This window comes from Lysobacter sp. P5_B12 (genome assembly GCF_056400425.1).
Genome location: NZ_JBFULG010000004.1, coordinates 170,677 through 227,139 on the forward strand (window position 1 = coordinate 170,677; position 56,463 = coordinate 227,139).

Genomic DNA, 56,463 nt, shown 5'->3' on the forward strand with positions numbered 1-56,463 from the left:
GCGCCGGCTGCCCCAGGCTCAGGCGCGCGAGGCCGGATTCGCGCTTCGCGATCCACAAATTGTTGCTGCGATCCAGCGCCATCGCCGTCGTGATGCCCGCCGGCAAGCTTTGCGGATCGCCCGGATCGTGCTGGTAGACCGACAGCGCACCGCGTGCAGGATCGAAGCGATACAGCCCCGGGTCGTTCCAACTCGCGAGCCAGAGGACGCCGTCCGGCGCGCGGAGGATGGAGGTCGTGCGGAACAGCCGAACGGGCATCCGAATTCGATGCATCGCGTGCGTCGCCGCATCGAAGCGCCACAAGTCGCGATCGATGGCGAACCAGGCGCCCTTCGCGTCGGCCAGCATCGCGACGATGGGCTCGGTCGCCTCCCCTGGATGCGCAAACACGGTCGCGATGTGCCGCGGATCGCGCACGTCGATCGAGACGACGCGGTCCTGCAACGCCAGCAACAGGCGCGTGCGCGTCGGATCGAAGGCCATCGCATCGAAGCTGCGTGGCAAGACCCGCATCAATCGGCCGCGGCGATCCAGCCTGAGCAGTCCGAGATCGCTCATCTGCCACAACTGGCCGAGCGCATCGCACGCGATCCACAACATCCCTTGTGGCGCCTGGCCTGCGTAACGCATGGGGAACAGCGTCAGCTTCCCGCTCCGGTAATCCAGGCGCTGCACCATCCCGTTCGGGTGGCCGATCCACAACGCATCCGCGCACTCGGCGAGCGAATAGATGAAGCGACTCTCGAGCGTGCCGGGCTGGCCAGGATCGCGGTCGAGGCGGAAGAACCCGTGCCCGTCGTAGCGTTGCACGCCCCGGTCGCCGGCGATCCAGAGGAAGCCATGGCGGTCGGCAACGACGTCCAGGACCGAGGCGCTCGGCAGGCCCTGCCTGCCGTCCAGGGTCTCGAAAGCGGGCTGGATGCCGGCCGGTGCCAGACTGATCGGCGATTGCGCGCGGGCGGCGCCCAACAGGACGGCGGCCAGGCACAGCGATACAGCGACGACCTGACGCGACCCGCCCATGGCGACGCGCTCTCCGGCGGGCAAGCCCCGCGCGGGGCGGACCATACAGACTAGGAAGCCACTCCGATAGGAGACGCCGACGAACGCTCAGGCGGCGATCGTGACTTCGTCGTCGGGCAGGCGGACCAGCGTCGCGACACCATGCCCCTGCTCGGCCAGGTACTGGATCCACTTGCCCAGGAAGGTGTTCATGCGCAGGCGATGGCACACCACTTCGGCCGGCGGCGGATACATGCCGATGACGTCCTGCCAGCGGCGCCCGACGTAGCAGTGTGTGGCCTCGACCTGTTTCGCATCGCGATACAGCCGCAGGTGCGCGGACGGGTCCGGTTGGCCCGTGAGCGGATCGCGGATGGCGTAGCTCAATCGGAGTTCGACGGTGTAGGCGTGGATCTCGATGACGTCGAGCACCACGTCGAGCCCGTCGCCGACGCTGGAAACGTAGCGTCCGACGGCGAGGTGTTGCGGTTCGAACAGGCGCACCAGGCGCACGTGGTTCTCTGCATACAACGCCATCAGCCAGCCGAAGCGGCTCAGTCGCGGGATGCGCGCGGTGCGGGATGCGATGCGGCTCATGGGCCGATCCTACACGCCGGAAACCCTTCGCGGCAGCATTGACGACACGTTCCAGCAGGCATAACGTTTGGTTTCCCAACGCGCGGCAACGCGTCGCAAAAACCACCCCAAATTCCGGCCGCGTTTCACGCTGTCAGAACATCTCGCGGTGGATCCCCAACGTGGTCAGCACCTTGCTCGAGATCTCCTCGATCGAGGTGTGCGTCGTGCTCAGCGTGGTCAAACGCTCGTTGCGGAAGATGTGTTCGGCCTGCGCCACTTCGCGCTTGCACGTGTCCAATTGCGAGTACCGCGAATTCGGCCGGCGCTCCTGGCGGATCTGGTGCAGTCGCACCGGATCGATCGTCAGCCCGAACAACTTGTGCCGGTGCGGGCGCAGTTTCGCCGGCAGGCGGTCGGCTTCGAGGTCTTCCTCGGTCAAGGGATAATTGGCCGCGCAGATGCCGTAATGCAGCGCGAGGTAAACGCAGGTCGGCGTCTTGCCCGCGCGCGACACGCCGACCAGGATGATCTCGGCGTCCTCGAAATCCATGCTCATGCCGTCGTCGTGCGTCAGCGCGTAGTTCATCGCGTTGATGCGCCGGTGGTAGGCCTCGAAGTTCACCATGCCGTGCGCCTGCCCCACCCGCATCGAACGCTGCTCGCCGAGTTCGCGCTCCAGCGGCTCGATGAAGGGCGCGAAGATGTCCAGCATCAGCCCGCCGCTCTCGGCCAGGATCCGATACAGCTCGTTGTCGACGCAGGAATTGACCACGATGGGCCGCACCCCGGCGACCTGGCCGGCCTCACGAATGCGGTTGGCGGCCTCCCGGGCCTTGTCGGCCGTGTCGACGAAGGAGATGCGGTCGGTGCTGAACCGCGTGTCGGCGAACTGGGTCAGCAGGCTGTGGCCGATGGTTTCGGCCGTGATGCCGGTGCCGTCGGAAACGTAGAAGACCGGGCGGGTTTGGGTCATGTGGAGGCGATGAGGACGCGGGGTCTGTAAAATACCGCGCTTCGCGGCAGCGCGGCCCGCGCCCGCCACGTCCCCTCCCCCTTTCGATGCCGGAGCCCCACGCCTTGAGCGCCAACATCCTGTGGCTGCACGACCTGCGACTGACCGACCTGGCGCAGGTGGGCGGCAAGAATTCCTCGCTCGGCGAGATGATCGGCAACCTGGCGAAGCTCGGTGTCTCCGTGCCCGGTGGCTATGCGACCACGGCCGATGCCTTCAAGGCCTTCATCGCGCACAACGATCTCCACCAGCGCATCTTCGACCGCCTGGCCACGCTGGACGTGGAAGACGTGCCGGCGCTCAATGCGGCCGGTGCCGAAATCCGCGGCTGGGTGATCGATGCCCCGCTGCAGCCCGACCTCGACCAGGACATCCGCACCGCCTACGCCAAGCTGTGCGCCGAGAACGGTGGCCATGAACTCGCGGTCGCCGTGCGTTCCTCCGCCACCGCCGAAGACCTGCCCGACGCCAGCTTCGCCGGCCAGCAGGAAACCTTCCTCAACGTCACCGGCGCCGACGATGTCGTGCGCAAGGTCAAGGAAGTCTTCGCTTCGCTCTACAACGACCGCGCGATCGCCTACCGCGTGCACCACGGCTTCAAGCACGAAGACGTGTTCCTGTCGGCGGGCGTGCAGTTGATGGTGCGTTCGGACGTCGGTTCCTCCGGCGTGCTGTTCACCCTCGACACCGAATCGGGTTTCCGCGACGTGGTGTTCATCACCGCCAGCTACGGCCTGGGCGAGAACGTCGTGCAGGGCGCCGTGAATCCCGACGAGTTCTATGTCTTCAAGCCCACGCTGCGCCAGGGCAAGCCGGCGATCCTGCGCCGCTCGCTCGGTTCCAAGCAGATCCGCATGGTCTATTCCGACAAGCCGGGCGAACGCGTGCGCAATGAAGACACGCCGGAAAACCTGCGCAACACCTTCTCGGTCAGTGACGAGGACGTGCACGAACTCGCGCGCCAGGCGCTGATCATCGAGCAGCACTACGGCCGCCCGATGGACATCGAGTGGGCGAAGGACGGCGTGAGCGGCAAGTTGTTCATCGTGCAGGCGCGCCCGGAAACGGTGAAGTCGCGCGGCCACGCGACGCAGATCGAACGCTACAACCTCGAAAAGCGCGGCACCGTCGTCGCCGAAGGCCGCGCGATCGGCCAGAAGATCGGTGCAGGCGTCGCGCGCGTGGTGCGTTCGCTCGACGACATGGCGCGCGTGCAGCCGGGCGACGTGCTCGTCGCCGACATGACCGACCCCGATTGGGAACCGGTGATGAAGCGCGCCTCGGCCATCGTCACCAACCGCGGCGGCCGCACCTGCCACGCGGCGATCATCGCGCGCGAACTCGGCGTGCCGGCGGTCGTCGGTACCGGTGACGCACTCGACCGCATCAAGGACGGCGAAACGGTCACGGTCAGCTGCGCCGAAGGCGATACCGGTTTCATCTACGACGGTGCCCTGCCCTTCGAACGCACGACGACGGACCTGGCGAACATGCCGCCGGCGCCGCTGAAGATCATGATGAACGTCGCCAACCCCGACCGCGCGTTCGACTTCGGCATGTTGCCGAACGCGGGCATCGGCCTGGCGCGCCTTGAGATGATCATCGCCTCGCACATCGGCGTGCATCCCAAGGCCCTGCTCGAGTATTCCAAGCAGGATGCGGCGACGAAGCAGAAGATCGACGCCAAGATGGCCGGCTATGCCAGCCCGGTGGATTTCTACGTCGACCGCCTCGCCGAAGGCATCGCGACGATCACCGCGTCGGTCGCGCCCAATCCGGTGATCGTGCGCCTGTCGGACTTCAAGTCCAACGAATACGCCAACCTGATCGGCGGTTCGAAGTACGAGCCGCACGAAGAGAACCCGATGATCGGCTTCCGCGGCGCGAGCCGTTACGTCGATCCGTCCTTCAAGGATTGCTTCGCGCTGGAATGCCAGGCCGTGCGCAAGGTGCGCGACACGATGGGCCTCACCAACTGCTGGGTGATGATCCCGTTCGTGCGCACGCTCGACGAAGGCCGCCGCGTGCTCGAAGTGCTGAAGGAAAACGGCCTGGAGCAAGGCCGCGATGGCCTGAAGGTCATCATGATGTGCGAGGTGCCGTCCAACGCGCTGATGGCCGATGAATTCCTCGAGATGTTCGATGGCTTCTCGATCGGCTCCAACGATCTGACGCAGCTCACGCTCGGCCTGGACCGCGACTCGGCGATCGTCGCCAACCTCTTCGACGAGCGCGACCCGGCGGTGAAGAAGATGCTGTCGATGGCCATCAAGGCCGCGCGCGCCAAGGGCAAGTACATCGGCATCTGCGGCCAGGGCCCGAGCGACCATCCGGATCTTGCGCTGTGGCTGATGGAACAGGGCATCGAATCGGTGTCGCTGAATCCGGACACCGTCGTGGATACTTGGTTGCAGTTGGCGAAGGCAAAGTCCGGCACCGCCTGACACGGGGTTTAAGGGGGGCTAGCCCCCCTTGCCCCAGATCGCGCCGTTATCCAACGATCCGGTTGCGTCCGGACCGCTTCGCCTCGTACAGCAGCTGATCGGCGCGCCGTACGAGGCGTTCGTGGTGCGCGAAACCGGTGCGGTCGCACACGCCGCCGCTCAGGGTCATGCGCCACCCCGGCGCGAACGCATCGCAGTTCAGGGCTTCGATCGCCGCGCGCGCGGTTTCGCACCGTGCGCGCGCCTGTTCGAGCGTCGTCGCCGGGAACAGGACGGCGAATTCCTCGCCGCCCCAACGCGCCAGCAACGCATCGTGGTTCAAGGCTTCGAGCAACACGCGCGCCACTTCGCGCAGCGCTTCATCGCCCGCGGCGTGCGAGTACTCGTCGTTGATGTGCTTGAAGTTGTCGATGTCGAGCAGCGCGAAACTCAACGGCTGCTGCGTGCGCACCGCCGCTTCGTAGGCGCGGGCGAGGCCTTCGTCGAGGCTGCGGCGATTCTGCAGGCCGGTCAGCGCGTCCTCGCGCGCCTGGCGCTCGAAGGCTTCGGACTTGTCCTGCAATTGATGCAACAGCCGCGTCTTTTCTTCGTCGGCGATCAACAGGCGCGAGGCTTGTTCGCGCAGGTCGCGCGTGCGTGCCTCGACGACGCTTTCCAATTCCATCGCGCGAACGCGCAGGCTGCGCGTGCGCCAGCGGATGTAGAAGAAGACCAGCAGCGCGAGCGCAATCAGACACGCGGCCATGAACCAGGCGTTCTGCCAGACCTGCGGTTGGATTTCGATCTCCAGCGCCGTCGTATCGGGGTTCCAGCCCTGTCCCAGGCCCGGCGCCGATGAGGTGACCAGGAAGCGGTATTTGCCGGGCCCCAGGTTGGTGTACTGCGCCACGCGCTGGTTGCCGCGTTCGTTCCATCCCGTGTCCACGCCTTCGAGGCGATAGCGATACCGCAGCAGGCGCGGCATCTGGAAACTCAGCCCTGCGTAATGGAATTCGAGCTTGCGCGTGCCCGGCGGCAACAGCAGTTTCGATTGCGTGGGCAACTCGCGATCGTCCGCGAGCACTTGCTCGATCACCACCGGCGGCAATTGCCGGCGATAGCTGTGCAACACGGTCGGGTCGACCATCGCGGCGCCGCGCGCCGTGGCCACCCACAAACGGCCTTGCGCATCGCGGATCGCCGCCGGCCCGGAACCACCGTTGGCCTGGCTGCTCGCGAGGCCATCGGGTTCGCCGAACTGATCGGGATTCACCGTGCGTTGTTTGCCGGCGAGCACCGCTTCGGCATCGCGCCGTGCGACGCGCAACACACCCCGGTTCGACGTCAACCACAGGCTGCCGGCCTGATCGTCGACGACCTGGAACAAGGTGTCGATCGGCAAGCCTTGCGCCAAACCGATCGATGCAAGCTGCCCGTTACGAAAACGCACGAGCCCACGATCGGTGGCGATCCACACCGTGCCGTCGCTGTCTTCGTGGAAGTCGAACACGTCCTGCGCATCGTTCATGCGATGCAGGTCGATCGGTTCGACGCGCTCGTTGCCTGCACCCTCGTCGACCACGCGCGCCGCGCCGTTCGCCGTGCCCACCCACACCGCGCCATCGCGCGCGACGTGCAAGCCGAGCACGAAATCGCGCGGCAAGCCCGCGGCCGAACCGAACAGGCGGAACTTGCCGTCCTTCATTTGCACCAGGCCGCGCGAGGTGCCGATCCACAGCGACCCATCGCGCCCGTGCGCGAGTGCGCGCACCTGGTTGCTCCCCGGCATGCCGCTGGCCGTGTCGTAGTGCTCGACGACCTTGCGGTTGCGCAAGCGCAACAGCCCGCCGACGTAAGTCCCGACCCACAGGCTGTCGTCGTCTTCGGCGAGCAGGCTCAGGATCGAATCGCCCGGCAATCCGTCGGCGCTGGTGAGGACATCGACGACCTTGCCGTCCTTCCAGCGATTCAGACCGCGGCTGGTGCCGATCCAGATGCTGCCGTCGCGGCCCTGCACGATGGCGCGCACGTAGTCGTCGCTCAGGCCCTGCTCGGTGTTGAACGTCGTGAACGGCGCATCGCGCAGGCGCAACAGGCCCGCGTTCGTTCCGGCCCACAGGCTGCCTTCGCGATCGACGAACAGCGCCGCGACGCGGTTGTTCGGCAGGCCCTTCTGGCTGCTGAGCGCGTCGAGCGTGCCGTCGGCGGCCAGGCGCAGCAGGCCGTGGTTGACGGTGCCGACCCACAGATCGCCTGCGGCATCGCGCACCAGGCTCGGCACGCCGTCGGCCGGCAAGGTGGGTGAAACCAGTTCGAAGCGTTCGCCAACGCGCCGATACGCGCCGCGCTCGGTCCCGGCGTACAGCGTGCCGTCGGCCATTTGTTCGAGATGGAAGATCGGTGCGGCCGGCAGGCCGTCGTCTTCGTTGTAGAGCACGGGCGCCTTGTCGCCGACGAAGTGCGCGACGCCCGCGGCCGTCGACAACCACACCGAATCATCGCGATCGCGCACCAGGCCGAAGGTGATGTTGGTCGGAAGCCCGGTCGCCTGGTTGTACTGGTGCGCGCGACCGTTCGCATCGATGCGCGTCAGGCCCGCGCTTTCCGTCGCGACGAACAGGCGCCCCTTCGCATCGAGCACCGCATCCATCACCTCGTCCTGCGCCAGGCCGTCGCGCTTGCCGTACGTGCGCCACGCACCGTTGCGCAGCACGCTCACGCCGCCGCGCGATGTTCCGACGACAAGCGCGCCATCGGGCGCGACGCGGATCGAGCGAATGCCGTTGTCCCGCAGCGCCGGCGTGTTGCGGCGGTCGATGACGTGGAATTCCAGGCCGTTGTAACGCACCAGCCCTTCCCAGGTCCCGAACCACAGATAGCCGTCGGGCGTCTGCGCGATCGCATTGACCTGGTTGTGCGGCAGGCCTTCGCGGGTGGTCCAGGTTTCGCGGAAGTAGGCGTTGACCGGCTTGCCGGCGGCATGCGCGCCGGCAGCGAGGATGCACAGCGCAAGCAGTGCGAGGAATCGGCGCACCCTACCCCGTCGGCAGGCCCGAGAGGGGGCCCATGTGTCGCCGATAGTAGGCCAGTTCCGCGATCGAATCGCGCACGTCGCTCAGGGCCGTGTGCGCCGATTGCTTGCGTACGCCGGCCATGACCGTGGGCGCCCAGCGGCGCGCCAGTTCCTTGAGCGTGCTGACGTCGAGGTTGCGATAGTGGAAGTGGTTCTCCAGCGCCGGCATGAGGCGGTGCAGGAAACGGCGGTCCTGGCAGATCGAGTTGCCGCACATCGGGGACGCGTTGGCGGGCACCCATTCGGACAGGAACGCGAGCGTGCGGGCTTCGGCTTCATCGAGCGTCACGTGGCTGTCGACGACGCGCTGCCACAGGCCCGACTTGCGGTGCTGGGTGCGGTTCCACTCGTCCATGGCCTCGAGCACCGAGGCCGGGTGCGCGATGGCGAGCTCCGGCCCTTCGGCGAGCACCTGCAGGTTGGAGTCGGTGACGATGGTGGCGATCTCGAGGATCGAATCGCGGCCGGTATCGAGCCCGGTCATCTCCAGGTCGATCCAGATCAACCGGCCTTCACTGTCCATGTGGTTCGGCATGTGCTCGCTTGGGAAACGGGACCTGCCGCATGATAGCCCAGCCCCTTCGCCCGCCCGCGCCCGCCCGATGCCCTCGATTCTCCAGTCCGCCCTCGCGCACTACGCCATCCTGACCGCCATGCTGGCCCCTGCCCTGCTCATGGCGGCCACGGCCTCGTTGCTGACCTCGGCCAACGCGCGCCTGGCCCGCGTGGTCGATCGCCTGCGCGCCTTGATGGTCAGTTGGGAATTCGACGCGCCCGATGCCGGCGAGCGCCAGGACCAGATCAATCGGCATCGCCGCCGCGCGCACCTGGTGTTGCGTGCGTGCCAGATGCTCTACGGCGCGCTCGGCGCATTCGTGGGTACCAGCCTGTCGCTCGCGCTGGATGCCTTCACCGGATTCAAGCTCGGCGTGGTTCCGACCGCGCTCGCGCTGCTGGGCGTGGTGTTCCTGCTCGCGGCGAGCATTGTGTTGGGCAGTGAGGTGAGCCTGTCGGTCTCCAGCTTCGACCTGGAGATGGAGCAGGAGATGAAGCGCAAGCGCGGGTGATTCAGAGCGCGGGTTTGCCGCGCTTCTTGCGGAAGTAATTCGTCAGGCGCGTGCCGGCTTCATCGGCGAGCACGCCGCCCACCACTTCCACGCGGTGGTTGTGGCGCGGATCGGCCAGCAGATCGAAGACGCTGCCGGCGGCGCCGGTTTTCGGATCGCTCGCGCCGAACACCACGCGCGCGACGCGCGCATGCACCATCGCCATCGCGCACATCGCGCACGGTTCGAGCGTCACGTACAGCGTGCTGCCGAGCAGACGATGATTGCCCACGCGCGCGCCGGCCTGGCGCAGCGCGACGACTTCGGCGTGCGCCGTCGGATCGCGGTCGGTGATGTTGCGGTTCCACCCTTCGCCGATGACTTCGCCGTCGGCCGAAACCAGCAACGCGCCGACGGGAATTTCGTCGTCTTCATGCTCCGCGCGCTCGGCCAATGCGAGCGCACGTTGCATCCAGGCGATGTCGATGTCGGATTGCGTCACGCGACCCCGAGCCTGCCGCGTTCGCCGTCGCGCGGCGCCGCGAGTTCTTCGGGCGACACGAAGCCTTCCAGGTCCGCCGCTTCGAAGAACGGGCGGATCTCGACCGCGCCCATGCCGAAGTTCGGGGCCTTCATCGCCCTCGCCACGGCCTCGTCCATGTCCTTCACTTCCCAGATCGAGAAACCTGCGACGACTTCGCGTGCTTCGGCAAACGGACCGTCGAGGATCAGGCGTTCCGAGCCCTGGTCGACGATGCGCTTGGACTGCGTTTCGGGCTTGAGGCCGGCGCCGGCCACGAACACGCCGGCCACGACGAGCTCGTCGGTGTAGCGGTCCATCGCCTGGAAGGCTTCCAGCTGCTCGGGCGTGGGTTCCATCGGGGTGTTCGGGTCCATCTTTGCAAAGACCATGACGCGCATTGTCGATCTCCTCGTTGGCAGGCCCCTGGCGGCCCTTACCTTTGACGACGAACGAGCGGGGCGAAAATCGACAAGGCCCCCGGATTTATTTCGTGAGGGCGCCCTACTCCCACTCGATCGTGGCCGGCGGCTTGCCGCTGATGTCGTACACCACGCGCGAGACGCCGCGCAGCTCGTTGATGATGCGGTTGGACACCATGCCCAGGAACTCGTGCGGCAGGTGCGCCCAGTGCGCGGTCATGAAATCGACCGTCTCCACGGCGCGCAATGCGATCACCCATTCGTAGGCGCGCGCGTCGCCCACCACGCCCACCGACTTCACCGGCAGGAACACCGCGAAGGCCTGGCTGACCTTGTCGTACAGGCCGTGCTTGCGCAGCTCGTCGATGAAGATGTGGTCGGCCTTGGCGAGCAGGTCGGCGTACTCGGGCTTCACTTCGCCCAGGATGCGCACGCCCAGGCCCGGGCCCGGGAACGGATGGCGGTAGACCATCGACGGCGGCAAGCCGAGCTCCACGCCCAGGCGACGCACTTCGTCCTTGAACAACTCGCGCAGCGGCTCGACCAGGCCGAGCTTCATGTGCTCGGGCAAACCACCGACGTTGTGGTGGCTCTTGATGACGTGCGCCTTGCCGGTCTTGCTGCCGGCCGACTCGATCACGTCGGGATAGATGGTGCCCTGCGCGAGCCACTTGGCGTTCGCGAGCTTGGTGGATTCTTCGTCGAAGATGTCGACGAACAGATTGCCGATGATCTTGCGCTTGGCTTCCGGGTCGCCGACGCCTTCGAGCTTGGCGAAGTAACGCGGCGCGGCATCCACGCGGATCACTTTGACGCCCATGTGTTCGGCGAACATCGCCATCACCTGGTCGCCTTCTTCGAAACGCAGCAGGCCGGTGTCGACGAACACGCAGGTCAACTGATCGCCGATCGCGCGATGCAGGAGCGCTGCGACCACGGACGAATCCACGCCGCCCGACAAGCCGAGAATCACTTCCTCCGACCCCACCTGCGCGCGCACGCGCGCGACCAGGTCGTCGATGATGTTCGCGGCCGTCCACAAGGTGTCGCAGCCGCAGATGTCCACGACGAAGCGACGCAACAGCGCCTGCCCCTGCCGCGTGTGCGTGACTTCGGGATGGAACTGCACGCCGTACCAGCGGCGCGATTCGTCGGCCATCGCGGCGACCGGAATGCGATCGGTGCGCGCGGTGACGGTGAACCCCGGCGGCGCGTGCGACACATGGTCGCCATGGCTCATCCACACATCCAGGCGCGGCGGCGAACCCGGGTGGTCCTTCAATCCGTCGAACAAGGCATCGTGCGCGACGATTTCGACCTGCGCATGGCCGAACTCGCGCTGGTCCGCAGCTTCCGTCGCGCCACCCAGTTGCGCAGCCATCGTCTGCATGCCGTAGCAGATGCCGAGCAGCGGCAGGCCGCAATCCCACACTTCCTGCGGCGCGCTCGGCGCACCGGGCAACGTGGTGGATTCGGGGCCGCCGGACAGGATGATGCCCTTCGCGCCGAACTTCGCGATTTCCGACGGATCGTGGTCCCACGCCCAGATCTCGCAATAGACGCCGAGCTCGCGGATGCGGCGCGCGATCAGCTGCGTGTACTGCGCGCCGAAATCGAGGATGAGGATCTTGTCGGTGTGGATGTCGTGGGTCATTGGGGGCCCTGATGCGAAAGCGCCGGCACGAAGCCGGCGCGGTGGTTCAAGAAGCGCGGTAGTTCGGCGGTTCCTTCGTGATCTGCACGTCGTGCACGTGCGATTCGCGCGTGCCGGCGGAGGTCACTTTCACGAAGGACGGCTTGGTGCGCATTTCCTCGATGGTGGCGCAACCGACGTAACCCATCGTCGCGCGCAGGCCGCCGGCGAGTTGATGCACCACGCCGCTGAGCGGGCCGCGATACGGCACGCGGCCTTCGATGCCTTCGGGCACGAGCTTGTCGGCGTCGCTGGCGTCCTGGAAATAGCGGTCCTTCGACCCCTTCTCCATCGCGCCCAGCGAACCCATGCCGCGATAGCTCTTGTAGCTGCGGCCCTGGAACAGTTCGGTTTCGCCCGGCGATTCTTCGGTGCCGGCGAACAGGCCGCCGATCATCACGCTCGACGCGCCGGCGACGATCGCCTTGCCGATGTCGCCCGAATAGCGGATGCCGCCGTCGGCGATCAGCGGGATGCGATCCTGCAGCGCTTCGGCGACCATCGAGACCGCGGTGACTTGCGGCACGCCGACGCCGGCCACGATCCGCGTGGTGCAGATCGAACCGGGGCCGACGCCGACCTTCACCGCGTCCGCGCCGTTGTCCATCAAGGCGAGCGCCGCATCGCCGGTGACGATGTTGCCGCCGACGACTTCGAGCTTCGGGAAGCGCTTCTTCGCCCACTTCACGCGATCGAGCACGCCCTGCGAATGGCCGTGCGCGGTGTCGACGATGATCACGTCCACGCCCGCGGCGACGAGCGCTTCGATGCGTTGTTCGGTATCGCCGCCCACGCCGACCGCGGCGCCGACGAGCAGGCGCTCGCTCGGGTCGTACGCGGCGTTGGGGTTGTCCTGCTTCTTCTGGATGTCCTTGACGGTGATCAGGCCACGCAGTTCGAAACCGTCGTTGACGACGAGGACTTTCTCGATGCGGTGCTTGTGCAGCAACTGCACGACTTCTTCGTCGCTGGCGCCTTCGCGCACCGTGATCAGGCGATCCTTCTTGGTCATGATGTGGCGGACCGGATCGTCGAGCTTCTTCTCGAAGCGCATGTCGCGCCCGGTGACGATGCCCATCAACTGGCCGTTCTCGACCACCGGCACGCCGGAGATGTTGCGCGCGCGCGTGAGCTTGAGCACTTCGCCGATCGTCGTTTCCGGCCCGACGGTGAAGGGCTCCTTGATCACGCCGGCTTCGAACTTCTTGACGCGCGCCACTTCCGCGGCCTGGCGTTCGATCGACATGTTCTTGTGGAGGATGCCGATGCCGCCGAGCTGGGCCATCGTGACGGCCAGGCGGGCTTCGGTGACGGTGTCCATGGCGGCGGACACGATCGGCATGTTCAGTCGCAGGTTGCGCGTGAGGCGCGTGGCGAGGCGGACGTCCTTGGGGAGGACCGTGGAATGCGCGGGGACGAGCGAGATGTCGTCGTAGGTAAGCGCTTCGGCCAGGATGCGGAGCATTGGGCTACCCGAGTGCGGGAAGCGCGACATTGTAGCCGGAATCAGCCCGCGTCTGATGCCTCTGCCGCCTCCAGAGTGTTCTGCATGAGTGTCGCTACGGTCATCGGCCCCACCCCGCCGGGGACCGGCGTGATCCAGCTGGCGCGCTTGGCGGCCGCTTCGAAACCGACGTCGCCGACCAGTCGGCCGTCGTCGAGGCGGTTGATGCCCACGTCGATCACCACCGCGCCTTCCTTGACCCATTCGCCGGGGACCAGCCCGGGGCGGCCCACGGCGACGACGAGGATGTCGGCGTTGCGCACGGAGGCCTCGAGCACCTGCGGCGGCGTGAACTTGTGGCAGGCCGTGACCGTGCAGCCGGCGATCAGCAGCTCCAGCGCCATCGGGCGGCCGACGTGGTTGGAGACGCCCACGATCGTCGCGCTGGCCCCGCGCACGGGCCGGTCGGTGTAGGCCAGCAGGGTCGTGATGCCGCGCGGCGTGCAGGGCCGCAGGCCGAACTGCCGCAGGGCCAGGTGGCCGACGTTCTCGGGATGGAAGCCGTCGACGTCCTTGCGCGGGTCGATGCGGTGGATCAACTCGGTGGCATCGCGCCGGTCCGGCAGGGGCAGCTGGACGAGGATGCCGTGGACCTCGGGGTCGGCGTTGAGGCGGTCGACCAGGGCCAGGAGCTCGGCGTCGGTGGTCGTGGCCGGGAGGTCGTGGTCGATCGCGCGGATCCCCACCTTCTCCGCGGCCCGGCGCTTGTTGCGCACGTAGACCGACGAGGCCGGGTCGTTGCCCACCAGGACCACGGCCAGGCCCGGGCGTGGCTTGCCCGCGGCGACGCGCGCGGAAACCCGGGCCTTGAGCGAATCGAGCAGTTCCTCGGCGATCCGCTTGCCGTCGAGGATGCGGGCGGGGGGCATCGTCATGTGCAGGCGACCGGCCGTATGTTGGAGTCAGGGCCGGACATTATTGCCGACCCGTTGTAGCCTCGCGACCATGAGGGCCACCACAGGCAACGAGCACGACGCATGAGCGGGCAGGATTACGAAAATACACAACTCGAGGCCGCGGTGTTCCGCCGCCTCGTCGAGCACCTCATGCGCGAGCGCGCGGACGTGCAGAACATCGATTTGATGACGGTGGCCGGCTTTTGCCGCAACTGCCTGGCCGATTGGTACCGCCAGGCCGCAGAACACCGAGGAATCGCGTTGACGAAGGAAGAGGCCCGGGACACTGTCTACGGCGAACCCTTCGCGCAATGGAAGGCCAGACACCAGCGCGAGGCCACGCCGGAACAACTGGCCGCCTTCGAGGCCGCGCAACGCAAGGAGGCACCGCGATGAAACTCCGCAAACCCGTCGTGATCACGTTGATCGCCGCCGCCCCGGTCCTCGCCTATGCCGGCGTGTGCGGATGGATGTACGCCAAGCAGCGCGACATCCTCTACCTCCCGCAGGACACCAAGTCCGATCCGGCGCAGACCGACTTCGGCATCGCCCGCAACGGCGTGATGCTCAATGGTTGGCTGGTGAACATCGGGCAGCCCGGCGCCGTGGTGTATTTCGGCGGCAACGCCGAACGCATCGAAATGCGCAAGGCCGACTTCGCGAAGTGGTTTCCGAATTCGAGCACCTACCTGGTGCCGTATCGCGGTTACGGCGCCAGCGAAGGTACGCCGACCCAGGCCGACATCCTCGAAGACGCCCTCGCCGTCTTCGACCAGGTGCAGGCGCGCCAGCCCGGCGCGAAGATCGTGGTGATCGGCCGCAGCCTCGGCAGCGCGGTGGCCAGTTACGTCGCGTCCAGGCGGCCCGTTGCCAAGCTCGTGCTCGTCACGCCCTTCGACAGCATGGCGAACGTCGCGCAGACCCATTACCCGTGGCTCCCCGTGAAATGGCTGCTGCAGGACAAGTACGAACAGGCGACTTACCTGCGCGATTACAAGGGCCCGTTGCTGATCGTGCGTGCCGGCCGCGACGACGTCGTGCCTGCCGCAAACACGGACAACCTGATCGCATCGCTGCACCGCAAAGCCAACGTGCTCGACCTGCCGAACGACGATCATTCGACGGTCGCCGCAAGCGCCACTTACGCGCGTTCGCTCATGGCCTTCGTGGGGAACCCTTGATGATGAACCAGTCGAAATGCCCGAAGTGCGACATGCGCGTACTGCACGTCAACGTCGAACAGGCGATCGCAACGATCGACGGTGCGACCAAGCAGCGGCGCGTGATGACGTTTTCATGCATCCACTGCAACACCTGCCTCGGCGTGCAGATGGACGAGCGCACCAGGCCGCGGCCGAAACGCGCGACGCCCGCCGCCTGATCAGGGCACCGCGGGCGGCGTCGGTGGCGTCAGCGGTTTGGGTTCGACCGGGCAGCGCCGCATGTTCGCCGGCATCGGCAACGGGCATAGCGTGCAGCATTGCACCGGCGAGGCCGGCATCGGCGGCGGCGCGCCCGCCTTGGGTTCGAGTTTCAGCAACGCCACCCAATCCTGCCGATTGAACGTGCACCCTGCACTCGCGCCGGGTGTGCACGCCACGGTCATCGTGCCGCGATGCGGCAGGTTCCACAGCGCGCCGGTGCGGTTGACGTGCAGCGTGCGCATCGTGACGCCCTGCAGGACGTTGCCGCCCACAGCATAGAGTTTCCCGTCGTCGATCGACACCACGATGTCGCAATGCATGGCGATGTTGTCGCCACCGCGTTCGACGTACGCGCGAATGCCCGCCGACCCCATGGGCACGCTCTGCCCGCGCGTGAAGCACAGCAGGTCGCCGACCGCCGGCGCTTCGGTGTCGGGATCGGCGAAGCGCAGCGGCGCGTCGGGCCCGCCCCGCAACGCCTGTCGCACGAAATCGAAATGACTCGCCGACGGCGCGAACCCGGGCACGCCTGCGCGCACGTAGACGAAAGAGACGAAGGTCGCCGACCACGGCGTATCGATGACGAAGGCGCGGCATGCGGCCGATCCAGGCCACACGTCGAGCGAATAGCCACATTCGTTCGCGCCCATGTGGCCGGACATCGCGTACAGCAGGCCGGTGCCCTTCCAGTAATCCACGACGCGACGCCACGCCGTGGTGGTGCCGTCCTGCAGGCGGCTGTTCTCGGCTTCGGCCACGCGGATGCTCGCCAGGCGCCCTTGCTCGTCGAGGAACGGCGAATACCACAGGCGGCTCTCGGCGCAGGCCACGGCGGCGACACGCTGGCCCCAGGTGGTCGCCGGCGGCGCGGCGATGTCGCAGGGTTCGCCTGCGCGTGCTTCCTGCACGCCCGCGAACGCAAGTGCGACCAACACCAACAACGAAGCGACCTGCTTGCGGACTGCAACTTCCATGTCACCCCCGGGCCCGTCGTGGGGCCGGCGGTTCAGCCCCCTGCGCAGAACCTCGCATAGTCGATGTAACCGGGAAAATCACGCCCGGGCGGACACACCGGGCAATCGGGGTCCGGCGCCAGGCGCGTTTCGCGGAAGCGCAGGCCCAGCGTATCGACGTGCAACAGGCGGCCCGTCAGCGGCGTGCCGATGCCGAGGATCAACTTGATCGCTTCGGTGGCCTGTAACAATCCGATCAGGCCCGGCACCACGCCGAGTACGCCGGCTTCGGCGCAATTGGGGGCGGCTTCCGGCGGCGGCGGTTCGGGGAACAGGCAGCGATAGCACGGCGCCGAACCGCGATGGCGCCCCGCGTCGAACACGCCCACCTGCCCTTCGAACCGATGCACCGCGCCGTACACCAGCGGCTTGCCGAGTTTCACGCACGCGTCGTTGAGCAGGTAGCGCGCGGCGAAGTTGTCGGCGCCGTCGACGACGATGTCGACGCCTTCCAGCAGGCGTTCGACGTTGTCGGAAGTCACGCGTTCGTGGATGGCTTCGATGCGCGTGCGCGGATTGAGCGCGTGCAATGTGGCCTGCGCGCTCTCGACCTTCGACACGCCGATGCGTGCATCGGTGTGCAGGATCTGTCGCTGCAGGTTGCTGCGATCCACGACATCGTCGTCGGCGATGCGCAACGTGCCGACACCCGCGGCCGCGAGGTAATACGCCACCGGCGAACCGAGCCCGCCTGCACCGATCACGAGGACCGTGGCCGCTTCCAGGCGTTTCTGTCCCGCAAGCCCGACTTCGGGCAAGCGCAAGTGGCGCGAATAGCGATCGCTGAAATCGTCGTCGAGCTCGGGCGCATCCATCGGCAGGCCCGCGGCGGACCACGCGACGGTCCCGCCGATGACGGAGGCCAGGTTCGTGTATCCGTGCGAAGCCAGCGCATCGGCGGCGAATTGCGAACGCCGGCCGCTCTGGCAGATCAACAGGATCTCGGCGGTGGTGTCCGGCAAGTGCGCCGAAGGGTCGGCCTCGAGGTCCGCACGCGCGATCCCGCGTGCACCGTGGGCGGTGCCGAGTGCGCGCTCGTGCGCGTCGCGGACATCGATCAACAGCGCGCCGGCTTGCTGGCGTGCGAGGGCTTCGGCGGGGGTGCGTTCGTGGACGGACATTGGAGGATTATCCGCCTGGTCCGTTAATACGGCAGCACGTCGACGACATCGCCGATGGAAAGCTGCTGCGGCCCTTCCGGAACGACGATCAGCGCATCGGCCATCGCCGCCGCGCGCAGGCGGTGCGAGCCGGTGGCGGCGTCGGGTGCGATGCGCACCGTGCCGTCTTCGCCGGCCGTGAGCCGGCCGCGGATGAATTCGCGGCGCGCGTGCGCCTTGTCGATCGGCGCGGACAGGCGCGCCCGGAACTGGCGGCGCGCTTCGGTACGCCCCTGCAGTCCGTCGATCAGGCGGCGCCCGAGCGTCGCATAGGTCGCGAAGACCGAGACCGGGTTGCCGGGCAATCCCAGGAATCGTGCACGGTCGAGGTCGCCGAACAGCAGCGGCATCCCCGGTTTCATGCGCACCTTCCAGAACGCGATGCGGCCATGCGCGTCGAGCAGCGCGGGGACGTGGTCCTTCTCGCCCGCCGACACCGCGCCGCAGGTGATCACGACATCGAAACTCGATGCGGCGTCGCGCAACATCGAAGCGATGCGTTCCGGATCGTCGGGCAAGGTGGGCCACGCGGTGGGTTCGAGCCCATCGGCGCGCAACAGGCCCATCAGCAACTCGCGGTTGCTGTCGTGGATCTGGCCCGGTTCGAGTGGAATACCCGGGGGCACGAGTTCGTCGCCGGTGGTGAAGACGGCGACGGTGGGCCGCGCGGACACCGCGAGCTGATCGATGCCGAGCGATGCGGCGGTGGCCACGCGCGCCGGCGTCAGGACCAGGCCCGGCGCGAACACCGCGTCGCCCACTTCCACGTCTTCGCCCGCGTGGCGCACGTTGGCGCCGGCGCGGATGTCGGCGGGAATCGCAATGCGATCGCCTTCGACGCGCACCACTTCACGGATGACGACGGTATCGGCACCCCGCGGCATCGGCGCACCGGTGGTGATGCGGACGCATTCGCCCGCCTGCACGTGCAGATCGCGCGTGCGACCGGCGAATTGTTCCCCGACCAATTGCAAGGTCGTTTCGCCTTGCGCGAGATCGGCGTGGCGCACGGCGTAGCCGTCCATCGCGCTGTTGTCGAAGGGCGGCTGCGGGATCGGTGCGACCACGTCCTGCGCGAGGATGCGCTGGTGCGTGCGCGCCAGGGCGAGGCGTTCGATCGGCAGGCGATGTTCGGCCGCGCTCGCGTCGACGATGGCCTGCGCTTGTTCGAACGTCAGTTGCGTGGGGAAGTCATCGCGCATGTCAGGGGAGCCGGGCCTGGGCCGCGACGAGATCGTCGGGCGTGTTGAGGTTGCCGAGGCGAACGCCGATCAGGCGGATGCGCGGCATCGCGAGGCGTTGTTGCAAGGCCTGCACCGAGCGGTCTTCGTTCGCCAGCACGGCCGTACGCAGGGCTTCGACATTCCACAACGCCACCAGGGGCTGCGGACCGTCGTCGTCTTCGATGCTCGCGCCCTGCCCGCCCGCGCTGGCCAGCGTAGGCACCAGGCAATCGTTGACGAATACGAGATCGACGGGAACGGTGAGCAACCACGGCTGCGCGCATGCCTGCGCGAGTGCATCGAGGCCGCCGATCGGGCCGAGATCGGGCGTGCGATCCGGCACCGCGGTCAAGCCCAGCGATGCGTAGCGTTCGAGATCGCGGTTCGCGCTGACCAGCACGCGCGAGACCTCGCGTTCGAACCGATTGGCCAGGCGCTGCACTTGCGTGATGCCACCGCGCACGATCCAGGCCTTGTCGATGCCACCCAGCCGCGTGCCGCGGCCACCGGCGAGGATTCCGAGCGCGATGTCCCGCGGCGCGATCACGCGGGCCTTACTTGCCCTTGACGTGCCGCATCAGGCGGCGCTTCTTCGCGACCTGGCGGTCGGTGAGCGCGTTCTTCGGCTTGTCCTTGTAGGGGTTTTCGCCTTCCCGGAAAATGAAACGGATCGGCGTGCCCACCAGCTTGAAGCGCTTGCGGAAGAAGTTTTCCAGGTACCGGCGATACGAATCCGACAGCGTGCGCAAGCGCGAGCCGTGCACGATGAAGGTCGGCGGATTCTCGCCGCCGGGGTGCGTGTAACGCAGCTTCGCGACGTGCCCGCGCACGACCGGCGGCGGGTTGGTTTCGTACGCGATCTCCATCGCCTTGGTGATTTCGGCGGTGGTGAACTTGCGCGTGGCCGACGCATGCGCGCGGTGCACGGCCTTGAACAATTCGCGCAGGCCCGAGCCGTGCAGCGCGGAGATGCGCACGGCTTCGGCCCACTCGACGAATGCGAGCTTGCGCGAGAGCAGTGATTCGTTCTGCTGCCGCTGGTAGTCGCTCAGGCCGTCCCACTTGTTGACCGCGACGACGAGCGCGCGGCCGGCGTCGAGCACCGCGCCGAGCACGCTCGCGTCCTGTTCGGTCACGCCTTCGACGGCGTCGAGCATGATCACCGCGACCTGGCAGTGCTCGATCGCCTGCAGCGTCTTGACGATCGAGAACTTCTCGACGGCCTCTTCCACGCGGCCCTTGCGACGCAGGCCGGCGGTGTCGATCAGGCGGTACTTGCGGCCGTCGCGTTCCAGGTCGACGGCGATCGAATCGCGCGTCGTGCCCGGCACGTCGGAGGCGATCATCCGTTCCTCGCCGAGGATGCGGTTGACCAGCGTGGACTTGCCGACGTTCGGGCGGCCGACGAAGGCCACGCGCATGCGCTCGGGATCCTCGTCGAGGACCGCGGTGTCGCCATCCTTCGGAAGCACGGCGAGTGCGTGCGCGAGGAGCGTGTCGATGCCGGTCTTGTGCGACGACGACGTGGCCAGCACGTCCTTGAAGCCGTAGCGCGCGAACTCGGCGAGCGCAGCCTGCGGATCCAGGCCGTCGATCTTGTTGACGACCAGGAAGGTCGGCGTGTCGACCTTGCGCAGCCACGCGAGGATTTCGTCGTCGATCGAGGACGCGCCTTCGCGGCCGTCGACGATGAAGAGGATCAGGTCGGCTTCTTCGGCCGCCGAGCGCGACTGGCGCGCGGTGGCGCCGGCCAGGCCTTCCTCGCTGCCGGCGATGCCGCCGGTATCCACGAGCACGAACGGGCGCTCGGGATCCAGGCGGCACACGCCGTAGTTGCGATCGCGCGTGACGCCGGGCTCGTCGTGCACGAGGGCATCGCGCGAGCGCGTCAACGCATTGAACAGCGTCGACTTCCCGACGTTCGGACGACCTACCAGCGCGACGAGGGGAAGCATTTTGACCCTTACTGCAGACGGAAAGCCGTGACTTCGCCGTCGGTGTTCTGGATGAGGAGGACGCCGTCGGACACGACGGGCGCGGCCTTCACCGGATCGCCGCCGACGCGCGCACGCGCCGCGAACGCACCGTCGGACAGGCGCAGCCAATGCACGTAGCCGTCGTAGTCGGCGACCACGGCGTAATCGCCCTGCACCGCCACGCCCGTGACCTTGCGGCGTGCGAGCGCAGGCTGCGACCACAGCGCGCCACCGGAAGCCTTGTCGATGGCCCACACGGTGCCGGCCGGATCGGCCACGACCAGGCGGTCGGGCGCGTTGCCGATGCGGCCCGCGCCGCCGTTTTCGCGCTGCCACAGCGGACGGCCCGTCGGGCCGTCGAATGCCAGCGTTTCCTTCTTGAAGCTCGTGGCGTAGATCGTGGTGCCGTCGAGGACAGGCGTGCCGTCGACGTCGGACATGCGATCGAGTTCGCTGCGGCCTTCGTTTTGCGCGACGGCCTGGTCCCACAGCAGGCGGCCGTCGGTGGTCGACAGCGCGGCGACCGTGCCGTCGTCGTTGCCGACGAACACGAAGCCCGGGCCGATCAGCACCGCGTCGTTGCCGCGCACGGTGAGCGCCGGCAAGTCGCGCTGCCAGAACCAGCGGCGCGCGCCGGTTTCGGCGTCGAACGCGGTCACGCGACCATCGTTGCTGCGCACGAACACCAGGCCGTCGCCGATGGCCGGCGCGGCGATGACTTCGGCGCCGACCTTGCCCTTCCACTTCTCGGTGCCGGTCGCGGCATCGAGCGCGATGACTTCACCGTCGAGGCCGCCGACCGCCACCACGCCGCCGCCCACGCCGGGACCACCGGAGAGGCGCACGTCGGGCTTGTCTTCCACTTCGGCCGGCTTGTAGGTCCACTGCACGGCACCGGTCTGCAGGTCGAGCGCACTCACGCCGCCCTTGATCGCAGCCACGTACACCTTGCCGTCGGCGACCGCCGGGCCCTGGCGCACGCCGATCTTGCCTTCGCCCTTGCCGGCGTCGACCGACCACATCTTCGCGACCTTGGCGGTCGGCGTGATGTCGGTCAGCTCAGCCGGTTCGGCGGCTTTCTTGTCGTCCTTGCCACCGAACCACCCCTTGACGGTGGTGCAGCCGCCGAGGACGAACACGCACGCGAGGACGAGCGCCGCGCGCGAAACGATGCGGGAATGCGATGACATCAGATGCTGGCCTCCGGCCGGGCCGGGCTTCCGCCGACCTGGATGAGCTTGAGTTCGACGAGGCGACGCGCCGGGGTGGCGACGTCGAGTTTGGACAGCGCCTGCGTGTAGGCGGCGCGTGCATCTTCGGTACGGCCGAGCGCGAAGAGCGCATCGCCGCGCGCTTCGATCGCCGCGGCGCCTTCGGGCTTGTCGCCGAGCAGCGTCAACGCGTCCTGCGGCTTGCCGCCGTCCAGGTACAGGCGCGCGAGGCGCGAATGCACGACGCCCATGATGGCCGGGTCCTTCGCGTGCACGCCCTTGAGCGTGGCGATGGCGGCGTCGCGGTCGCCCTTCTCCACCTGCGCGCGCGCCAGCTGCATCGCGGCGAGGGCGGCGTACTCGGTATCGGACTTGGACAGCGCGACGTTTTCGGCCGCGGCTTTCTTCAGGTCGTTCGCGCCGATGGCGTCGACGACTTCCGAATATTGCGCGCCCATCTGTGCGCGTTGGCCGGCTTGCTGGTTCTGCCACCAGTTCCAGCCGCCGATGACGGCCAGGCCCAGGACGATGCCGCCGATGAGGCCGCCACCGTTCTGGCGCAACCAACCGCGGACGCGTTCGCTTTGTTCGTGCTCATCGAGCAAATGATCGACCATGCTGACTCTTCGGCTGTCTCTTGGACTGTTGCTGTCGGGGGATGCGGGCCGCGCGCGTGCGCGGGACGCGTACGCCTGCCCCGCATGCGGGCCCTGGAAGCGCGTGGGTCAGTCGCCGACCGGCGCCAGGGAACCGTCAGAGGATACCGTAAAGCGCGCGACGTTCGCGCGGCGGAACGCCGTCAGGTCCTGCGGGCGATCGCCCTGCTGCACCACCACCGCCGATGCGTTGCCCAGCGTGACGCGGCCGACTTCGCCCGCGGCATAGGAACGCATGGTGCCTGCCGGAAGCAGGCCCTTCTCGATCGTGCGGCCATCGGGCGACTGCACCTGCACCCAGCTGTCGCCGGTCAGGCGGAGCACGAGCGCGGATTTCGCCACCGGGCGCGGCGAAAGATTGGGCGTCATCGAAGCCACGACGGTGGGTTCGTTCGCGACGGGCGCGGGCGCGTTGGCGTCGCCGACCAGCGGCGCGCCGGTGGCGGGCGCATCGAGCGACTGCACCGTCGCCGGATCCGTGCGGCCCATGATGTGCGGCTTGGTCGCCAGCCACGCGGGCACGACGAGCGCCGCGGTCAGGATGATGTAGACCAGGCGACGCTTGCCCTGTTCGAACCAGCGCGTCATCCGCGGCGTATAGCTGCGCGCGACGATGGGCGTGGGTTCGATCGGCGCGACGCCGGAAGCGGCGAGCGTGGTGGAGGTCACCAGGCCGAGCAGGCGCGAATAGCTGCGCAACTGGCCGCGGACGTAGACCGGCGCGCCGAGGCGCTTCCAGTCTTCGGCTTCCATCGCTTCCACGACGCGATGGGGCATCTTGAGCTTGTCGGAGACATCGTCGATCGTCAGGCCCGCATTGATGCGTGCCTTGCGCAAACGCTCGCCGACACCGGGCTCTCCGCCGGATGCGTAGGCGTGTTCGTGTTCGCTGGTCATGGCGACTTCGATCCCCCCGCGTTCCCCGACGCAGCGCCCGGGAACTCCTCCCTCAAGCGGCGAACGTATCGCGCCGCCGCGGCACTGTCGCCGAGTTTGTCTTCGATTTGTGACGCAAGCACTAGCGCATCGGCATCCGCCGGGGCAGCCGCCAGCCGGCGCTCGGAGAAAGCGCGTGCTTCGAAATAGTTGCCCGACCGGAATTGCAGCCGCGCGAGCCCGGCCAGGGCGACCGGATTTTCCGGCGCCAGCGCCAGGGCCTGGCGCAGGTCGCGATCGGCGCGAACCGTATCGCCGGCATCGAGCGCGCAACTACCCGAGTTGGCGAGCGCGGCTTCGGGCGTGGCGTAACCGGGCGCCTGGAGCGCGCGGTCGAACCAGTCGAGCGAGGCCTGCGCCTGCCCGTTCTTGCACAGCCACGTGCCGTAATTGTTGAGCGTGCGGCCATCGTTCGGCGCGAGTTGCGAGGCGCGCTGGTAATGCTGGCCCGCCTGCGCGGACTGGCCCTGCTGTTCGGCGATCACCGCCAGCAGCGTGTAGGCGCCGACCGAGTTGGGATCGATCGAGAGGGCCTGGCGTGCGTATTTTTCGGCGGCGACCAGGTCGCCCCTGCGCAGGCCGTCTTCCGACATGCCCAATGCATTGCGCGATTGCGTGCGATTGCGCGCTTCGGGCGTGTCGTGGACGACGACCGGTGCGTTGGTTTCCTCGAACTTGCCGCGCGAGGTGTCGGTCTTCATGAAGGCGACACGCGAACAGCCGGCCCCGGCCAGGGCCACCAGGAGTGCGACGACGACGACCTCAGGCCGCCGCATCGCCAATCCCCTGTTCGGCCAGGTGCTTGCGGAACGCGGCCTGGCGCCGGGTCCGATCGAGCACCTGCCCCTTCAACTGGCCGCACGCGGCGTCGATGTCGTCGCCGCGGGTGCGCCGCACCGTCGCCAGCACGCGCGCTTCCTGCAAGGTTTTCTGGAACGCGCGGATGTCCTCGTCCGGCGAGCGCTCGAAGCGCGTGCCCGGGAAAGGATTGAACGGAATGAGGTTGACCTTCGCCGCGTCCTTCATCTGCACGGCGTTGTCGAACTTGTGCATCAGGCGCGCGAGCTGCTTCGCATGCTGCGGCTGGTCGTTGACGCCCTTCATCAGCGTGTACTCGAAGGTGATCGAGGTGCCCTTCTTGCGCATCGCGTAGCGTGCGGCGGAGTCGAGCAGCTCGGCGATCGGGTACTTCTTGTTGAGCGGCACGAGTTCGCTGCGCAGCTCGTCGTTCGGCGCGTGCAAGGAGATCGCGAGCGAGACGTCGCAGACTTCGCCGAGCTTGTCGATCATCGGGACCATGCCCGCGGTCGACAGCGTGACGCGCTTGTTGGCCAGGCCGAAGCCCAGGTCGTCGCGCATGACGTTCATCGCGCGCACGACGTTGTCGAAATTGGCGAGCGGCTCGCCCATGCCCATCATCACCACGTTGGTGAGCTTGCGCTGGTGGTGCGGGACGTTGCCGAGGTGACGCGCCGCGACCCACACCTGCCCGATGATCTCGGCGGTGGAAAGGTTGCGGTTGAAGCCCTGCGTGGCGGTGGAGCAGAACTGGCAGTTGAGCGCGCAGCCCACCTGCGAGGACACGCAGAGCGTGCCGCGGCCCTTGTCGGGAATGAACACCGTCTCGATGGCGTTGCCGCCATCCATGCCGAGCAGCCACTTGTGCGTGCCGTCGGCCGAAGGCTTTTCGAATTGCACCTTCGGCACGACGATTTCCGCCGCGTCCTGGAGCTTGGCGCGGAGCACCTTGCCCAGGTCGGTCATCTCCGCGAAATCGGTGACGTAGCGATGGTGGATCCACTTCATCACCTGGTGCGCGCGGAAACGCTTCTCGCCGAGGGTGTCGGCGAAGAAGTTTTCCAGGCCCTCGCGGTCGAGCTCGAGGAGGTTGCGTTTGGTGGAGATCGCGTTCACTAAATTGCTTTCGATGACCTGTCAGTCAAGCGCTCAGCGCGCGTAGACGTCGGTGGCGGGGAAGAAGTACGCGAGTTCGATCGCGGCGTTCTCGAGCGAATCCGAGCCGTGCACGGCGTTGGCGTCGATCGAGTCGGCGAAGTCGGCGCGGATGGTGCCCGCGGCGGCATCCTTCGGATTGGTGGCGCCCATGAGGTCGCGGTTCTTCAGCACCGCGTTCTCGCCTTCGAGTACCTGGATCATGACCGGGCCGGAGACCATGAAGTTCACCAGCGCGCCAAAGAACGGGCGCTCGCGGTGCACGGCATAGAACCCTTCGGCTTCCTGCTTCGACAGGTGCTTCATCTTCGCGGCGACGACCTTCAGGCCGTTCTTCTCGAAGCGGGAATAGATTTCACCGATGACGTTCTTGGCAACGGCATCGGGCTTGATGATCGAAAGGGTGCGCTCCAGCGCCATTTGGAAACTCTCCGGGCAGGCGGGCTCGCGACTTGTCGCGCGGCCCGAGGATAACAGAAAAACCCGCGACGGAACGCGGGTTTAGCCGATATGGCTGGATGCAATTCTAGCCGTTGGACGCCGCACTTGCACGCGTGGAACGCAACCTGGCGTGAGCGGCTGGAGCGGATCGACCGTTTGACGATACGTCAGCGTACGGACTACGATCCAAGCGAGCGTTTGAACCGCCCGTTTGAACGGCACCACGAGGACCCTGCGCCATGACCACCACCGTGCATTTCTCGACCAAGGACCGCATCCTCGGCGCCGCCGAAGAACTCTTCGCGCAATACGGCTTCTCCGGCACTTCGCTGCGCCAGGTGACCAGCCGCGCCGACGTCAACATCGCCGCGGTGAACTACCACTTCGGCAGCAAGGAAAACCTCGTCAACGAGGTCTTCCGCCGCCGCATGGACGACATGAGCGCCCATCGCCTCGAAGCCCTCAAGACTGCGATGAAGGCGCATCCGGGCGAACTCGAGCCGATTCTCGCCGCCTTCGTCGAGCCCGCCCTGGCCATGGCCCAGGACCGCCACGGTGGCGGCGCGTTCATCCGCGTCATCGCGCGCGCCTATGCCGAGAAGAACGACGGCCTGCGCAAGTTCCTGTCCGACCAGTACGGCCACGTGCTGCGCGAATTCGCGAAGGCCATCGCCCACTGTATGCCTGGGCTCACCAAAGAAGCGCTCTATTGGCGACTGGACTTCCTGTCCGGCGCCCTGACCTATGCGATGGCCGACTTCGGCTTGATCAAGCGCCCCTCGGGCGTCTCGGAAACCGCGCATCGCCAGCACGCGGCGGAGGAATTGATCCGCTTCGCGGCTGCTGGCTTCAAGAGTTGAGATGTTGCTTTAAGTAGTCCCCATTTCTTTTTCCCTTTCATGGGCTTACGTAACATGTCGAAGAAACTGCTTGTACGCCGGGCCGCCGTGCTCGGCGCGGGCGTGATGGGCGCGCAGATCGCCGCGCACCTGACCAATGCCGGCGTCGATACGGTGCTGTTCGACCTGCCTTCGAAGGAAGGCCCGCCCGACGGCATCGCGCTGAAGGCCATCGCGAACCTCGCCAAACTCTCCCCCGCTCCGCTCGCCGACAAGTCGCTCGCCGATCGCATCGTGCCGGCGAACTACGACACGGGCCTGGAAGTGCTGCGCGGCTGCGACCTGGTGATCGAAGCGATCGCCGAGCGCATGGACTGGAAGCAGGAGCTGTATCGCAAGATCGCGCCCTTCGTCCCGGAGCACGCGGTGCTCGCGAGCAACACTTCGGGCCTGGGCATCAATGCCCTGGCCGGCGTGCTGCCCGAAGCGCTGCGCCACCGCTTCTGCGGCGTGCATTTCTTCAATCCGCCGCGCTACATGCACCTGGCCGAATTGATTCCCGCACAGACGACGGATCCCGAAATCCTCGAAGCGCTGGAAACCTTCCTCGTCACCACGCTCGGCAAGGGCGTGGTCATCGCGAAGGACACGCCGAACTTCATCGGCAACCGCATCGGCGTGTTCTCGATGCTGGCCGCGATGCATCACACACAACGCCTGGGCCTGGGCTTCGACACGGTCGATGCGCTCACCGGCCCCGCGATCGGCCGTCCGAAGTCGGCGACCTACCGCACCGCGGACGTCGTCGGCCTGGACACGATGGCGCACGTGATCAAGACGATGGCCGACACGCTGCCGAACGATCCGTGGCATCAGTACTTCGCCGCGCCCGCATGGCTGCAGGCCTTGGTGGCGAAGGGCGCGCTCGGCCAGAAAACCGGCGCAGGCTTCTACACCAAGCGCGGCAAGGACATCCTCGTCGTGGATCTTGCGCAGCAGGATTACCGCGCCAGCGCCGGTGAACTGGATCCCTCGGTGGCCGAGATGTTGAAGGAACGCGACCCGGCGAAGAAGTTCGCCGCCTTGCGCGCGAGCGAGCATCCGCAGGCGCAATTCCTGTGGGCGTGCTTCCGCGACACCTTCCACTACACCGCGTATTACCTGGCCGACATCGCCGACACCGCGCGCGACGTCGACCTCGCGATCCGCTGGGGCTACGGCTGGTCGCTCGGCCCGTTCGAAACCTGGCAGGCCGCGGGCTGGAAACAAGTCGCCCAATGGATCGCCGACGACATCGTCGGCAACCAGGCGATGGCGAACGCGCCGTTGCCCGACTGGGTGTTCGACGGCCGCGATGGCGTGCACGGTCCCGCGGGCAGTTACAGCCCCGCGCGCAATGCGACGGTGCCCCGCTCGTCCAATCCGGTGTACCAGCGCCAGCGTTTCCCCGATCCGGTGCTCGGCGAGAAGTTCTCGCAGGGCCGCACGGTGTTCGAGAACGACGGCGTGCGCATGTGGGTCGATGAAGGCGACGACATCGCGGTCGTCGGCTTCAAGACCAAGCTGCAGACCGTCAACGACCACGTGCTCAACGGATTGCAGGAAGCGATCGCGATCGCCGAACGCGACTTCCGCGGCCTGGTGATCTGGCAGCCGAAGGAGCCCTTCTCCGCCGGTGCGGATCTCGCCGGTGCGCTCGGCCTGTTGCAGGCCGGCGACGTGAAAGGCTTCGAAGGCATGGTCGCCAACTTCCAGGCGACCAGCCAGCGCATCAAGTACTCGCTCGTGCCGGTCGTCGCCGCGGTGCGCGGCCTGGCGCTGGGCGGTGGCTGCGAATTCCAGATGCACGCCGCGCGTTCGGTGTTCGCGCTGGAAAGCTACGTCGGCCTGGTCGAAGCGGGCGTGGGTTTGTTGCCCGCGGGTGGCGGCCTGAAGGAACTCGCCTTGCGCGCGTCCGAAGCCGCGGGTCCGGGCGGTGACGTCTTCGCGCAGTTGAAGACGGGTTTCGAATCGGTCGCGATGGGCAAGGTGTCCACCTCCGCGTTCGAAGCCAAGCAGTTGAAGCTCGCGCGCGACGGCGATGGCGTGGTGTTCAACGCCTTCGAACTGCTCGATGTCGCGCGTGCACAGGCGCGTGCGCTGGCCGATTCCGGCTACCGCCCGCCGTTGCCGGCGCGGCGCATCCAGGCCGCGGGCGACGTGGGCATCGCGACGTTCAAGATGATGCTCGTCAACATGCTCGAAGGCCGCTTCATCTCGCCGCACGATTACGAGATCGCAACGCGCATCGCCACCGTGTTGTGCGGTGGACAGATCGATCGCGGCACGCTCGTCGACGAGCAATGGTTGCTCCGCCTGGAACGCGAACACTTCGTGGCGCTGGCGCAGATGCCGAAAACGCAGGAACGCATCGCGCACATGCTCAAGACCGGCAAGCCGCTCAGGAACTGACTGACATGACCAAGCAAGTACAAGAGGCCTACATCGTCGCGGCCACCCGCACGCCCGTCGGCAAGGCGCCGCGCGGCGTGTTCCGCAACACCCGCCCCGACGACATGCTCGCGCACGCGCTGCGCAGCGTGGTCGCGCAGGCGCCGGGCATCGATGCTTCGCGCATCGGCGACATCATCATCGGCTGCGCGATGCCCGAGGGCGAGCAAGGCATGAACGTCGCGCGCATCGGCGCGTTGCTCGCGGGCCTGCCGCACACCATCGCGGCGCAGACGATCAACCGCTTCTGTTCGTCGGGTCTGCAGGCCGTTGCGCTCGCCGCCGACCAGATCCGCCTCGGCCATGCCGACCTGATGCTCGCCGGCGGCACCGAATCGATGTCGATGGTGCCGATGATGGGCAACAAGGTGGCGCTGAGCCCGGCGGTGTTCGCGCAGGGCGGCGAAAACATCAACATCGCCTACGGCATGGGCATCACCGCCGAGAAGGTCGCCGAGGAATGGAAGGTCTCGCGCGAAGACCAGGATGCGTTCGCGCTGGCCTCGCACCAGAAGGCGCTCGCGGCGATGCAGGCCGGCGAATTCGATGCCGAAATCACGCCCTACGAAGTGATCTCGCATTTGCCCGACGGAAACGTCATCCAGGAAGTGCGCCGCATCGTGAAGCGCGATGAAGGCCCGCGTCCCGACACCTCGCTGGAAGGGCTCGCCAAGCTGCGCCCGGTGTTCCGCAACGGCCAGTTCGGCGGCACGGTCACCGCGGGCAACAGTTCGCAGATGAGCGATGGCGCGGCCGCGGTGCTGCTTGCTTCGGAACAGGCGATCAAGGATTACGGGCTGACGCCGCTGGCGAAGTTCCGCAGCTTCAGCGTCGCCGGCGTGCGCCCGGAAGTGATGGGCATCGGCCCGATCGCGGCGATTCCGAAGGCGCTGTCGCAGGCCGGCTTGTCGATCGATGCGATCGACTGGATCGAACTCAACGAAGCCTTCGCCGCACAGGCGCTCGCGGTGATCCGCGATTCGAAGCTGGATCCGGCGAAGGTCAATCCGCTCGGCGGCGCGATCGCGCTCGGCCATCCGCTCGGTGCGACCGGTGCGGTGCGCACCGCGACCATCGTGCACGGCCTGCAGCGTCGCAAGCTCAAGTACGGCTTGGTGACGATGTGCATCGGCACCGGCATGGGCGCGGCGGGGATCTTCGAAGCGGTGTGACCGATTCGGGCCCGGCTATTCGTCGGGCCCTTTGTCGCGCGGCGTGTTGTCGAACGACCGCGCGAGCAGGATCAGGAAAATCGCCAGCACAAGGACAGAGGCGAGCAACAGCACGAACAGGCAGCCGGCGAACACCGGCACGATGTCCTCGCCGAGCACGCCGAAGGCCCCCAGGCCGCTGGCGATCGCCGCCGCCGTCAGCAAACAGGTCAGCGTGAGCGGAAAATACGGCACGCGCGGCGGGTAACCGGCGCGCGTCAGGCGCCGACCCGCGATCGAGCGCACGACGACCAGCACGGCGGTATAGATGCACGTCACGCCGCACGAGATGCGGAACACGCGGTCGGTCGACCACGGAAACAAACCGAGCCACAGGGGCAACAAGGCGAGCATCAATGCGCCGATGCTCGTCGCGAGCATCCACGACAGCGACCAGGGATCGCGCGGATGCCAACCTTCCGGCGCCGTCGTGCGGATCGCCGCGATCAAACCGGAAAAGCCCGCCAGCGCGACCCCGATCTGCGCGATCGCGATCAGGACATCTCCGATGGGCGAGGCGGCGAAGGGAGCAGGCATCGCACCGGGCCGCCCTGCCCTACTTCAGTTCGACCACGCCCAGTTCGTCGAGCGCCGTCTGCATCGTGCGCGCCGCGGCTTCGCTGAGTTTTTCGTGGTCGAGCGCGTAGCGGATCGTCGCTTCGATCAGGCCGATGTGCGTGCCGCAGTCGAAGCGCGTGCCGCGGAAGCGATACGCATCGACGTCCTGCTCGACGAGCAATTGCGCGATGGCATCGGTGAGCTGGATCTCGCCGCCCGCGCCCGGCTTTACCTGTTCGAGCAGTTCGAAGATGCGGCTGTCGAGCACGTAGCGGCCGACGACGGCGAGCGTGCTTGGCGCGTCTTCGGGCTCCGGCTTTTCGACGATCGCGCTGATGCGGCCCTTGCGACCCGTGAAATCCCCGGTGGCCACGATGCCGTAGCTGCTGGTCTTGTCGCGCGGGACGTCCTGCACCGCGAGCACGCTGGCACCGGATTCGGCGGCGTGGTCGGTCATCTGCTTGAGCGCGCCGGGGCCGCGGTTCCAGATCAGGTCGTCGGGCAGCAACACGGCGAAGGGCTCGTTGCCGATCACTTCCTTCGCGCACAACACCGCGTGGCCGAGGCCGAGCGCTTCGGCCTGCGTGACGAACACCGCGCGCACGCCGGGCGGCAGCACGTTGCGCACGAGTTCCAGTTGCTCGTATTTGCCGGCGCGCTCGAGCTTCTGTTCGAGTTCGTAGGCCTTGTCGAAATAATCGGCGACCGCGTGCTTGTAACGGTTGGTGATGAACACCAGCGTGTCGCAACCGGCTTCGATGGCTTCGTCGACGGCGTACTGGATCAGCGGCTTGTCGATGATCGGCAGCATTTCCTTCGGCACGGTCTTCGTGGCGGGAAGGAAGCGCGTACCCAGGCCGGCGACGGGAAACACGGCCTTGCGCACGCGGCGCGTGGAATTGGGGGCGATCGGGGTCATCAGATCCTGCGGGCGTTGCGGGCGGGAAAGGCCACCACGGTGGCGGCCTGCGCGTGCACGGCGGGTGCAGGCGCGAATTCGGGCACCGCCGCGCGCAACACCCGGGACATGATCTCCAGGTCGTAACGGCCGCAGGCTTCGCGCAGTTGCGCGAGCGCCTCGTGCACGGCCTCGGGCGAGACCGCGCGCGGTTCGGCCTGGAGGATCTTCGGATGCGAGGTCGGGCGATAGCGCTCGTCGGCGTGGAAGAGCGTCTCGTGCAATTTCTCGCCCGGACGCAGGCCCGAGTAGACGATCGCGATGTCGCGCCCGGGCTGCTTGCCCGCCAGGCGGATCATCTGCTCGGCCAGCACGCGGATCGCGACCGGTTCGCCCATGTCGAGCGTGTAGACCGCTTCGTGCGCGCCGATCGCCGAAGCCTGCAGGATCAACTGGCAGGCTTCGGGGATCGTCATGAAGAAGCGCGTGACCTCGGGGTCGGTGACCGTGACCGGGCCGCCCTTGCGAATTTGTTCGCGGAACAGGGGCACGACGCTGCCGGCCGAATCGAGCACGTTGCCGAAACGCACGGTGACGAAGCGCGTGGAGCGCCGGTCGACGAGCGACTGGCATGCGATTTCCGCCAGGCGCTTGGTCGCACCGAGCACGTTGACCGGATCGACCGCCTTGTCGGTGGAGATCAGCACGAAGGTGCCGACGCCGTTTTCGTGGCAGGCGTGCGCGACCGTGTCGGTGGCGAGTACGTTGTTGCGCACGGCTTCGCGCAACTGGTCTTCGAGCAGCGGTACCTGTTTGTAGGCCGCGGCGTGGAAGACCGCGTCGGGTTCGGACAGGCGCAGTGCGTGCGCGATCACCGCGGGGTCGCCGCAATCGCCGAGCAGCGGCACGCAGTCCAGGTCGGGGAAATCGCGCTTGAGTTCGGCGACTGTGGTGGTGAGCGCGAGTTCGTCGATCTCCACGATGCCCACGCGTCGTGCGCCGTGCTTGGCGCACTGGCGGCACAACTCCGCACCGATCGATCCGCCGCCACCGGTGACGAGCACCGAACGCCCGCCGAGCCAGCCGCGGATCGCCTTCCAGTCCGGCATCACCGGGCTGCGGCCCAGCAAGTCCTCGATCGCAACTTCCTTCAGTTCGCCTGGCTGCGAACGCCCTTCGAGCATGTCGTCCAGGCGCGGCACCATGCGGAAGGGAATGCCGGTGCGTTCGCACACCGCAACCACGCGCTGCAGCAGCGTGGCGTGCACGGACGGCATCGCGATGACGATCAGGCGTGCGGCGGTTTCGCGCGCGATGGATTCCAGGTCGGCGATCGGGCCGAGCACCGGCACGCCCTGCAACTTGCTGCCGCGCAGTTGCGCGGCGTCGTCGAGGAAGCCGACGGGTTCGTAGGCGCCCGTGCGACGCAAGTCCCGAACGAGCGCTTCGCCGGCCAGGCCCGCACCGAGGATCAGCACGCGCACGCCCTGCGCATGCGTGCGCGCGAGCGTGTGTTCCTTCCACACGCGATACAGCAGTCGCGGCGCGCCGAGCAGGCCGACGAGCGCGAAGGGATACAGAATCAGCACCGTGCGCGGCACCGTCGCCAGGCGGTTGTAGAGGAACAGGCCGAGGGTGATGGCGATGACGCCCAGGACCGCGGCCTTCGCCAGGTTGAACAGGTCGGGCACGCTGGCGAAACGCCACAGCCCGCGATACAGGCCCACGCGCCACAGCACCAGGCCCTGCGCGATGAGCACGAGCAGCATTTCCGGCGAGGTCAGCGACGGCACATCGACCGGCGTGCCGGCGAGCCCATGGCGGACGAGCCGCAGGCCGTTCCAGCTGAGCCAAACCATGATCAGGTCATGGGCCAGGACCGCGGTCCGCGGCAAGGCCGACGCCCAGTTCGGACGCCACGACATCATCGGGTGCTTTCCTTCACCGCGGCACTCCCTTCCCTTTGCAGCATCCACCACGCCCCAATACCGGCGGTATACCACGCGACGACGACGATCGACACCCGCAACGAGTCATGTCCCTGACCTGAGAGCGTCGCCATCAGGACGATGGCGGCGAGCGTCCATCCTGCATAAGCCAGCGTGACCCTGACGTGCGAGCCCGTGCGCCGCGCCCATTGCTGATACAGATGCTGCGCATGCGGCTGCCACCAGCGCTCCCCGCGCAGCACGCGGCGCGCGAGCGTCAGCGTTGCATCGATCGCAAAGGCCGAGATCGGCAGCGCCCACAACCCCGCATTCAACGGCGAGGTCTCCGCCGCCCGGATGAGTAACGCGGCCAGCGCGAACCCGAGCGCTCCGCTTCCGACATCACCGAGGAAGATGCGCGCCTTCGGAAAGTTGAAGGGCAAGAAGCCCACCGTCGCCGCAGCCAGCGCGAAGGCCCACCACGCCCACGTGCCCGAACCCAGCAGGCCGATCGCGAGTGCGCACAGCAGGGCCTGGGTCGCGGCGATGCCGTCGATCCCGTCCATGAAGTTCCAGATGTTCGTCAGCGCCATCGCCAGCACGAATGCCGCAAGGGCGAGGATCGGTTCACCGGCCTGGTGCCAGACACCGGCCGCGAGCAGCGCCGCGGCGACGGCCTGCACCACCAGTCGGACCCACGGCGACATGGGGCGGTGATCGTCGAGCAGGCCCACGCCCGCGACCAACACCAGGCCTGCGAGCGCGCAGCCGAGTTCGAACGGGTCGGCCAAGGATTGCAGCAACACGGCGCCCGCCAGCAACAGCGCGACGACGATCGAAACCCCACCGCCGCGTGGCGTCGGCGTGGTGTGCGCGCGACGTTCGCCCGGTGCATCGACGACGCCGCGACGCAGCGCATACGCACGCGCGAACCAGGTGCCCCCCAGTCCGATCAGCAGGCTCGCGAGCAACCAAACCGGGGACATCAAACGACCGCGTAGTTCAGCAGCGGCTTGATCGAACCCCATTCCTTGCAACTGGGGCATTGCCAATGATGCGCGCGCGCACCGAAACCGCAGCGGTTGCAGCGATAGCTCGGATTGCGCACGAGCAACTGGTCGGTGATGTGCTTGAGGTCTTCCAGCGTGGCGGCCGGATCGCCGCCATCGGCGAGAGTGAGGTCGATCAACGCCGCTTCGCCGCGCACGGACGGACGATCCTTCAACTGTTGCGCGAGATACGCACGCGCCGAAGACACGCCCTCCTCCGCTTCGACCATCCTGGTCAATGCGAGCACGGGCGCAACGCCACGATAGTGCTCAATCATCTCGGTGAGGAAACTGCGCGCGCCCGACAGATCGCCCACGCGTTCGTAGGCCGGCAGCAACTGCGGCAGGATTTCCGGGAGATAGTCGGCGTCGATGCGCGCCACGCGCTCGAAGGCGCGGATGGCGGCGGCATCGTTGCCGTCTTCGAGTTCGATGCGGCCTTCGAGGATGCCGGCGCGCACGGAGTTCGCATCGGCCTGGTAGGCGCGGGCGACGGCGGCGCGCGCGGCTTCCACTTCGCCCGCGGCGCGATGGCGGTCGGCGAGTTCGCATTCGAATTGCGCGACCAGCTTGCCCATCGGTTCGGCGGTGATTTCCTCGTAGCGCGTGGCGTTCTCGATCGCCTTCGCCCAGTCGCGTTCGGCCTGGTAAATGCCGATCAGGTGCTTGAGCGCTTGCGGCGCGCGCATGTCCAGGCGCACCAGGTCGCTGAAGACGGTCTCGGCGCGATCGAGCAAGCCCGAGCGCATGTAGTCCTCGCCGAGCGCGAGCAGCGCCTGCACCTTCTGCTGGTCCGACAGATCTGGCCGTTGCACGAGTGCCTGGTGCAAGCGGATCGCGCGATCGACTTCACCGCGACGACGGAACAGATGCCCGAGCGCGACTTGCGTTTCGAACGTGTCCTTGTCGAGTTCGGCGATGCGCAGGAACACTTCGATCGCCTTGTCGGGCTGCTCGTTGAGCAGGTAGTTCAGGCCGCGGAAGTAGGTGGTCGACAGGCGGCTGACCTGCGTGTCGCTGTGGCGCTCGCCACCGCGCCGGCCGATGAGCCAGCCGCTCCATGCCGCCAGCGGCAGGAGAAGGAAGAACCAGAACCACTGGTTGACGAATTCCAGCATGCGTCAGGGGAGCGTCCGGTCGTTGTCGGAGGTTGCGTCGCGCGAACGCGCGTCGGGCTTCTGCGCGCGGCGCAGGCGTTGTTGCATCGGCAGGATGACGCTCGCCGCCAGGGCCAGGCCGCCGGCGATGACGCCGACTAGCAGCGAGACCAGCACGATCACGCCGAGCGAGCTCGTCGCGCGTGCGAAACCGAAGTCGAGGACCGCCGCCTGCGGGTTGAGCGCACCCACGACGATGCCTGCCGCGAGGCATGCAAGGGCGATCAGGAGACGGATCAATCGGATCATTCGGCGCTGCGGCTCCTTCGCATGGGAGAGGTCAGCTTAGCCGATGAACTCATGCGTCCGGTTCGACCGGCACCACGGCGCTGACGCGTTCGCGGAGTTCCTTGCCGGGCTTGAAATGCGGGACGTGCTTGCCCGGGAGCGCGACGGAATCGCCGGTCTTCGGGTTGCGCCCCAGGCGGGGCGGACGGTAGTGCAGCGAGAAGCTGCCGAAACCGCGGATTTCGATGCGTTCGCCGCCACTGAGCGACCCGCCCATCATCTCGAGCAAGGACTTCACCGCGAGATCGACGTCGTCCGCCTTCAGGTGGCCCTGGCGCGCGGAGAGGATCTCGATCAGTTCGGACTTGGTCATTCTGGCTCGTCTGATGCAGGCAGTGGAGTGCTTGGCGTTTCCTGCTTGTGCGAAAGGCGGCCCGATGACCGGGCCGCCTTCGCGATGCTGCTCTTACTCGGACTTGTTGTTCAGCTGCTCGCGGAGCAGCGCGCCGAGGCGCGTGGTGCCCGTGGAAGCGTCCGACGCCTTGTTGTACTCGGCCATGGCTTCGGCGGTGTCCGCCTCGTCCTTGGCCTTGATCGACAACTGCAGCGTGCGGCCCTTGCGGTCCATGCCGGTGAACTTGGCTTCGATTTCGTCGCCGACCTTCAGGTGCTGGCTGGCGTCTTCGATGCGGTCGTAGGAGATGTCGCGGACCGACACGTAGCCTTCCACGCCCTCGCCCAGGTCGATGGTCGCGCCCTTGGCGTCCACTTCCTTGACGGTGCCCTTGACCTTCGAGCCCTTCGGGTTGGCCGCCATGTACTGGCCGAACGGATCCTGCTCGAGCTGCTTGACGCCCAGCGAGATGCGTTCGCGTTCCGGGTCGACCGCGAGCACGACGGCGTCGAGGTTGTCGCCCTTCTTGAAGTTGCGCGCGACGTCTTCGCCGGTGGAGTTCCAGCTGATGTCCGACAGGTGGATGAGACCGTCGATGCCGCCGTCCAGGCCGATGAAGACGCCGAAGTCGGTGATCGACTTGATCTGGCCCGACACCTTGTCGCCCTTCTTGTGGATGGCCGCGAAGGTTTCCCACGGATTGCTGGTGACCTGCTTCATGCCGAGCGAGATGCGGCGACGCTCTTCATCCACGTCGAGCACCATGACCTGCACTTCGTCGCCAACCTGGACCACCTTGGACGGGTTGACGTTCTTGTTGGTCCAGTCCATTTCGGACACGTGGACCAGGCCTTCGACGCCCGGCTCGATTTCGACGAACGCGCCGTAATCGGTGACGTTGGAGACCTTGCCGAACACGCGGGTGTTGGCCGGGTAACGACGGGCGATGTTGTCCCACGGATCCTCGCCCAGCTGCTTGAGGCCGAGGCTGACGCGGTTGCGCTCGCGGTCGTACTTGAGCACGCGGACGTCGAGCTCCTGGCCGACTTCCACGACTTCGGACGGATGGCGCACGCGCTTCCAGGCCATGTCGGTGATGTGCAGCAGGCCGTCGATGCCACCGAGGTCCACGAACGCGCCGTAGTCGGTGAGGTTCTTGACGACGCCCTTGAGCACGGCGCCCTCGACCAGCTTCTCGAGCAGCTGCTCGCGCTCTTCCGAATGTTCGCTCTCGACCACCGCGCGGCGGGAGACGACGACATTGTTGCGCTTGCGATCAAGCTTGATGAGCTTGAACTCGAGTTCCTTGCCTTCCAGGTACACCGGGTCGCGGACCGGGCGCACGTCGACCAGGGAACCGGGCAGGAATGCGCGGACGTCCTTGATGTCGACGGTGAAACCGCCCTTGACCTTGCCGCTGATGCGGCCGGTGATGGTTTCGTTCTTCTCGAGCGCTTCCTCGAGTTCGTCCCACACCATCGCGCGCTTGGCCTTCTCGCGGGACAGCACGGTTTCGCCGAAGCCGTTCTCGAGCGAGTCGAGGGCGACCTTCACTTCATCGCCCACGCCAACGTCGATCTCGCCGGCGTCGTTGCGGAACTGTTCGATCGGCACGATGCCTTCGGACTTCAGGCCGGCGTTGATCACGACGACGTCGGTACGGACCTCGACGACGACACCGGTGACGATGGAGCCGGGCTTGAGCTTGGCCAGGCCGGCCTGGCTCTGTTCGAACAGTTCGGCAAAAGATTCGGTCATTGCAGCGGACATTAGGAAATTCTCAGGCGGTGCTTCGGGATGAAGCGACCAGGGGGTTGGAGTGATGGACCGCGGCGCGCACCCATGCGCGTCGAGGGCTTTGTCCGTAACGCGGTAACGACGCTCAGCGTGCCGGCAGCAATGCCAGCACGCGCTCGACGACGGCTTCGATCGAAAGGCCGGTGGTGTCGATGCGGACGGCGTCATCGGCCGGCCGCAGGGGCGCCACTGCCCGGTTCGCATCGCGGGCGTCGCGGGCGAGGATCTCGCGCAACAGACCGGGCAATGTAACGGAAACTCCCTTCTCGCTCAACTGCTTATGGCGCCTTTCGGCCCTTTCCTCGGCACTGGCCGTCAGGAAGACCTTGATGGCGGCATCGGGGAAGATCACCGTGCCCATGTCCCGGCCGTCGGCGACCAGGCCCGGCGGGCGCCGATAGGCCCGCTGGGCCTCCTTCAGCGCGGCGCGGACCTCGGGGATGGCGGCGATGGCCGAGGCGGCCGCACCGGCGGTTTCCGTCCGCAGGTCGTCCGTGGCGTCGACCCCGTTCACGATCACGCGGGGCTCGTCGCCGCCCTGCCCCTCGCGGAAGTCGATCTGCGTATCGAAGGTGCAGCGGACCAGGGCCGAGGCGTCGGACAGGTCGATGTCGTTCCAGCCGGCGGCGATGCCGACCGCGCGGTAGAGGGCGCCCGAATCCAGGTAATGCCAGCCCAGGCGCTGGGCCACGTGGCGGCTGATGGTGCCCTTGCCGGAGCCGGAGGGGCCGTCGATGGTGAGGACGGGAATGGGCGGGTGGTCGGGCTGGGCTTCGGTCATGGGGAACGATTGTAGTGCAACCACTTGAGCGGCCGAAGAAAACCCGTCAGAATGCGCGGCTTCGCTCCACCCATCCACATTCAACCGTTGCCGAGGTTCGTCATGAAGGTCCTGTCCTCCCTGAAGTCGGCGAAGGCCCGTCACCGCGACTGCAAGGTGGTCCGCCGTCGTGGCAAGGTCTTCGTGATCTGCAAGTCCAACCCGCGTTTCAAGGCGCGCCAGCGCTAAGCGATTCGATTCGCCGGGAACACGAAGGCCGCCGCGAGGCGGCTTTCGCATTTTCGGCGCCGGGTTCGTGCTTACAATCCCGCCCACCTGCATTCAGCTTTGAATGCCAAACGGGGAGAGTCCGCATGGTCGTCCGCATCGTTGCCGCATCCATCTTCGCCCTGTCCTGCGCCGGCGCCGCCTTCGCGCAGGACACCGCTCCGGTCCAGCAACCCCGTGTCACCGAAGGCGACACGCTGCTGATCGAACGCGTGCGCGAGGAAAACACCGCCGCCATGCCGGCCCGCGGCATGAGCGCGCAGGAAGTCGAATCCAGGTTCGGCGCGCCCACCAGCAAGCTCGACCCGCGCGGCGGCCAGAAGCACCAGTGGCCGACCATCAACCGCTGGTCCTATCCCACGTTCACCGTCTACTTCGAGAAGAACCGCGTCATCGACGCCGTCGCCAACAAGGCCGACGCCAACGAAGTCGGCCCGAAGCCCGCCATCCGCTGATGCCCGAACTCGCAACACGCTTCCCCGCGGAGTGGGAATCCCAGTCCGCGGTGCTCATCGCCTGGCCGCACGCCGACACCGACTGGGCCGACCGCCTGGGTGAAGTCGAGGAAACCTACATCGCGCTCGTCGCCGCGCTCGTGCGCTACACGCGCGTGATCGTGTGCGTGGCCGACGAAGACCTGCAGACGTATGCCGAGGCGCGCTTGCGCTCGGCGCGCGTGGATCTGTCGCGCGTGCGCTTCGTCGAAGTCGAATACGACGACACCTGGCTGCGCGACTCCGGCCCGATCACGCTGCGCACGCCCGAGGGTTTCCGCCTGCTCGATTTCCGGTTCACCGGTTGGGGCGGCAAGTTCGAAGCCAGCCGCGACGACCAGTTGATCGAACGCCTCGTCGAACAAGGCGTCTTCGAACACGCGCAACGCACGCCCATCGATTTCGCACTCGAAGGCGGCGCGATCGAAACCGATGGCGCCGGCACGCTGCTCACCACCTGGCGTTGCCTGCACGAGCGCCATCCGGACGACGATCGCGCATCGCTCGAAGCGCGTTTGAAGGACTGGCTGCGCCAGGATCGCGTGTTGTGGCTCGACGCCGGTTACCTCGAAGGCGACGACACCGACGCGCACATCGACACCCTCGCCCGCCTCGCGCCCGACGATGCGATCGTCTTCCAGGGCTGCGACGACCCGTCGGATTCGCACTACGCCGAATTGCGCGCGATGGCCGATGAAATCGCGGCGCTGCGCACGAAGGACGGCGCGCCGTATCGCCTGTTCCCGTTGCCGTGGGCGCAGCCGATCCTCGACGAGGATCGTCGCCTGGCCGCGTCGTACGCCAACTTCCTGATCGTCGATGGCGCCGTGCTCATGCCTTCCTACGGCGATCCGGCCGATGCGCTGGCCGCCGCGGTGCTTGAAAAAGCCTTCCCCGGCCGCGACATCGTGCAAGTCCCCTGCCGCCCGCTGATCTGGCAAAACGGCAGCCTCCACTGCATCACGATGCAATTGCCGCAAGGACTCGTGCGATGACGCGCACCACCAAGCTCCCCGTCGCGCTGATCCAGGAACGCAACCACGGTTCGGCCGAAGACAATCTCGCCGTGATCGAATCGCGCGTCGCCGAAGCGGCGAGCAACGGCGCACGCCTGGTGCTGCTGCAGGAATTGCACAACGGCCCGTACTTCTGCCAGCACGAAGACGTGCGCGAATTCGACCTCGCCGAGACCATCCCGGGCCCGAGCACGGAACGCTTGTCGCGCCTGGCGAAGCAACACGGCATCGTGCTGGTCAGCTCGCTGTTCGAAAAACGCGCGACGGGCCTGTACCACAACACCGCGGTGGTCTTCGAAACCGACGGCGCGCTCGCGGGCAAGTACCGCAAGATGCACATCCCCGACGACCCGGGCTTCTACGAGAAGTTCTACTTCACGCCGGGCGACATGGGCTTCGAACCGATCAACACCTCCGTCGGCCGCCTCGGCCTGATGGTGTGCTGGGACCAGTGGTATCCCGAAGGCGCGCGGCTGATGGCGCTCGCCGGTGCGGAACTGCTGCTCTATCCGACGGCGATCGGCTGGGACCCCGACGACGCGCAGGACGAAAAGGATCGCCAGCGCAACGCATGGATCCTCAGCCACCGCGGCCATTCGGTCGCCAACGGATTGCCGGTGTTGAGCTGCAACCGCGTCGGCCACGAACCCTCGCCGATGGGCACCTCGGGCATCCGCTTCTGGGGTTCGAGCCACGTGCTCGGCCCGCAGGGCGAATTTCTGGCCGAGGCCAGCCAGGACACTCCGGAGATCCTGATGGCCGAAGTGGACATGGAGCGCAGCGAGCACGTACGGCGCATCTGGCCCTTCCTCCGGGATCGCCGCATCGACGCCTACCAGGATCTGCTGAAGCGCTACCGCGACTAGTCTCCCCTGAATGGGGGATCGCCTTGACCGACCAGCGGTCCTCCAAATACGAACGGTCGTGCTAATGTCCGCCTCCATGAGCACTCAGACCGCCACGCCCAAGGGCGCCGCCACCCGCGACACGATCGTCGCGCGGGCCTACGACATCGCACGCGCCTCCGGCGTGGAAGGCTTGTCGATCGGTCCGCTCGCGGCCGCGGTCGGCATGTCGAAAAGCGGTGTGTTCGCGCACTTCGGTTCGCGCGAAGACTTGCAGCTGGCGGTGCTCGAAGAAGCCGCGCAGCGTTTCGGCAACGCCGTGCTGATGCCTTCCCTTTCGCAGACGCGTGGCCTGCCCAGGCTGCGCGCGATCATGGCGCACTGGTTCGAATGGGTGCGCAGCACCGCTGCCGTCGGTGGTTGCGTGCTGATGGCCTCGGTCATGGAATACGACGACCGCCCCGGCGCGCTGCGCGACCTCGTCGTCCACAACGAACGGCGCTGGCGCAACGAACTCGCGCGCGCCGTGCAACTGTCGATCGACGCCGGTCACCTCGCACCGGGCGACGTCGATCAATACGTGTTCGAGCTCTACGCCATTCCGCTGACCGTCCACCACGAAGCCGGCCTGTTCGGTTACGACGTCGCGCGCCGCCACGGCGATGCGGCCGTCGAACGCTGGATCGCCGCTTACGCCCCCCAACGCTGATCGCACGCCGGAGTTCCCCCATGGCCACGCCCGCCTCCCGAATTAGCACGACCGTTCGCTCCTCGCTGCATCTGGCCACGGTGCGCCTGGGGTTCCGCGTCTTCGGCATGCTCAAACCCGCGACGACCTTGCGCGCTGCCGGCAAGTTGTTCTCCACGCCCTTCGGGTCCAGCCGCGCGCGTGCGCTCGCCGCGCCCGTCGGCGATGCCCGCATCGGCGAAATCACCGTCGACGGCAAGCGCATCGCCACCTACACCTGGGGCGATCCGCAGCGGCAGCCCTACGTGTTGTTCGCGCACGGCTGGTCGAGCCACGGCACGCGCTTCCTGCCCTGGGTGCCGCGCTTGCGCGCCGAAGGCTATGCGGTCGTCGCGTTCGACCAACCGGCGCATGGACGCAGTTCGGGCCAACACACCAACCTGCCGGTCTTCGCCGAAACACTGCTCGCCGTGGGCAAACGATTCGGGCCCGCGGCGCTGCTCGTCGCGCACTCGCTCGGCGGCGCGGCGGCGAGCGTTGCACTCGCGCACGGCTTGCAGGCCGACCGCGTCGTGCTGATTGCACCGGCGGCGGATCCGGAAGCGGCGACCGAACGTTTCGCCCGCATGATCGCGTTGCCGCAGCGGCTGTGGCGCGCGCTGATCTGCTCCTTCGAACGCCGCGTGGGTGTCGCGTTCGACGACCTCCAGGCGCACCGCAACGCACCGTGCATCGCGCGTCCCGCGCTGATCGTGCACGACGTCGAGGACCGCGAAGTGCCTTGGTCGGAAGGCGAGCGTTACGCACGCTACTGGGCCGGTTCGCGCCTGCTCAGCACGCGCGGCCTGGGCCACAACCGCATCGCGGGGGATGCTGGCGTCATCGCGGCGGCCCTGCGGTTCGCGCATGGCGAAACCGTGGGCGTCCGCGTCGTGTCCTCGCCGAACTTGCCCTACGGGTTCGCCTGAGCGGGGACAACGTCCATACTGCGCGGCTATGACCGAACCGAACACGCAGCCCCCCACCCTTTTCGCCGACCAGCCACAAATCCGCGTCGAACGCGACGGCGTCGCCTACACCCTGCTCGGCACCGCGCACGTCTCGCGCGCCAGCGTCGACGCGGTGCACGCGGCGATCGCCAGCGGCGATTTCGATACCGTCGCGGTCGAACTCGACCCGCAACGCCTGGCCGCGCTGAGCGATCCCGATGCACTCGCGCGCATGGACCTGGTCAAGGTCCTGCGCGAAGGCAAGACGGCCCTGTTCGCCGCCAACCTCGGTTTGGCCGCTTACCAACGGCGCCTGGCCGAACAACTCGGCATCGAACCGGGCGCCGAACTCAAGGCCGCGGTGAACGACGCGCGCGAACGCGAGCTGCCCGTGCACCTGATCGACCGCGACGTCGGCCTCACCTTCAAGCGCGCTTCGCAGCGCCTGGGATGGTGGGGGCGCGCGAAACTCGGCGGCGGCATCGCCGCTTCGCTGTTCGGCGATGAAGAAGTCGGCCACGACGAAATCGAGAAGCTCAAGCAGGGCGACCTGCTCGAATCCAGCTTCGGCGAATTCGCGCAGGACAACCCGGAGTTGTACGACACCGTCATCGGCGAGCGCGACCGCTACATGGCTGCGCGCCTGCGCGAAAGCGCGACGTCGCAAAGCGGCGCGCGCAACGTGCTCGCGGTCGTCGGCGCGGGCCACCTGCAGGGCCTCGCGAAACACCTGCGCGAAGAAACGCGCGCGCCCGGCGACATCCGCGGCGAACTCGAATCGGTGAAGGAGAAGTCGTCCTTCCCGTGGTTCACCATCCTGCTGTCCGCCTTCGTGCTGGGCGGATTCGCGTTCGGCTTCTGGCGCGGCGGCCTGGATGTCGGCGCCGACCTGATCGTGTACTGGGTGTTGATCACCGGCACGCTCGGCGCGATCGGTTGCGCCGCGTCCGGCGGCCATCCCCTGAGCATCATCGCGGCGTTCTTCGCATCGCCCGTGACACCGCTGCATCCGGCGCTCGCGTCGGGTACGATCAGCGCGCTGGTCGAAGCGTGGGTCCGCAAGCCGACCTACGCCGATTTCATGGCCCTGCGCGACGACGTGCAAAGCGTGCGCGGCTGGTATCGCAATCGCGTGGCGCGCGTGCTGCTCAATTTCTTCCTGACCAGCCTGGGCACCGCCATCGGTGTATGGCTCGGCGGTGCCCGCATGCTCGGGAAGTTGTTGGGCTGATTACTTCGTGCTGATCGCAGTGACCGTTGCCGCCGCGGGCGGCAAGGTCTTCCCGCGTGCGCGATGGATCGCGCGCACGGTGCCATGGCGCAGGTCGTCGAGCATCGCGTAGATCGTCGGCAGGAACAGCAGGCTGACCACCGTCGAGAACGCCAGGCCGCCGGCGATCGCGCGCGCCATCGGGTAATACGCCGGGCCGTCGCCGGCCATCTGCGTGTTGCCCACCGCGATCGGCACCATCGCCAGGATCGCCGTGCCCATCGTCATCAGGATCGGACGCAGGCGTTCCTTGCTGCCTTCCACGAGCGCATCGGTGCGCGACAGACCTCGCCTGCGCAGGTTGTTGATGTGCTCGACCATGACGATGCCGTTGTTCACCACCACGCCCATCAGCACCAGGATGCCGATGAAGGCCATGATGTTGAACTCGGTGCCGGTGAGCCAGAACAGCCAGTACACGCCGAAGATCGAGAACACCACGCCGCTCATGATGGCCGAGGGGAACAGCAGCGATTCGAACACCGCCGCCATCACCACGTAGATCATGAACAAGGCGATCACCAGGTTCCACATCATCTGCTTCACCGCCGCGTCGTCGCTCATGAACGAGGGACGGTCGAAGGAGTAGCTGTAACCGGGCGGGAAGCCTTCGCGCGCTTTCTCCAGCGTGTCTTCGATCGCCTTCTTCGCGTCGGGCTGGGTCACCTTGTCGGCGATGCCGGCGGTGATCGTCAGCGTCGTCTGGCGATTGGTGCGTTCGATGGACGATGCGGCGGGGCGTACCTGCACGTTGACCATGGCCAGCAACGGGACGCTGCGGCCATCGGGCGCGCGCACGGTGAAGCTCGCCAGGTCTTCGGTGCCGTAGTTGTCGGCGCCCGCGAAGCGCACCCACACCGGCACTTCGGTGTCGCCGCGGCGGAACTCGCGCAAGGGTGCGCCGCGCAGCGCGAGACCGACGAAGGTCGCCACGTCGTTCGCGCTGAAGCCGAAGGCCGCGGCGCGATCGCGATCCACCTGCACCGTGAGTTCGCTGTTGCGGTCGCCGCTGTCCACGCGTACGTCGCGCAATTCCTTGTGGCGCGCGAGCAGCGGCACGATGTCCTCGGCGATCTCCGTCAGCGTCTGCGTCGAATCGCCGACGAGCATCACCTGCACTTCCTTGCCCTGCTGGTCGCCACCCGGGCCGCCCTGGTCGCCGATGCCGATGTTGGCGCGGGCCGATTTCGGCAGGTCCTTGCGCATCGCTTCGGTGATCTTGGCGACCTTGTCGCGGTCCTTGGTGTCCAGCTTGACGTTCGTGCCGGCCCAGCCCTGCTCGCGATAACGCGAGAAGACCTGGTTGATTTCGAACTCCTTGCGGTGCGCGTCGAGGTAATGCTCGACCTTCAGGATTTCGGCCGACATCTGCTCCTTGGTGTAGGCGCCCTTCCACTGGTAGTAGATGTCGATTTCGCCGACGTCGTCGCCGCCGAACATGTTCGTCTTGGTCATCTTCAGCGGCACGAAGCTCGCCATCACGATGACCAGGATGCCGATCACGCTCCAGCCGCGATGGTCCAGCGTCCAGCGCAGCAGGTTGGCGTAGCGGCGCTGCAGGCGGGGAATCAGGCCATTGGCGCTGCGCACCGCCGGCGGCGTCTTCATGCGCGCCGAGAGCATCGGGATCAGGCTCACCGCCACCAGCCAGGAGGCCAGCAGCGAGACGCAGATCGTGATCGCGATCTGGCCCATGTAGATGCTGATCATGTTCTTCTCGCCGAACAGGTTCGGCACGAACACGATGCAGTGGCACAAGGTGCCCGCCGACAGCGCGATGGCGACATGGCGCGTGCCGATGATCGAGGCGAGCTTGGGTTCGCCGCCCAGGCGTTCGCGTTCCTGGTAGATGCTCTCCACCACCACGACCGCGTTGTCCACCAGCATGCCGATCGCCAGCAGCAGGCCCATCATCGACAGCACGTTGAGCGTCACGCCGGCGAAGTACATGAAGCCCAGCGTCATGATGAAACAGATCGGGATCGCCAACGTCACCATCAGCGTCGAAGGCCAGTGGCGCAGGAAGAAGTACAACACCGCGATCGACAACAGCAGGCCGATGCCGCCGGCTTCGGCCAGCCCCAGCAGCGAACCGGTGACGCTTTCGCCGGCATCCCACTGCACGAGCAGGTCGATGTCGTTGGTGCCCTGCTCCTTGTTGATCGTGTCGAGCTCGGCGCGCACGTTGCGCGAGACGTCGACGAGGTTGGCGTCGCGCTCCTTGTAGACATCGATGCCCACTGCCGGACGTCCATCCAGGCGGCGACCGTAGGGCATCTTCTCGGGCTTGAGGCGCACGTCGGCGACATCCGACAGGCGCACGCCCTTGGCGAGCGAGAGGTCGCGCAACTGCTGCAGGTCGGTCAGTTCGCCCACCGGCTGCACGCGCAGGCGCTGCACGCCGTCGTCGATCTGGCCGGCGGAAACGGAGAAGTTCACCGCACGCAGGCGCGTGTCCAGGTCGTTCAACGCCAGGCCGTGCGCGTTGAGGCGGTCCTGGTCGATCGCGATTTCGACTTCGTTCTGCGGCGCGCCTTCCACCTCGACCTTCGCCACGCCCGGCAGGCGTTCGAGCCGGCGCTTGTAAACGCGGTCGATGCGGTCGAATTCCTTGGTCAGGTCGAGCGACTTGCTGGTCAGGCGCAGTTCGAGCGCGGGTTCGTCGCTCGTCGACCACTTCCAGACGAAGTAGCGCTGCATGTCGTCGGGCAGGTCGTCGCGGATCGCATCGATGCGTTCGCGCGCTTCGGCCGCCGCGATCTCGATGTCGCGGTCCCAGTCGGAGAACATCAGGAACACGCTGCCCTGCTCGGACGTCGCGTTGCCTTCCATGCTCTTGACGTCGGTCATCGTCGAGAGCGTTTCCTCGACCGGCCGCAGGATCGTGCGCTCCACTTCTTCCGGCGTGGAGCCGGCATAGGGCAGCTGGATGAACAGGAACGGCGCCGAGACATCGGGCATCGCTTCCAGCGGCAGGCGCACCGCCGCGATCAGGCCCACCACCACCATCGACACGAACAGCATGATCGTGGTGACGGGCCGCTTGATGCTGAGCTCGGCGACGCTCACGAATTGGCCTCCGGCGCAGCGTTGCCGTTCAACGGATCCTGGTCGTGCTCGATCAGCGTGGCCGCCGCCTTCGCATCGGCGCGCTGCGTGCGCAGCTTGTCGGCGTAGTACTCGTCCGAGCGGCGATCCAGCAGGTCGTACACGACCGGGATCACGACCAGCGTCAGCAGCGTGGAAACCAGCAGGCCGCCGATCACCGTGATCGCCATCGGCGAGCGGACTTCGGCGCCTTCACCGAAGGCGAGCGCCAGCGGCAGGAAGCCGAACAGCGTGCACAGCGTGGTCATCGCGATCGGGCGCAGGCGCGAGCGCGCACCGTCCACCAATGCCTGGCGCTTGGGTACGCCTTCCTCTCGAAGTTGGTTGACCTTGTCGATGAGGATGATCGCGTTCTTCACCACCAGGCCGACCAGCAGGATCAGGCCGATGAACACCACGACCGAGATCGCCGAATTGGTGATGAGCAGTGCGAGCACCGCACCGACGAGCGCAAGCGGAATGGTGAAGAGGATGACGAAGGGATGCAGCAGCGATTCGAACTGCGAAGCCATCACCAGGTAGACGAGGAACACCGCCAGGCCGAAGGCGAACATCAGCGACTTCACCGAACGATCCAGTTCCTCGCCCTGCCCGCCGATGTGCATGCCGACGTCCGCGCCCAGCGGCGTGTCCTTCACCATCTGCTGCACTTCCTGCACGGCGGCGCCCAGGTCGATGTCGCGCAGGTTGGCCGAGACGATCGCCACGCGCACCTGGTCGGCGCGGTGGATCTCGCTCGGACCCGTGCCCGCGACGACGTCGGCGACCGACGACAGGCGCACCGGCGTGCTGCTGTTCGGATTGACGATCAGATTGCGGATGTCTTCGACCGACGCGCGATCCGTCGCCTTGGCGCGCACCAGCACGTCGATCTTGCGGTCGCGGAAGGAATAGCGCGTGGCGACTTCGCCGCGCACCTTCTTCACCACGATGTCGGCGATCTGGCGCGTGGTCAGGCCGAGCGCGGCGGCGCGATCCTGGTCGAAGCGGATCTGGATTTCCGGGAAGCCCTGCTCCACCGTCGAGGTCACGTCGGCGTAATGCGGATTGCCGCGCAACATCGTCGCGAGCCTGCGGCCGGCGGCTTCGATCTGCGGCAGGTCGGGACCCTGCAGTTCGATTTCCAGCGGCGTGGAGAGGCTGAAGAGTTCCGGACGGCTGAAGTCGAGCTGCGCATCGCTGCGGCCTGCCATGCTCTTGCGCAGTTTCTCGGTCAGTTGCGCCTCGATCTTTTCGCTGCCGCCGTTCTTCATCACGGCGGTGAGCTTGGCGATGTTCTCGCCACTTTCGGTGGGGCTGGCATCCAGGCGCGTGCCGGTGCCGCTCACGCCGTAGAGCGCGGTGAGATTTTCGTCCTTGCCGTGTTCGGCCTGCAGCGATTGCACCACCTGGTCGGTGTCGCGCAGCGGCGTGCCGGGCGGCAGCTTCACCGTCATTTCGAAACGATCCTGCGCGAGCTGCGGGATCAGGTCGGCGCCGAGCAGCGGCACGACGGCGAGCGTGGCGAAGAACGCGAGCGCGGCGATGGCGACGATCTTGCGCGGATGCTCGAGCGCATACGGCAAGGTGCGCAGGTACCGCCCTTCGAGGCTTTCATAGACGCCCATCGCGCGGCGGCTGAAGAAACGCATCACCGGACCGATGACGGCGACCAGCCCGCGCCACGCACGAACGAAGAGCCAGAAGAAGCCGAAGGCGCCGTTGCGGATCGCCCAGCCGATGCCGCGACCGGTCGCGGCGACGGGCTTCTGCAACTTCGAGGTCGGTTCCCAGCGCGGATGCGGCGGCTCTTCCTTGAACGCCAGCGGCGCGCGGCCGCGGATCGAGGAGAGCATCGGGATCAGCGTCATCGACACGACGAGCGAGATCGCGATCGCCAGGGCAACGGTCAGCGCCTGGTCGCGGAACAACTGGCCCGCGATGCCTTCGACGAACACCAGCGGCAGGAACACCGCGATCGTCGTCAACGTCGAGGCGACCACCGCCATGCTCACTTCGCGCGTGCCGGCGATCGCCGCTTCGACGATGCCCAGGCCGCGTTCGCGTGCCTTCGCGATCGATTCCAATACGACGATCGAGTCGTCCACCACCAGGCCTGTCGCCAGCGCGAGGCCGCCGAGCGACATCACGTTGAGGCTCAGGTCGAACTGGCCCATGAAGAAGAACGTGGTGATGATCGACACCGGCAGCGACAGGCCGACGACGAAAGTGCTCCAGCCATCGCGCAGGAACAGGAAGATGATCAGGATCGCGAGCAGGCCGCCGATGATGGCGTCCTTCTTCACGTCGGCGATGGCGTGGCGGATGAACTGCGACTGGTCGTCGATGACCGTCAGTCCGATGTCCGGCGGCATCTGCTTCTTGATCGCTTCGATCTGCGTCTGAAGCGCATCGGCGGTCGAAACGGTGTTCGCGTCGCCTTCCTTGTAGAGCGCCAGTTCGACGGCTTCATGGCCGCCGAGGCGAATGATCGCTTCGCGTTCCTTGTAACCCTGGCGCACGTCGGCGATGTCTTTCAGGCGAATCGGCATGCCGCCGGCCGCAGCCGACGAGCCCGACGATGCATTCTGCACCGACGAGGCCGCGGCCATCGCCGCCGCGTTGCCCGTCGCTGCCGCCACGCGCGCCATTTCTTCCGCCGCGCTCTGCGCACCGCCGCCGCCGGCGGCCTGCGTGGTGACGAGCAGGTTGCGGATTTCGTCGACGGTGGCGAACTGGTTGACCGTGCGCACGAGATAGCGCTGCGAGCCTTCTTCCAGCCGACCGCCGGAGATGTTGATGTTTTCCTGCTGCAGGCGCTGGATGACGGTATCGATCGGCAGGTTGAGCTGCGCGAGCTTCTGCTGGTCGATGTCGACCTGCACTTCGTCTTCCAGGCCACCGCCGACCTTCACCGCGGCGACGCCTTCGACCGGTTCGAGTTTCTTCTTCAGGTCATCGTCGGCGTAACGGCGCAACGCGGTCAGCGCGCCTTGCGAATCCCGGCCCTTGTTCGCCAGCACCAGGCGCATGATCGGCGCGGTCGAGGGATTGAAGCGCAACAGCACGGGCGGCTTGGCTTCCAGCGGCAGTGCGAGCGCTTCCATCTTGTCGCGCACTTCCAGCGAGGCCTTGTCCATGTCGGTGCCCCACGCGAACTCGAGCACGACATCGCTCTGCCCCGTGCGCGAAACCGACTTGAGCTTGCGTAGTCCCTTCACCACGCCGACGGCTTCTTCCACCGGTTCGGTGATCAGCGTTTCGATTTCCGCCGGCGCCGCGCCCGTGTATTCGGTGCGCACCGTGAGCGTGGGATAGCTCAGGTCCGGCAACAGGTTGACCTTGAGGTTGGTCAACGCGATGAAGCCGAAGATGATGAAGGTCAGCGTCGCCATCATCACCGTGACGCGGCGACGCGTGGAGAACTCGACGACGCTGAAGGATGCAGGATCGGAAGAATGGTTCACGCGCGAGCTCCGGGGGGCCGAGTGCGATCAGCGAGCGGCGGTGGCGGAAGCGATGCCACCCTTGCCCGCGACCGGCGTCACCGGCTTGGCCTGGTCGCCGACGATCTGCACCGGGCTGCCTTCGCGCAGCGCGACCTTGCCGGCGGTGACGACCTGGTCGCCCACCTTCAGGCCCTGGCGCACTTCGGCCCACTGGCCATCGAGATAACCGAGCTTGATCGGCACGCGCACGGCCTTGCCGGCTTTCACCGCGAACACGGCCGGGTCGCCTTCGTCTTCCAGCAGCGCGATGCGCGGAACGACGAGCGCGTCCTTGCGCTGGTCGTAGTCGATGCGGATGCGGCCGAACATGCCCGGCTGCAGCTCGCCGCCGCCCTCGAAGGAACAGATCACGCGGAACGTGCCGCTGCCCGAATCGACGACCGGCGCGATGCGATCGATGGTGCCGGTGAACTTCTTGCCGGGCAGCGCGTCGGCGGACATCTCGACCTTCAGGCCCTGCTGCAGCGTGGCGACTTCGCGTTCGGGCACGTTGAGCGTGGCTTCCAGGCGCGCGACATCGACGATGCGGAAGATCGGCGTGTTGATCTGCACGAAGTTGCCGTCCTTGATCTTGCGCTCGGCGATCACGCCGGAAATCGGCGCGACGACGTTCGCGTACGACAGTTCGAGATTCGCCAGGCGGTTGGCCGCGCGTGCGTTCTCCAGGTCGTAGCGGATCGTGTCGATGTCGTTGGCGCTCATCAGCTTCTGGTCGGCGAGCGTGACCGAGCGCTTGTAGTTGGCTTCGAGCTTGTTCATCAGTGCAGCCGTCTGCGCGGCCTGCAACGCAGCGCGCGAAGAATCCAGGCGCACGAGCACCTGGCCGGCCTTCACCTGCTGGCCTTCCTGCACCAGGACCTGCAGCGCGACGCCGGAGGTCTTGGCGACCACCTGCGATTCGCCGCGGGCTTCCAGCGGCGCGGTGCCGGTATAGCTGGCGGCGATCGGCCGCTTGGTGGCGGCCATCACCTCGACCGGGATGGCATCGGGGCCCTTCTCCTTGTCCTTGGCCTGGGCATCCCCGTCCCCCTTCTTGCAGGCGGCGAGCGCGAGGGCGCAGGCGATCAGGAGGACACCGGCACGCAGGGCGCGGCCGTGGACGGAGGCATTGGCGGACATTGGGCTGACCCCTTGGGTGTTGTAGTCAAGTAAATCACTCCCCCGTTCCCGCCGCCATGCGCCATAGGTCATGGTGACTTCACGGAGGAATCCTGCTTATGGATGAGACGCCGGCGTTGTGCTCATGCCGAACAGGTCGAACATCGGATGCGGCGAGGGTCCGACCGGTTGCACGCGCGTGTCCGCATTCGACGGCCACCGGTTTGCCGGTTCCATTCACGTGCGGGCTATACTTCGCGGCTTGCGAGACGCCCGGATGACACGTGCGTCGCGACCGAACTTCCACCGTGGACTTCACTTCATGATGCGACCGCTGACGATCGCCGCCGGCCTGCTGCTGGCGCCCCTGCTCCTGACTGCACATGCGCAGCAGACCACCGCCGCACCGGCCACCGCCGCCGCGCCTGCCGCCGCTTCCACCGCCGCCGCGACGCCTGCCGCGCCTGCCGAGCCGAAAGCCGCCGACCTCACCGGCGACGCAGCGAAGGGCAAGGAACTCACCTATACGTGCCGCGGTTGCCACGGCATCACCGGCTACAAGAACGCCTATCCGAGCTACCACGTGCCGCGTATCGGCGGCCAGTCGGCCGGTTACCTGGCCTCGGCGCTCACCGAATATCGCGAAGGCAAGCGCAAGCACCCGACGATGCAGGCGCAGGCGGAGAGCTTCTCGCCGCAGGACATCGCCGACATCGCCGCCTACCTTTCGACCGTGAACGTGCAGAAGTGAGCCCGACCATGACGATCAAGAAGACCGCGTTCGCCATCGCCCTGCTCGCCCTCGCGCTGACCGCGTGCTCGAAGAATGGCGAAGAAGGCCACACCGAAGGCGGCCACGCCGAAGGTGAAGCACCGAAGTCGTCCTCCGCCGGCTTGCCGACGGGCAACATCGAAGCGGGCATGAAGCTCGCCACCACCAAGCGCAACGGCTTCGCGTGCGTGGATTGCCACGGTGCCGAAGGCAACGCGCCGCTGGACAAGGTTTACCCGAAGCTCGGTGGCCAGTACTCCGATTACATCGAGCACGCCCTGCTCGCCTATCGCAAGGGCGATCGCGACAATTCGCTGATGTCGCCGCAGGCGAAGGAACTCACCGACCAGCAGATCGCCGACCTGGGTGCGTACTTCCACTCCACGGAAAGCCACCTGGCCGACCTGCACAACGCGCAGTAACACCGCGTCGCACGTTCAACGAAAAGGCCCGCGCAAGCGGGCCTTTTTGCGTCAGGGCGTCGTCGAAGCCGGCACCTGCACCGACGTGTTCGGCGGAGGCGGCGCCTTCTTGATGCTGCCGTTGTCCTGCTGCAGCCAGGGCTTGAACGGCACGTCCGGCGGCGGTCGCGCGCGTGCAGCCTGTGCGTTGACGTTCGGATCGACCAGGCCGCAACCGCCGCCGAATTGCAGCAGCGAGACGACGCACGAGATCTTCTTGTCGGTGCCGGGGATCGGGATCGAAAGCGACTTGATGCCCTTGCGCACCCATTCCTGCAGCAGCGTTTCGCTGGGAACCCAATATTGGTCGAAGGTCGTCGGCTCGTAATCGAGTGGCGGGCGCTTGAGCCATCGGCCCGCGCGGTCCAGATCGGCGATGTGCGCTTCCACGGTGCCCGGCGCGTTCTGGCCCGGTGTCGGTGGCTCGCCCAAATTCGGACGCCCCTGCGCATCGAAGATGCCGGGCTTCGCGCCCGATCCGGGTTTGCCGCCCGGCGTGTTGCGCGTGCCCACGCCCCAATCGTCGCCGCGGTTCGGCGAAGGCAATGCACCTGGCGCTGCGTTCGGCGTGGTGCCTGCGCCCGGTTGCGCTGCGGGCGCCGTGCCGCTGCCCGGCGCCTGTTGCCCACCGGGCGCCGCGGCGGCGGCCGCAGCCGCCGAGCCTGGCGTCGTCGACGGTGCAGTCGATGTCGATGTTCCCGGCGTGGTCGCACCCGGCGTCGTACCGCGCGAAGGCATCGGGATCGCGCGCGTTTCGCCACGCAGCGTGGGCAACGCGATTTCGCGCGATTGCGATTGCGCGGACGTGATCGGGATCTGTTGCGTCAGGCGCGCCGATTCTTCACCGCGCACCTGCGGCGCGACGCGGATGCGTTGCGCTTCGACGCGTTGCGTTTCGAGCGTCTGTCGTTGCGCTTCCACGCGTTCGATCGCCTGCGTGGGTTGTCGAAGCTGCGGCACCGTGATGTCCCGCGGTGCGACGACGACTTCGCGCGGCCGCGGTGGCGGCAACACGAATGCCGTATCCGGTTGCGGCACCTGCGTCACCTGCAGCGGTTGCGGCGCGGGCGGCACTTCGACGACGGGTTCGGGCTCGGGTTGCGCCTGCGGCGGCGGCTGCGCGGCCACGGGTTGCTCGGGTTGCGGCGCGGGCTGCTCGGGTTGTGGTGGCTGTGGCGGTTGGGTCGGTGCGGGCGAAGGCGTCGGCGTCGCCGCGGGCGGCGATGGCGCGGCGGCGGTTTGCGCCGGTTCCGGTTGGGGCCCTTGCGGCGCACCGCCACCGGTTTCTTCCGGCGTGCCCTTGCCGATGAATTCCGCTTGCACCACCTGCTGGCCCTCGCCCTCCGGTGGCGGCGGCGGCACGAACACATAGGCGAGGAACAACAGCAGCACCGCGAAGAACAGATGCAACACCGCGCTGACCGACGCGGCGAACCAGCGCAATCCGCGCTCTTCGCGAATCGGCGGATGCCACTGCTGGCGCCACAAGGTGGCGAAGGCCTGCCAACGATTGAGTTGCACATCGCGCTTGGGCGGCGATGCGAGCGGACGTTGCGCGAGTTCGTCGACGAAGGTTTGCGGCAGCGCGCCTTTCACCGCGTGCGGCGTGGCCGGCATCGCGTCGAACCACTGCTGCCACCCTGGCGGGAACGTACCCGGGGCCTGCGGGCGAATGGATTTCAGCCGCCGCCGCAGCCCCAGTGCTTCGATGATGTCGTCGGCGGAGAACACGCGCTCCGCGAACCGTCAGGCCGCGTCGCGCGGCATGTACGGCGCCGTGCCCGTCGCATGGTCGGTCGCATCGCGCACGGCGGTCACGCCCGGCACGCGCGTCATCAGCGTTTGTTCGATGCCCTGCTTCAGCGTCACGTCGGCCATGCCGCAACCGTGGCAACCACCGCCGAAGCGCAGATACACCACGCCATCGGCCGTCACTTCATGCACCGCCACGTGGCCGCGATGCTGGGCGAGCTGCGGGTTGACCTCGTGTTCGACCACCCACCGCACGCGCTCCACCAACGATGCGGTCTCCGCCGGCGCTTCGCCCTTGATCTTCGGCGCGCGGATCTGCAACTGCCCGCCGGTGGCCTGCTGCGTGTAGTCGATCTCAGCAGCATCCAGGAACGGCGCGCTCGCCGGATCCACCCACAGGGTGAAGCCTTCGCAATCGATGGCCCATTCCTCGCCGGTGAGGTCGCCCGGTTCGGCGAATTCCAGGCGCACGTCGGCGCGCGGCGTGCCGGGATGGACGGCGGAGAGGCGGACGCCGAGGCCCGGCAGGGCTTCGCGTTCGATGAGGCGGCGGAAATGCGCCTGCGCGGATTCGGAGAGCTGGATCATGCGGGCTATTCTACCGACCCCGGAAGCGGCCGCCGTGGTGGACAGTCCACCATCCGACCACGGCCGATATGTTCTGGTTCAGCGCGCAACGCTGCGGAGTGCCCCCATGACCGACCTGATCGCCCTCGCCGAC

General features: G+C 67.1%; 53 protein-coding genes (2 of these 53 cut by a window edge). 18 read left to right on the forward strand and 35 right to left on the reverse strand.

Features of this window, described 5'->3' with window-relative positions; genetic code table 11:
- From AC1DOM_RS08575 to ppsR, 3 genes are all read right to left on the reverse strand, one after another.
- Positions 1-1,024 carry the beginning of a hybrid sensor histidine kinase/response regulator gene (locus AC1DOM_RS08575; RefSeq protein ID WP_498962220.1) on the reverse strand. The gene continues 2,930 nt to the left of window position 1, outside the view, so 1,024 of the gene's 3,954 nt are visible here — the first part of the coding sequence; its start codon is at positions 1,022-1,024; the stop codon falls past the left edge of the window.
- An 87-nt stretch (positions 1,025-1,111) separates the two neighbouring features.
- A complete protein-coding gene (locus tag AC1DOM_RS08580) occupies positions 1,112-1,600 on the reverse strand; it encodes a DUF1249 domain-containing protein (protein WP_498962222.1) in 489 nt (162 codons plus the stop codon).
- A gap of 133 nt (positions 1,601-1,733) precedes the next feature.
- Positions 1,734-2,555, reverse strand: a complete 822-nt coding sequence (ppsR, locus tag AC1DOM_RS08585; RefSeq protein ID WP_498962224.1) for a posphoenolpyruvate synthetase regulatory kinase/phosphorylase PpsR — start codon at positions 2,553-2,555, stop codon at positions 1,734-1,736.
- A 104-nt stretch (positions 2,556-2,659) separates the two neighbouring features.
- On the opposite strand from ppsR, the gene ppsA reads away from it, so the two are divergent.
- Positions 2,660-5,038, forward strand: a complete 2,379-nt coding sequence (ppsA, locus tag AC1DOM_RS08590; RefSeq protein ID WP_498962226.1) for a phosphoenolpyruvate synthase — start codon at positions 2,660-2,662, stop codon at positions 5,036-5,038.
- 46 nt (positions 5,039-5,084) lie between these two features.
- Here the strand turns inward: ppsA and AC1DOM_RS08595 are convergent, their stop codons facing one another.
- On the reverse strand, positions 5,085-8,051 hold the full coding sequence (locus tag AC1DOM_RS08595; protein WP_498962228.1) for a two-component regulator propeller domain-containing protein: 2,967 nt from the start codon (positions 8,049-8,051) through the stop codon (positions 5,085-5,087).
- Between the two features lies 1 nt (position 8,052).
- The gene (gene orn, locus AC1DOM_RS08600) at positions 8,053-8,625 is read right to left on the reverse strand and encodes an oligoribonuclease (RefSeq protein WP_498962230.1); all 573 of its coding nucleotides are present in this window, start codon (positions 8,623-8,625) and stop codon (positions 8,053-8,055) included.
- 118 nt (positions 8,626-8,743) lie between these two features.
- Here orn and AC1DOM_RS08605 point away from each other — a divergent pair, with 118 nt between their 5' ends.
- Entirely contained in the window at positions 8,744-9,157 is a 414-nt protein-coding gene (locus tag AC1DOM_RS08605) for a DUF2721 domain-containing protein (protein ID WP_498962232.1), read from the forward strand.
- A 1-nt stretch (position 9,158) separates the two neighbouring features.
- On the opposite strand, the gene tadA is transcribed toward AC1DOM_RS08605, so the two are convergent.
- The 5 genes from tadA to folD all read right to left on the reverse strand — a co-directional run bounded on the left by tadA (position 9,159) and on the right by folD (position 14,150).
- On the reverse strand, positions 9,159-9,608 hold the full coding sequence (tadA, locus tag AC1DOM_RS08610) for a tRNA adenosine(34) deaminase TadA (protein ID WP_498962503.1): 450 nt from the start codon (positions 9,606-9,608) through the stop codon (positions 9,159-9,161).
- Positions 9,609-9,634: 26 nt separating this feature from the next.
- Entirely contained in the window at positions 9,635-10,057 is a 423-nt protein-coding gene (locus AC1DOM_RS08615; RefSeq protein WP_498962234.1) for a YciI family protein, read from the reverse strand.
- A gap of 103 nt (positions 10,058-10,160) precedes the next feature.
- On the reverse strand, positions 10,161-11,732 hold the full coding sequence (gene guaA, locus AC1DOM_RS08620) for a glutamine-hydrolyzing GMP synthase (protein ID WP_498962236.1): 1,572 nt from the start codon (positions 11,730-11,732) through the stop codon (positions 10,161-10,163).
- A gap of 46 nt (positions 11,733-11,778) precedes the next feature.
- On the reverse strand, positions 11,779-13,236 hold the full coding sequence (gene guaB, locus AC1DOM_RS08625; RefSeq protein ID WP_498962238.1) for an IMP dehydrogenase: 1,458 nt from the start codon (positions 13,234-13,236) through the stop codon (positions 11,779-11,781).
- 41 nt (positions 13,237-13,277) lie between these two features.
- Complete coding sequence (gene folD, locus AC1DOM_RS08630; protein WP_498962240.1) at positions 13,278-14,150, reverse strand: bifunctional methylenetetrahydrofolate dehydrogenase/methenyltetrahydrofolate cyclohydrolase FolD; 873 nt, start codon at positions 14,148-14,150, stop codon at positions 13,278-13,280.
- 102 nt (positions 14,151-14,252) lie between these two features.
- Here folD and AC1DOM_RS08635 point away from each other — a divergent pair, with 102 nt between their 5' ends.
- From AC1DOM_RS08635 to AC1DOM_RS08645, 3 genes are read left to right on the forward strand one after another with little or no spacing between them, the layout of a single operon-like run.
- The gene (locus AC1DOM_RS08635; protein ID WP_498962242.1) at positions 14,253-14,567 is read left to right on the forward strand and encodes a DUF1244 domain-containing protein; all 315 of its coding nucleotides are present in this window, start codon (positions 14,253-14,255) and stop codon (positions 14,565-14,567) included.
- Positions 14,564-15,352: an alpha/beta hydrolase gene (locus AC1DOM_RS08640; protein WP_498962244.1), complete on the forward strand. Its 789-nt coding sequence runs from the start codon at positions 14,564-14,566 to the stop codon at positions 15,350-15,352. The genes AC1DOM_RS08635 and AC1DOM_RS08640 overlap by 4 nt, the downstream gene beginning before the upstream one ends.
- 2 nt (positions 15,353-15,354) lie before the next feature.
- Entirely contained in the window at positions 15,355-15,552 is a 198-nt protein-coding gene (locus tag AC1DOM_RS08645; protein ID WP_498962246.1) for a hypothetical protein, read from the forward strand.
- Here the strand turns inward: AC1DOM_RS08645 and AC1DOM_RS08650 are convergent, their stop codons facing one another.
- The 11 genes from AC1DOM_RS08650 to ndk form a co-directional block, all read right to left on the reverse strand.
- Positions 15,553-16,569 carry a DUF2272 domain-containing protein gene (locus AC1DOM_RS08650; RefSeq protein WP_498962248.1) on the reverse strand — a complete coding sequence of 339 codons (1,017 nt, stop codon included), beginning with the start codon at positions 16,567-16,569 and terminating at the stop codon, positions 15,553-15,555. It lies immediately after the preceding gene.
- Between the two features lie 32 nt (positions 16,570-16,601).
- Complete coding sequence (gene moeB / locus AC1DOM_RS08655; RefSeq protein ID WP_498962250.1) at positions 16,602-17,729, reverse strand: molybdopterin-synthase adenylyltransferase MoeB; 1,128 nt, start codon at positions 17,727-17,729, stop codon at positions 16,602-16,604.
- A 23-nt stretch (positions 17,730-17,752) separates the two neighbouring features.
- Entirely contained in the window at positions 17,753-18,970 is a 1,218-nt protein-coding gene (locus AC1DOM_RS08660) for a molybdopterin molybdotransferase MoeA (protein WP_498962252.1), read from the reverse strand.
- A 1-nt stretch (position 18,971) separates the two neighbouring features.
- Complete coding sequence (gene mobA / locus AC1DOM_RS08665) at positions 18,972-19,538, reverse strand: molybdenum cofactor guanylyltransferase (RefSeq protein ID WP_498962254.1); 567 nt, start codon at positions 19,536-19,538, stop codon at positions 18,972-18,974.
- A 7-nt stretch (positions 19,539-19,545) separates the two neighbouring features.
- The gene (der, locus tag AC1DOM_RS08670) at positions 19,546-20,946 is read right to left on the reverse strand and encodes a ribosome biogenesis GTPase Der (protein ID WP_498962257.1); all 1,401 of its coding nucleotides are present in this window, start codon (positions 20,944-20,946) and stop codon (positions 19,546-19,548) included.
- A gap of 8 nt (positions 20,947-20,954) precedes the next feature.
- Positions 20,955-22,157, reverse strand: a complete 1,203-nt coding sequence (gene bamB / locus AC1DOM_RS08675) for an outer membrane protein assembly factor BamB (protein WP_498962259.1) — start codon at positions 22,155-22,157, stop codon at positions 20,955-20,957.
- Positions 22,157-22,795: a YfgM family protein gene (locus AC1DOM_RS08680; RefSeq protein ID WP_498962261.1), complete on the reverse strand. Its 639-nt coding sequence runs from the start codon at positions 22,793-22,795 to the stop codon at positions 22,157-22,159. Before AC1DOM_RS08680 ends, bamB begins: the two co-directional genes overlap by 1 nt.
- Before the next feature lie 108 nt (positions 22,796-22,903).
- On the reverse strand, positions 22,904-23,731 hold the full coding sequence (locus tag AC1DOM_RS08685; RefSeq protein ID WP_498962263.1) for a RodZ domain-containing protein: 828 nt from the start codon (positions 23,729-23,731) through the stop codon (positions 22,904-22,906).
- Entirely contained in the window at positions 23,728-24,546 is an 819-nt protein-coding gene (gene pilW, locus AC1DOM_RS08690) for a type IV pilus biogenesis/stability protein PilW (protein WP_498962265.1), read from the reverse strand. The genes AC1DOM_RS08685 and pilW overlap by 4 nt, the downstream gene beginning before the upstream one ends.
- Entirely contained in the window at positions 24,533-25,684 is a 1,152-nt protein-coding gene (gene rlmN / locus AC1DOM_RS08695) for a dual-specificity RNA methyltransferase RlmN (protein WP_498962267.1), read from the reverse strand. The genes pilW and rlmN overlap by 14 nt, the downstream gene beginning before the upstream one ends.
- A gap of 33 nt (positions 25,685-25,717) precedes the next feature.
- Positions 25,718-26,143: a nucleoside-diphosphate kinase gene (ndk, locus tag AC1DOM_RS08700; RefSeq protein WP_498962269.1), complete on the reverse strand. Its 426-nt coding sequence runs from the start codon at positions 26,141-26,143 to the stop codon at positions 25,718-25,720.
- A 260-nt stretch (positions 26,144-26,403) separates the two neighbouring features.
- Between ndk and AC1DOM_RS08705 the strand changes: the two genes are divergently transcribed.
- From AC1DOM_RS08705 to AC1DOM_RS08715, 3 genes are read left to right on the forward strand one after another with little or no spacing between them, the layout of a single operon-like run.
- On the forward strand, positions 26,404-27,024 hold the full coding sequence (locus AC1DOM_RS08705; protein WP_498962271.1) for a TetR/AcrR family transcriptional regulator: 621 nt from the start codon (positions 26,404-26,406) through the stop codon (positions 27,022-27,024).
- Between the two features lie 54 nt (positions 27,025-27,078).
- Positions 27,079-29,454, forward strand: a complete 2,376-nt coding sequence (locus AC1DOM_RS08710) for a 3-hydroxyacyl-CoA dehydrogenase/enoyl-CoA hydratase family protein (RefSeq protein WP_498962273.1) — start codon at positions 27,079-27,081, stop codon at positions 29,452-29,454.
- Between the two features lie 5 nt (positions 29,455-29,459).
- Complete coding sequence (locus tag AC1DOM_RS08715) at positions 29,460-30,665, forward strand: acetyl-CoA C-acyltransferase (protein WP_498962275.1); 1,206 nt, start codon at positions 29,460-29,462, stop codon at positions 30,663-30,665.
- A gap of 15 nt (positions 30,666-30,680) precedes the next feature.
- Here the strand turns inward: AC1DOM_RS08715 and AC1DOM_RS08720 are convergent, their stop codons facing one another.
- The 9 genes from AC1DOM_RS08720 to cmk form a co-directional block, all read right to left on the reverse strand.
- On the reverse strand, positions 30,681-31,241 hold the full coding sequence (locus tag AC1DOM_RS08720; RefSeq protein WP_498962277.1) for a hypothetical protein: 561 nt from the start codon (positions 31,239-31,241) through the stop codon (positions 30,681-30,683).
- A gap of 19 nt (positions 31,242-31,260) precedes the next feature.
- Positions 31,261-32,181, reverse strand: coding sequence for a UTP--glucose-1-phosphate uridylyltransferase GalU (gene galU / locus AC1DOM_RS08725; RefSeq protein ID WP_498962279.1), 921 nt, complete (start codon positions 32,179-32,181; stop codon positions 31,261-31,263).
- Positions 32,181-34,088, reverse strand: a complete 1,908-nt coding sequence (locus AC1DOM_RS08730; RefSeq protein WP_498962281.1) for a polysaccharide biosynthesis protein — start codon at positions 34,086-34,088, stop codon at positions 32,181-32,183. Before AC1DOM_RS08730 ends, galU begins: the two co-directional genes overlap by 1 nt.
- Positions 34,085-35,074, reverse strand: coding sequence for an MraY family glycosyltransferase (locus AC1DOM_RS08735; protein ID WP_498962283.1), 990 nt, complete (start codon positions 35,072-35,074; stop codon positions 34,085-34,087). Before AC1DOM_RS08735 ends, AC1DOM_RS08730 begins: the two co-directional genes overlap by 4 nt.
- Positions 35,074-36,255, reverse strand: a complete 1,182-nt coding sequence (gene lapB, locus AC1DOM_RS08740) for a lipopolysaccharide assembly protein LapB (RefSeq protein WP_498962285.1) — start codon at positions 36,253-36,255, stop codon at positions 35,074-35,076. The genes AC1DOM_RS08735 and lapB overlap by 1 nt, the downstream gene beginning before the upstream one ends.
- A 3-nt stretch (positions 36,256-36,258) precedes the next feature.
- A complete protein-coding gene (locus tag AC1DOM_RS08745) occupies positions 36,259-36,543 on the reverse strand; it encodes a LapA family protein (RefSeq protein ID WP_498962287.1) in 285 nt (94 codons plus the stop codon).
- Between the two features lie 49 nt (positions 36,544-36,592).
- The gene (locus tag AC1DOM_RS08750; protein WP_498962505.1) at positions 36,593-36,961 is read right to left on the reverse strand and encodes an integration host factor subunit beta; all 369 of its coding nucleotides are present in this window, start codon (positions 36,959-36,961) and stop codon (positions 36,593-36,595) included.
- Between the two features lie 27 nt (positions 36,962-36,988).
- Positions 36,989-38,674 (reverse strand): 30S ribosomal protein S1, encoded by a 1,686-nt coding sequence (gene rpsA, locus AC1DOM_RS08755; protein ID WP_498962289.1) that lies wholly within the window; start codon positions 38,672-38,674, stop codon positions 36,989-36,991.
- A gap of 124 nt (positions 38,675-38,798) precedes the next feature.
- Positions 38,799-39,494 carry a (d)CMP kinase gene (gene cmk / locus AC1DOM_RS08760; RefSeq protein ID WP_498962291.1) on the reverse strand — a complete coding sequence of 232 codons (696 nt, stop codon included), beginning with the start codon at positions 39,492-39,494 and terminating at the stop codon, positions 38,799-38,801.
- Between the two features lie 102 nt (positions 39,495-39,596).
- Between cmk and ykgO the strand changes: the two genes are divergently transcribed.
- The 7 genes from ykgO to AC1DOM_RS08795 all read left to right on the forward strand — a co-directional run bounded on the left by ykgO (position 39,597) and on the right by AC1DOM_RS08795 (position 45,024).
- Positions 39,597-39,722 (forward strand): type B 50S ribosomal protein L36, encoded by a 126-nt coding sequence (gene ykgO / locus AC1DOM_RS08765; RefSeq protein ID WP_010342887.1) that lies wholly within the window; start codon positions 39,597-39,599, stop codon positions 39,720-39,722.
- Positions 39,723-39,847: 125 nt separating this feature from the next.
- On the forward strand, positions 39,848-40,216 hold the full coding sequence (locus tag AC1DOM_RS08770; protein ID WP_498962293.1) for a hypothetical protein: 369 nt from the start codon (positions 39,848-39,850) through the stop codon (positions 40,214-40,216).
- The gene (locus AC1DOM_RS08775) at positions 40,216-41,250 is read left to right on the forward strand and encodes an agmatine deiminase family protein (protein ID WP_498962295.1); all 1,035 of its coding nucleotides are present in this window, start codon (positions 40,216-40,218) and stop codon (positions 41,248-41,250) included. Before AC1DOM_RS08770 ends, AC1DOM_RS08775 begins: the two co-directional genes overlap by 1 nt.
- A complete protein-coding gene (locus tag AC1DOM_RS08780) occupies positions 41,247-42,137 on the forward strand; it encodes a carbon-nitrogen hydrolase (protein ID WP_498962297.1) in 891 nt (296 codons plus the stop codon). Before AC1DOM_RS08775 ends, AC1DOM_RS08780 begins: the two co-directional genes overlap by 4 nt.
- Before the next feature lie 76 nt (positions 42,138-42,213).
- Positions 42,214-42,825: a TetR/AcrR family transcriptional regulator gene (locus tag AC1DOM_RS08785; protein WP_498962299.1), complete on the forward strand. Its 612-nt coding sequence runs from the start codon at positions 42,214-42,216 to the stop codon at positions 42,823-42,825.
- A 20-nt stretch (positions 42,826-42,845) separates the two neighbouring features.
- Entirely contained in the window at positions 42,846-43,772 is a 927-nt protein-coding gene (locus AC1DOM_RS08790; protein WP_498962301.1) for an alpha/beta hydrolase, read from the forward strand.
- Between the two features lie 28 nt (positions 43,773-43,800).
- Complete coding sequence (locus tag AC1DOM_RS08795) at positions 43,801-45,024, forward strand: TraB/GumN family protein (protein ID WP_498962303.1); 1,224 nt, start codon at positions 43,801-43,803, stop codon at positions 45,022-45,024.
- Here AC1DOM_RS08795 and AC1DOM_RS08800 read toward each other — a convergent pair whose 3' ends face one another.
- Genes AC1DOM_RS08800 through AC1DOM_RS08810 form a run of 3 tightly spaced genes read right to left on the reverse strand, consistent with a single transcriptional unit; the run spans position 45,025 to position 52,778 of the window.
- Positions 45,025-48,132, reverse strand: a complete 3,108-nt coding sequence (locus AC1DOM_RS08800) for an efflux RND transporter permease subunit (protein ID WP_498962305.1) — start codon at positions 48,130-48,132, stop codon at positions 45,025-45,027.
- Entirely contained in the window at positions 48,129-51,617 is a 3,489-nt protein-coding gene (locus AC1DOM_RS08805; RefSeq protein WP_498962307.1) for an efflux RND transporter permease subunit, read from the reverse strand. The genes AC1DOM_RS08800 and AC1DOM_RS08805 overlap by 4 nt, the downstream gene beginning before the upstream one ends.
- Before the next feature lie 27 nt (positions 51,618-51,644).
- A complete protein-coding gene (locus AC1DOM_RS08810; RefSeq protein WP_498962308.1) occupies positions 51,645-52,778 on the reverse strand; it encodes an efflux RND transporter periplasmic adaptor subunit in 1,134 nt (377 codons plus the stop codon).
- A gap of 304 nt (positions 52,779-53,082) precedes the next feature.
- Between AC1DOM_RS08810 and AC1DOM_RS08815 the strand changes: the two genes are divergently transcribed.
- Positions 53,083-53,508, forward strand: a complete 426-nt coding sequence (locus AC1DOM_RS08815; protein WP_498962507.1) for a c-type cytochrome — start codon at positions 53,083-53,085, stop codon at positions 53,506-53,508.
- Positions 53,509-53,516: 8 nt separating this feature from the next.
- Complete coding sequence (locus tag AC1DOM_RS08820; protein ID WP_498962310.1) at positions 53,517-53,951, forward strand: c-type cytochrome; 435 nt, start codon at positions 53,517-53,519, stop codon at positions 53,949-53,951.
- Positions 53,952-54,002: 51 nt separating this feature from the next.
- Here the strand turns inward: AC1DOM_RS08820 and AC1DOM_RS08825 are convergent, their stop codons facing one another.
- Both AC1DOM_RS08825 and AC1DOM_RS08830 read right to left on the reverse strand, forming a co-directional pair.
- Positions 54,003-55,721 (reverse strand): hypothetical protein, encoded by a 1,719-nt coding sequence (locus tag AC1DOM_RS08825; protein WP_498962311.1) that lies wholly within the window; start codon positions 55,719-55,721, stop codon positions 54,003-54,005.
- Between the two features lie 15 nt (positions 55,722-55,736).
- On the reverse strand, positions 55,737-56,330 hold the full coding sequence (locus tag AC1DOM_RS08830; protein ID WP_498962313.1) for an NfuA family Fe-S biogenesis protein: 594 nt from the start codon (positions 56,328-56,330) through the stop codon (positions 55,737-55,739).
- Positions 56,331-56,436: 106 nt separating this feature from the next.
- Here AC1DOM_RS08830 and AC1DOM_RS08835 point away from each other — a divergent pair, with 106 nt between their 5' ends.
- Positions 56,437-56,463, forward strand: the beginning of a protein-coding gene (locus AC1DOM_RS08835) for a 4a-hydroxytetrahydrobiopterin dehydratase (RefSeq protein WP_498962315.1). 315 nt of this gene lie beyond the right edge of the window; the window shows 27 of its 342 coding nt (coding positions 1-27); its start codon is at positions 56,437-56,439; its stop codon lies beyond the right edge, outside the window.

Bases quoted from the DNA above. Each gene is read 5' to 3' on its own strand.
- AC1DOM_RS08795 (WP_498962303.1), top strand. From the start codon at position 43,801: ATGACCGAACCGAACACGCAGCCCCCCACCCTTTTCGCCGACCAGCCA.
- rpsA (WP_498962289.1), bottom strand. From the start codon at position 38,674: ATGACCGAATCTTTTGCCGAACTGTTCGAACAGAGCCAGGCCGGCCTG.
- galU (WP_498962279.1), bottom strand. From the start codon at position 32,181: ATGACCCCGATCGCCCCCAATTCCACGCGCCGCGTGCGCAAGGCCGTG.
- orn (WP_498962230.1), bottom strand. From the start codon at position 8,625: ATGCCGAACCACATGGACAGTGAAGGCCGGTTGATCTGGATCGACCTG.
- AC1DOM_RS08635 (WP_498962242.1), top strand. From the start codon at position 14,253: ATGAGCGGGCAGGATTACGAAAATACACAACTCGAGGCCGCGGTGTTC.
- AC1DOM_RS08735 (WP_498962283.1), bottom strand. From the start codon at position 35,074: ATGTCCCCGGTTTGGTTGCTCGCGAGCCTGCTGATCGGACTGGGGGGC.
- AC1DOM_RS08775 (WP_498962295.1), top strand. From the start codon at position 40,216: ATGCCCGAACTCGCAACACGCTTCCCCGCGGAGTGGGAATCCCAGTCC.
- ykgO (WP_010342887.1), top strand. From the start codon at position 39,597: ATGAAGGTCCTGTCCTCCCTGAAGTCGGCGAAGGCCCGTCACCGCGAC.
- moeB (WP_498962250.1), bottom strand. From the start codon at position 17,729: ATGTCCGTCCACGAACGCACCCCCGCCGAAGCCCTCGCACGCCAGCAA.
- AC1DOM_RS08685 (WP_498962263.1), bottom strand. From the start codon at position 23,731: ATGACCAGCGAACACGAACACGCCTACGCATCCGGCGGAGAGCCCGGT.
- AC1DOM_RS08720 (WP_498962277.1), bottom strand. From the start codon at position 31,241: ATGCCTGCTCCCTTCGCCGCCTCGCCCATCGGAGATGTCCTGATCGCG.
- cmk (WP_498962291.1), bottom strand. From the start codon at position 39,494: ATGACCGAAGCCCAGCCCGACCACCCGCCCATTCCCGTCCTCACCATC.
- AC1DOM_RS08650 (WP_498962248.1), bottom strand. From the start codon at position 16,569: ATGGAAGTTGCAGTCCGCAAGCAGGTCGCTTCGTTGTTGGTGTTGGTC.
- der (WP_498962257.1), bottom strand. From the start codon at position 20,946: ATGCTTCCCCTCGTCGCGCTGGTAGGTCGTCCGAACGTCGGGAAGTCG.
- AC1DOM_RS08730 (WP_498962281.1), bottom strand. From the start codon at position 34,088: ATGATGTCGTGGCGTCCGAACTGGGCGTCGGCCTTGCCGCGGACCGCG.
- AC1DOM_RS08790 (WP_498962301.1), top strand. From the start codon at position 42,846: ATGGCCACGCCCGCCTCCCGAATTAGCACGACCGTTCGCTCCTCGCTG.
- AC1DOM_RS08780 (WP_498962297.1), top strand. From the start codon at position 41,247: ATGACGCGCACCACCAAGCTCCCCGTCGCGCTGATCCAGGAACGCAAC.
- AC1DOM_RS08715 (WP_498962275.1), top strand. From the start codon at position 29,460: ATGACCAAGCAAGTACAAGAGGCCTACATCGTCGCGGCCACCCGCACG.
- AC1DOM_RS08580 (WP_498962222.1), bottom strand. From the start codon at position 1,600: ATGAGCCGCATCGCATCCCGCACCGCGCGCATCCCGCGACTGAGCCGC.
- AC1DOM_RS08815 (WP_498962507.1), top strand. From the start codon at position 53,083: ATGCGACCGCTGACGATCGCCGCCGGCCTGCTGCTGGCGCCCCTGCTC.
- folD (WP_498962240.1), bottom strand. From the start codon at position 14,150: ATGACGATGCCCCCCGCCCGCATCCTCGACGGCAAGCGGATCGCCGAG.
- AC1DOM_RS08705 (WP_498962271.1), top strand. From the start codon at position 26,404: ATGACCACCACCGTGCATTTCTCGACCAAGGACCGCATCCTCGGCGCC.
- AC1DOM_RS08660 (WP_498962252.1), bottom strand. From the start codon at position 18,970: ATGCGCGATGACTTCCCCACGCAACTGACGTTCGAACAAGCGCAGGCC.
- ndk (WP_498962269.1), bottom strand. From the start codon at position 26,143: ATGGCGCTGGAGCGCACCCTTTCGATCATCAAGCCCGATGCCGTTGCC.
- ppsR (WP_498962224.1), bottom strand. From the start codon at position 2,555: ATGACCCAAACCCGCCCGGTCTTCTACGTTTCCGACGGCACCGGCATC.
- AC1DOM_RS08605 (WP_498962232.1), top strand. From the start codon at position 8,744: ATGCTGGCCCCTGCCCTGCTCATGGCGGCCACGGCCTCGTTGCTGACC.
- lapB (WP_498962285.1), bottom strand. From the start codon at position 36,255: ATGCTGGAATTCGTCAACCAGTGGTTCTGGTTCTTCCTTCTCCTGCCG.
- AC1DOM_RS08680 (WP_498962261.1), bottom strand. From the start codon at position 22,795: ATGGTCGATCATTTGCTCGATGAGCACGAACAAAGCGAACGCGTCCGC.
- AC1DOM_RS08645 (WP_498962246.1), top strand. From the start codon at position 15,355: ATGAACCAGTCGAAATGCCCGAAGTGCGACATGCGCGTACTGCACGTC.
- AC1DOM_RS08820 (WP_498962310.1), top strand. From the start codon at position 53,517: ATGACGATCAAGAAGACCGCGTTCGCCATCGCCCTGCTCGCCCTCGCG.
- AC1DOM_RS08810 (WP_498962308.1), bottom strand. From the start codon at position 52,778: ATGTCCGCCAATGCCTCCGTCCACGGCCGCGCCCTGCGTGCCGGTGTC.
- AC1DOM_RS08710 (WP_498962273.1), top strand. From the start codon at position 27,079: ATGTCGAAGAAACTGCTTGTACGCCGGGCCGCCGTGCTCGGCGCGGGC.
- bamB (WP_498962259.1), bottom strand. From the start codon at position 22,157: ATGTCATCGCATTCCCGCATCGTTTCGCGCGCGGCGCTCGTCCTCGCG.
- AC1DOM_RS08770 (WP_498962293.1), top strand. From the start codon at position 39,848: ATGGTCGTCCGCATCGTTGCCGCATCCATCTTCGCCCTGTCCTGCGCC.
- pilW (WP_498962265.1), bottom strand. From the start codon at position 24,546: ATGCGGCGGCCTGAGGTCGTCGTCGTCGCACTCCTGGTGGCCCTGGCC.
- AC1DOM_RS08785 (WP_498962299.1), top strand. From the start codon at position 42,214: ATGAGCACTCAGACCGCCACGCCCAAGGGCGCCGCCACCCGCGACACG.
- AC1DOM_RS08640 (WP_498962244.1), top strand. From the start codon at position 14,564: ATGAAACTCCGCAAACCCGTCGTGATCACGTTGATCGCCGCCGCCCCG.
- guaA (WP_498962236.1), bottom strand. From the start codon at position 11,732: ATGACCCACGACATCCACACCGACAAGATCCTCATCCTCGATTTCGGC.
- AC1DOM_RS08615 (WP_498962234.1), bottom strand. From the start codon at position 10,057: ATGCGCGTCATGGTCTTTGCAAAGATGGACCCGAACACCCCGATGGAA.
- tadA (WP_498962503.1), bottom strand. From the start codon at position 9,608: ATGCAACGTGCGCTCGCATTGGCCGAGCGCGCGGAGCATGAAGACGAC.
- AC1DOM_RS08745 (WP_498962287.1), bottom strand. From the start codon at position 36,543: ATGATCCGATTGATCCGTCTCCTGATCGCCCTTGCATGCCTCGCGGCA.
- guaB (WP_498962238.1), bottom strand. From the start codon at position 13,236: ATGCTCCGCATCCTGGCCGAAGCGCTTACCTACGACGACATCTCGCTC.
- AC1DOM_RS08830 (WP_498962313.1), bottom strand. From the start codon at position 56,330: ATGATCCAGCTCTCCGAATCCGCGCAGGCGCATTTCCGCCGCCTCATC.